Origin of the sequence: Capnocytophaga sp. (genome assembly GCF_030532915.1) — a bacterium.
Lineage (GTDB): Bacteria > Bacteroidota > Bacteroidia > Flavobacteriales > Flavobacteriaceae > Capnocytophaga.
Map to the genome: position 1 here is coordinate 1 of NZ_JAUNKD010000012.1, position 57,671 is coordinate 57,671.

Below are 57,671 nucleotides of genomic sequence, written 5' to 3' on the forward strand. Positions count from 1 at the left end.
AAAGTTGGGTATCAAAAATGCCCAACTTTTTTGTTGTGATAAAAATAAAAAGAGGGCAAAATAGCCCTCCTTTGGTTTAAATTTTAAACTTATAAAAATGAAAAAACTAATGTTTCTCGCAAAGATACAAAAGAATGAACGAGTAACAAATTTAGGTCGTGTTTTCCAAAGTATGATGGTCAAATATACCCAAAATTGATATAGAAAAATACAATTTCAAAAGTCTTGAAATGATTTAAGTTTCTTTGAAAAATAACACGTTTTTCTGACAGCCCTGCGAATTCTATGTCTCAAACGCGTATTATTTCCCTCAATATCAGTGGTGTATTTTTTTTGCCAATTTTATGATTATCTTCTTGAAAAACAGAAATAAAAGCCTCCCAGTTATCAGTACAAATTTGTCCAAAACTTACACCTAATTTCTTCAATTTTTCACGAAGTTTTCGAGCCGTTTTCTTGTTTCTTCTGCTCCATTGCCACGCCGCAATTTCTTTTGTTTTAGGACAATAGGCATAAATTAGCCGCTTTTTATTGTTCTTTTTACCAACAAAAGTCCAAAATTGGCTTCGCCGAACCACTTCGTTAGGTTTCATCTACTTGCAACGAGTTATAAAACAATTGTTTAGGTTTGATTTCTCGGCAAAAATTTATTAATACAGAAAGTATTTTTTTGATGCTAATTTGCCCTATTACAGTAGCATCTCGAATACCTACTCCTCTTACTAAAAGCAAAAGAATTTTGCTATAAATATCTGACCTACAACCTTTATAGGTTAAATTATGGTCGCCTACAAATTGGCGATGACAATCTTTGCAAAGATAATTTTGTTTTCCGTAGGATTTGAATCCATTTTTTACTATCCTTGTTCCTTGACAATTGGGGCAGTGCAGTGTAATTGTGATTTGCATTCAACAAAAATACTACATTTTTCCTTGATTGTCAATTTTTTATAGCATCATACTTTTTACAATACTAATATATTTTTATCTCAAAGGTTAAAATTACACTTGAAAATTGAGCCTAATTTTTGTCCATTATACCTTTTATATCAATTGTAAATTAGTTGCTTTTCTTTTGTTTTTTAGCGTTGTATTTAAAGTGGTATGCCAACATTTTGTAATACAACTTCGCTGCCAAAAAGGCGGTTGGTTTAGCTGCCGGACTGTCCATAAGTTCCACAATATCAAAGGCTACAACGTTGCATTTTTTGAATAGCTTGCGCAATAGTTTCAAAGTGGGATACCATTGTAAACCACCGGGTTCGGGCGTTCCGGTTGAAGGAGCAATGGACGGGTCAAAAGCATCTAAATCAATGGTTATGTACACATTACCGGATACTTTGTCAAGCACATCATCAATCCAGTTTTTATTTTTAGCGATTTCGTGTGCGAAAAATACGCGTCCTTTGGGGAGATATTGTTTTTCTTCAATGTCCATTGAGCGGATACCCACCTGTACCAATTTGTGTTTTTGGTTGGCTTCAAACACGGCACAAGCGTGGTTTGAAGTAGAACCGTGGAATTCAGGGCGTAAATCGGTATGTGCATCCAATTGAAGTACGGTTAGTTTCTCGTACTTTTCGCCCACAGCACGGATAGAGCCGATGGAAACCGAATGCTCTCCGCCGAAAAGCGTGAAGAGTTTGTCGTCGTGTTTTAAAAGTTCTTTGGTTTTTTGGTAAACGGCTTGGGTCATTGCCTCGGGTGAGGAGTTTTCTGAAACCTCGCCCGCCATATACACCCCGTGTAAATAAGGCTCGCTATCGGTTTCAATATCATAGAGTTCCATATTTTCGGAAGCATCTAAAAAAAGTTCGGGACCTTTGTCAGCGCCCTTGCCCCAAGTGGAAGTACCGTCATACGGCACGGTAACCAACATTACTTTTGAATTTTCAAGTGTTGCGTTTTCTTGCGGGATTCCTGCGTAAGTTCTGCTCATTTTTTTGTGTTTTTAATTTTTGTATGTAATTGTTATTGGGGCTATTACCTGTTAAGTGCCACCAAAAACAGGGCAAATATACGTAAAAACTTTGTATAAATATGGTGTTTTTTGGAGTTGATGGTTAAAAATACGCAAAAAAGTTTTTGATTTTAAGAAAAAAACAATATATTTGCTGGTGTAATTTTATTAACTGATGATTATAAGCCATTTACCTAATTATGTCCAAAGAAATTATTGCAATTTTAATATTTGACTTTTTAATCACTGGTATAATTTTATTGTTACATTTCTTTCCCGCCAAAGAAATCAACTATTTTTACGGCTATCGAACCAAACGCTCAATGAAAAACATTGAAAATTGGCAATTTGCTCAAAAACATTTTTCAAATCAGTGGATTTTTGTTCCGTTTATGGTTATGGTTACACAGGCGTTATTAATTTTTGTAGGTGAAATCGACCTGAAAAAAGAGCCACCCATTGTGCCAATCGTTTCGATGGTTGAGTTTTTTCTCGGGAGTTATTTTTGTGCTTTGACAACAGAAAGGGAATTACAAAAACGCGAAGATAACACCAAGAAACAAGATAATTAATCCCGATAAGTGTGTGTTGTAAAACTTTAAATGTTATCTTTGCAAAAAAAGCAATTATGACAACAAAAAAAATACTTTTGGCAAGCACTTCCACTGTTTACGGCGGTACGTACCTGTCTTACTTGCGTGATGAAATCGCTGATTTTTTTCAAGGAATTGATGAAATTTTGTTCATTCCGTATGCGCGCCCGAGTGGCATTTCACACGATGAATACACCCAAGTTGCCCAAAAAGGATTTTCAGCCGTCGGCAAAAAAATCGTAGGGTTGCACACCTTTGCCCAACCTGAAAAAGCTCTCAAACAAGCTCAGGCAATCTTCACCGGAGGCGGAAACACCTTTTTGCTGGTTGCGCAACTCTATCAGCTTAATCTGATGGACGTTCTGCGAGATGTAGCACAAAACGGTACACCTTATATGGGAACAAGTGCAGGTAGTAATATCGCCGGGCAAACAATGCAAACAACCAATGATATGCCCATTGTTTATCCACCAAGTTTCAAAACGCTCGGTCTTGTTCCGTTTAACTTAAATCCACATTACCTTGACCCCGATCCAACGAGCAAACATAAAGGGGAAACTCGCGAAACCCGCATTAAAGAATTCCATATGCTTAATGAAATTCCCGTGGTAGGACTTCGTGAAGGAAGTTGGATTCGGGTTGAAAATAATGAAATAATCCTAAAAGGAAATTTAACTGCCCGACTTTTCTTGCAAGGAAAACAACCCGAAGAAGTTTCAAAACTGCCTTTCTGATATTATTTTTTACCTAAATATACAAAAAATCCTGATGCTATGATATATTTTCATAGTATCGGGGTTTTCCCGAAAGTATAAAAAGTACTTCCGATAATAAAAAATAGTAAAAAAGTAGTTCTGTTTTTATATACTTATGTTGTCGGAGTTTTACCGAAAGTAAGTTTTTTAGTGCCGAAACATCAAAAACACTAAAAAATGTCCAAATTTCCTTTTCCTTCACGCAAAACTACGGGTTCGTTACCTGAAAGGTCAATTACCGTTGATGCAATATTGTCTCCGTAACCTCCGTCAATGACAATATCAACTTTGTTTTGCCATTTTTCAAATATAAGTTCGGGGTCGGTAGTATATTCAATAACATCATCATCATCGTGAATCGAAGTTGAAATTATCGGGTTTCCTAATCGTTCAACAATAGTTCGTGCGATAGCATTTTCGGGGATTCGGATACCTACCGTTTTTTTCTTTTTAAAAGCCGGCGGAAGATTATTGCTTCCCGGTAAAATAAATGTATAAGGGCCCGGAAGGGCGCGTTTTAAAATTTTAAAAGTACTTGTGTCAATTTGCTTTACATAATCTGAAAGATTGCTCAAATCAGGACAAATAAATGAAAAGTTAGCTTTCTCTAACTTAATTCCTTTTAGTTTAGCGATACGTTCTAATGCTTTTGCATTGGTAATATCACAACCTAAACCATAAACAGTATCCGTGGGATAGATTATTAATCCCCCATTTTTAAGTACATCTACTATTTTTGAAATTTCCCGTTCATTGGGGTTTTCGTTATATAGTTTAATAAAGGTAGCCATAATTTTATGAATTTATAAAAGTTTAAAATAGAATGCGCAAATATAATGAAAAAAACTTATATATCAAAATGGGTTAGCTTGATTTTTTTTCAACTTGATTTATAGTATAAATAAAATAAAGAATGTTGTTTTTGTTTCAATTAGATACTAAAAATAGTATTATGATGATGTAAAATGTATCCCGAAAGTTGTCGGGCATTTATTTTTAGTTATCGGAGATTGTCCGAAAATTATCGGGAAAGTGCCGATAGTTATTTTTAGTTTATTTAATGATGTTATTATTAGAAAAATATATTATAATTATATTTTTATGTCTGTTTTAAAGTTAAAAAAATGTTTTTTGTATTTAAAAAATAGTTATTATAAATATAAAATATGATGTAATTTTTCTTCTATAATTAAAAAATAGATTTAATTTTGCAGTTATTAATTTAGTTATAAATATGATATTAGAAAAAGAAATACAGTTTATTTTAGCGATTGATGAACTTAAAAATGTGCAAAGACGAAATTATATTTTGAATGATTCACGAAGAGAAAATTCAGCTGAACATAGTTGGCAAATAGTTGTTTTTGCACAAGTTTTATATCCGTATGCTAAAAATAAAGAGCAAATTAATTTATATCGAGTATTGAAAATGCTTTCAATTCACGATATTGTTGAAATTGATGCCGGAGATACCTTTGCTTTTGATGAAAAGGCAATGGCGGGTAAATACGAACGTGAATTGGCGTCTGCAAAACGGATTTTCGGTATTTTAGATGAGCCGCTTTGTAGTGAATTTCTTGCTTTATGGGAAGAATTTGAAGCTGCTACATCGCCCGATGCCGTGTTCGCCAATGCAATAGACCGTATTATGCCGTTTATTTTAAATGCGCATACTTCGGGTAAAAGTTGGAAAGAAGGAACTGTAACCGAGCAACAAGTCCGCAAAGTGATTGAGCAAGCCGTAAAGCGCGCTTCCGACGCCTTGGGTGAAGCCTTTGAGATACTGCTTAAAAAGGCTTTGGGCGAGCATAAAATTCGTTCGTAAACTTTTAGAAGTTTGAAAATGGTTTGAGGTTGTTTGAAGTAGTTTGAGATTGCTTGAAATGATTTGAGGTTATGTGTTTCAAACCATCTCAAACACGTAGCGTTAAACCACTTTAAAACTCTTGTTTATGAGTGTTTTAAAAATAAAACTGAAAGAAAATTTGCATATTACATAAATAGTTGTAATTTTGCACCCCAATTTCAGATACCTGTGTATCTGATTGAGTTATAAAGGAATGTTTAATTTTTAAAATGAGTAATGTGGACACATTAAGCTACAAAACAATTTCAGTGAACAAAGCCACGGCTAACAAAAAGTGGGTTTTGGTAGATGCTGAAGGACAGACGTTGGGTCGTCTTGCCTCAAAAGTGGCAAAATTGCTACGCGGTAAGTACAAACCCGAATTTACGCCACACGTTGATTGCGGTGATAACGTGGTTGTTATCAATGCCGAGAAAATCAATTTGACCGGTAATAAGTGGAACGACAAAGAATACCTTCGTTACACAGGTTATCCGGGAGGGCAACGAGTACAAATTGCCAGAGACGTTTTGGCAAAACACCCCGAGCGCTTGATTGAAAAAGCCGTTAAAGGTATGTTACCTAAAAACAAGTTGGGTGCAGCAATTTTACGTAATTTAAAAGTGTACGTAGGTACTGAGCACAAACACGAAGCTCAACAGCCTACTGCCATTAACTTAAACGATTTGAAATAATGGAAGTAATTCACAAAATTGGTAGGAGAAAAACCGCCGTTGCGCGTATTTATCTAAAACCCGGCAACGGAACTATCAGCGTAAACAAAAGAGAATTAAATGATTACTTTACCACTTCAACATTGCAGTACAAAGTAAAACAGCCTTTTGCTTTGTTAGGTGTTGAGGATACGTATGACGTAAAAGTAAACGTATACGGCGGAGGAATCACCGGTCAAGCCGAGGCTATCCGTTTGGCAATTTCAAGAGCTTTGTGCGAAGTTGATGTTGAAAACAGAGCGACCTTGAAACCCGAAGGATTATTAACACGTGACCCTCGTATGGTTGAGCGTAAAAAATTCGGTCAGAAAAAAGCTCGTAAGAGATTCCAATTCTCTAAACGTTAATGCTTTATCAAGAATAACAAAAGAAATTAAAACATTGTTGTCGTTGTTCCTTTTTCGTGAGGAATTTAGTTTAGCATCCAAATGTTTGGGGCGGGTAACTTCACCGAAACATTGCTAAATCAACGGAACGTAAACTAGTTAAAAAAAATGGCAAATAACATAGAAATTAAAGAATTACTGGACGCAGGTGTTCATTTTGGGCATTTGACTAGAAAATGGAATCCGAATATGGCGCCTTACATCTATATGGAGCGCAACGGAATTCACGTAATAAACTTATACAAAACGGCTGCCAAAATTGAGGAAGCCAATGAAGCACTTCGAAAAATTGCTGCTTCCGGCAAAAAAATCCTTTTCGTAGCCACTAAAAAACAAGCAAAAGATGTGGTTGCCGAGAAAGCCGCTGCGGTAAAAATGCCTTATATTACCGAAAGATGGCCGGGCGGTATGCTAACCAATTTTGTTACTATCCGTAAAGCGGTGAAAAAAATGTCGTCAATTGATAAAATGAAAAAAGATGGTACTTTTGAAACCCTTTCAAAAAGAGAAAAATTACAAATTGAGCGTTTAAGAGAAAAACTTGAAAAGAACTTAGGTTCAATTGCTGATATGTCACGCCTTCCGGGTGCGTTGTTCATCGTTGATACAATGCGTGAACACATTGCCGTGAAAGAAGCTCAAAAATTAAACATTCCTATTTTTGCTATGGTGGATACCAACTCTGATCCACGTCAGGTTGATTATGTAATCCCCGCAAATGACGATGCTTCAAAATCAATTGAGAAGGTGCTTTCATACGTAACCGAAGCCATTAACGAAGGGCTTGCCGGTAAAACGTCAGACAAAGACAACAAAGAGGCAGAAGCTGCTGAATAATTATTGAATTGCTTGAAATTGTTTGATGCTTAATATAAGTGTCAGATTTTCAAAACAATATCAAACAAAAAGATAAAGTAATTATGTGCTGAGGTAATGCCTTCAAAACATAATTACTTTTCGTTATTTTTATAAAATAAGTTGAATTAATTCATTAAAAAACGATTAAATATATGGCAAATATTACCGCCGCAGAAGTAAACAAATTAAGACAGGCAACAGGTGCCGGAATGATGGACTGTAAAGCCGCACTTATCGAAGCAGAAGGAGACTTTGATAAAGCCATTGAAATATTGCGTAAAAAAGGACAAAAAGTAGCTGCAAAACGTGCCGACCGTGATTCAAGCGAGGGCGCCGTTATTGCCAAAGTAAGCGCTGATAACACCAAAGGAGCTATCATTTCATTGAACTGCGAAACAGATTTCGTGGCTAAAAATGAGGCTTTTGTGGCTTTGGCAAAAGATTTGGCAGAGTTGGCTCTTTCTGTAAATTCAAAAGAAGAGTTACTAGCTTCTGACTACAAAGGAATTTCAGTTGCCGAGAAATTAACCGAGCAAACAGGTGTTATCGGTGAGAAAATCGAAGTGGGAGCTTTTGAAAAATTAGAAGCTGCTTACGTAGGTGGTTACATTCACCACGGAAATAAAATCGCTGCGTTGGTAGGGCTTTCAGCAAACATTGCCGACGCTACCGATGTATCGAAAAACTTAGCGATGCAAATCGCTGCTATGGGTGCAGAGGTGTTGTCAAACAAAGATTTTTCGGCAGAATACCTTGCCAAGGAAACTGAGGCACGTGTGGCAATCATCGCAAAAGAAAACGAAGAATTGGCACGTTTAGGTAAACCGCTTAAAAACGTTCCTAAATATGTTTCATATGCGCAACTTACTGACGCTGTGTTAAAACAAGCCGAAGAAGATGCCAAAGCAGAACTTAAAGCCGAAGGGAAACCAGAGCAAATTTGGGATAAAATCCTTCCCGGAAAAATTCAACGTTTTATCAGCGATAATACAACCTTAGACCAAGAGAAAGCCTTGTTAGACCAAGTGTATATCTCTGACGAGTCTAAAAAAGTGTCTGATTACGTGAAATCTAAAAACGTAGAAATAGTTGGATTTAAGCGCGTTGCGTTGTAAATTTAATTACATTAAAAAAAATAAGACAGTACAGTTTTTTGAAAATTGTACTGTTTTTTTTGTTTTTGACAAAAATGTATTTCACGCTCTTTTTGTTATTTACGCACAAAAAAGTATCTTTGCAAGCACGTTTCAAATTAAAAAAATAAATGCGATTACATCGAAATTTAACCGATGCGGTTATTGAAGGGTTGAGCTTTATCTGCAACGATAGTCAGTATGCCGATAAAGTTGTTGAAAAACAGTTAAAAAAGGATAAGCGTTGGGGAGCTCGTGACAGGGCTTTTATTGCTGAAACCATTTATGAAATGGTGCGTTGGAAACGCCTGTATGCCACCATAGCCGATGTGAAATTGCCTTTTTCAGTGCGTGATTTACGCAGAATGTTTGCCGTTTGGGCAGTGCTTAAAGGAATACCGTTGCCCAATTGGGGTAATTATTTTGAAAATACGCCTGAGAGAAGTATCAAAGGGAAATTTGATGAACTTTCAAAAATACGAAAATTTCGGGAGTCAGTACCTGATTGGCTTGATGATTTGGCACTGAAAGAGTTAGGCGAGGATTTTTGGACGAAAGAACTTCGCGCTCTTAATCAGTTGGCACCGGTTGTGTTGCGTGCCAATACGCTTAAAATAAGTCCGTTGCATCTCAAAGAAATGTTGCAAAACGAAGGTGTTCAAGCCGGTTTGCTTGAAAATTATCCGGAAGCTCTTGAACTGACCGAGCGTACTAACATATTCACAACCAATGCGTTTAAAAATGGATTGTTTGAAGTGCAAGATGCCTCATCACAAAAAGTGGCTCCGTTTTTGGAAGTTCAGGCCGGAATGCGCGTTATCGACACCTGTGCCGGAGCGGGCGGAAAAACCCTGCATCTGGCTTCGCTTATGAAAAATAAAGGGCAAATTATCGCGATGGATATTTACGAAAATAAACTTCAAGAACTCAAACGAAGGGCGCGCCGAAATGAAGTGTTTAATGTTGAAACTAAGCTAATTGACTCAAAGCAACTCAAACGAATGCAAGGCACTGCCGACCGTGTTTTGATTGATGCGCCTTGCAGTGGTTTGGGCGTTTTGAAACGAAATCCGGATGCCAAATGGAAACTGAAACTTGAATTTTTAGATGAAATTCGCCAAACGCAACAAGATATTTTACGTAATTATGCCAAGTTGGTGAAATCTGGCGGAAAATTGGTTTATGCCACTTGCTCCATTCTTCCGTCAGAAAATAAAATGCAAGTCGAACGTTTTTTAAATTCGGAAGCGGGTAGCGATTTTGAATTGGAACAAGACGAAGCTATTTTTGCACATATTTCGGGGTACGACGGGTTTTATATGGCAAAAATCAAACGGAAATAGAGCGATATTTTTGATTTATCAAAAAAAATCTGTTTTATTTGAAAAATAATCTGTAAATTGCACCTCTTTTTATGGCTATTTTTGAGTGAAAAACAATTTTTAGTGTTGTATTTTGTTGAAAAATAGTGTGTTGCGTTATTAATTGATGTGGGCTAAAAATGTATTTTACATATTGATTTTAGGAATGATGGCGGTTTCTTGTGAATATTTTTCAAAAGAAACACCACGTCACGCCATTGCTAGGGTGGGAGATACGTACCTGTATCGGGAAGACATAGCTTTGATTATGCCCCAGGAGTACACTCAAGAAGACAGCATCAGCATCACACAACGATTTATAAACAATTGGGCGATTAAAGCCTTGCTTTTGGCAAAAGCCGAACAAAACATAACCGGTGAGGAGAAGGAAAGTTTTGAGCGTTTGGTGAGTGATTACAAAGCTGATTTATACATTAATTCGTACAAAGAAAGGTTGATTAACAGCTCAATAGATACGATTGTCAAGCAAAGTGAAATGGAGTTTTTCTATCAGGAAAACAAAGAAACGTTTAAACTCAATGAGGCATTAATCAAACTCAGATACGTGCAAATTTCTTCCGATGAAAAACAGAAAAAAATTAACACCATTGAAGAAAAAATAAAACATTTTGAGGCTTCTGACAAAAGGGAATTGGATTCGATTTCATTGCAGTTTGTGTCGGTTTACTTGAACGATTCGGTTTGGGTAAAGGCTGAAAGCGTGCTTAAAAAACTTCCTTTTTTGGAGAAAAAAGTAGATGAAAATCGGCACGATTTTGTGCATCATAAAGATGAAAATGGCGTTTATTTGGTGCAAATTTGCGATGTTTTGCGGCGTAATGAACAAGCTCCCATTGAGTATGCCTTGCCAACATTGCATCAAATCATATTGAATAAGAGAAAGTTAGAGTTTGTAAAAAAACTTGAAACAGATATAATAAACACAGGTATTAAGAAAAAACAATTTGAAATTATTTATGAATAAGAAAATGCTATCCGTTATCGGGATGTTATTCATTGTGTGTAGCTTATGGTCTCAAAATGATACAGTTACAAATATTCAGCCTATCCAAAAACGCTTGAAAGTTGATGGTGTTGCGGCAGTTGTGGGTGATTATTTAATTTTGGAATCGGATATTGATAAGGCTTTTATTGAATTGCAACAGCAAGATGTTGATACCAAGTCCTTTACACGATGCCAAGTTTTAGGAAAACTAATGGAAGATAAGCTCTATGCTCATCAGGCGGTGCAAGATAGTATTTCGGTAAGTGATTCAGAAGTTAGGGAATCTGTAAATCAGCGTGTTGAAATGTTGGTGGCTCAATTGGGTGGCGATATGAAAAAATTGCTTGAATTTTATCGAAAAGACGATGAGCAATCGATGCGTGATGAACTTTTTGAACTGTTCAAACTCAATATGTTGGCACAACGAATGCGAGCTCAAATTGTTAAAAACGTGGAAGTTACCCCTGAAGAAGTACGTCAGTTTTTCAACTCAATTCCTGCCGATGAATTGCCGAAATTCGGTACGGAGTTGGAGGTAGCCCAAATTGTGGTAAATCCGGTGGCTCCAAAAGCTGAGGTACAGAAAATTATTGACCGATTGAATGAAATTAAAGCTGATGTGGAGCAAAATGGAACCAGTTTTTCAACCAAAGCGATTTTATATTCGCAAGACCGGGCTACCGGAGGGCAAGTTCTGACCTTCAACCGCGCTTCACATTTTGACAAGGCTTTCAAAGATGTGGCGTTTAGTTTGCAAAAAGGCGAAATTTCAAAGCCTTTTGAGTCAAGTTTTGGTTGGCATATCATTGAGGTTGATGATATTAGAGGGAAAGAAGTGAGCGTTCGGCATATTTTGTTAATGCCCGACATTCCCAGAGAAGCGCTTGCCGAAGCCAAGGAAAAAATTGAAAAAATCCGTCAGCGAATCGTAGATGGTGAACTTACTTTTGACGAGGCAGCCCGTAATTTTTCTGACGAAAAAGAAACCCGAAATGACGGTGGGCAACTTATCAATCCGGAAGACCTTTCAACGCGTTTCGAGCTTACACGTATGGAACCTGTCCTTTACGAGCGAATTTCAAAATTGCAAGATAATGAGATTTCCATAGCGCATTTAGACGAAGACAGAACGGGCAAAAAGAGCTATAAAATTTATCAAGTAACCAATCGTCACGAGGAGCATCAGGCTGATTTTGCGAGAGATTATGTGAAAATTCAAGATTTGGCGTTGAAAGAAAAACAATTAAAAGTCATTGCCAAATGGATGAAGGAAAATATTGAAAAAGCACATATTGCAGTAAATGGTGAGTACAGAAAGTGCACATTTTCAAATAATTGGCTTAAAAAATAATATTTTCAATCATTTGTTAGATGCAACTTTTTTATCACGCCGATATTGATGAGCATACAACTTCCTTTTTTTTTGAAAGAGAAGAAAGTCAGCATATTGTCAAGGTTTTACGAAAAAAAGAAGGCGATTTATTGTATGTGACCAACGGAAAAGGTTGGCTTTTTGAAACTCAAATAGCCCTTGCTTCACCCAAAAAATGTGAGGTTTCGATTTTGAAATACGAGTACAAAACGCCTCGTTCGTATTATTTGCATTTGGTGGTTGCCCCCACAAAAATGAATGAGCGTTACGAGTGGTTTTTGGAAAAAGCCGTTGAAATTGGCGTTGATGAGATAACACCTATCATTTGCCACCATTCAGAGCGTCAGGTGATTAAAAATGAGCGTTTTGAAAAAATTATACAATCGGCAATGAAACAATCTTTACAGTGTTTTTTGCCTAAACTCAATGTCGCAGTAGCGTCAGCCGATTTTTTTCAGCAGATGAAAAACGATGATTCTGCAAAGTTTATCGCTCATTGTCAGGAAGGTACAAAATATTTATTTTCAAACCGATTGAAGCCTTTCCCTGAAAAAATAACAGTTTTGATAGGTCCGGAAGGGGATTTTTCTACCGAAGAAATTAAAATGGCACTGCAAGGATATTTTTTGCCTATTTCACTGGGAGATAATCGATTGCGTACAGAAACTGCCGGAATTGTAGCCTGTGATGTTGTGTCAATATGCTCTAAATTAGAAATTTAGTATAAAATTATGAATTCAAAAACGATTGCAAACGGTATTTTACGGGCTGTTGGCACGATGATGCTGACAGTTTTGTTGCTTTATGCGCTTTATTTGGTAAGGTCAATTATCGTTTACATTATATTGGCATTGGTGATAACCTTGATAGGCAAGCCTTTGGTTTTTTTCTTTACTAAAAAGTTGAAAATCAGAAACAAAACAGTTTGTGTTTTACTAACGATGGCTTTGTTTATTTTACTGAGTTTAGGTACGTTTAGTTTATTTGTTCCGTTGTTGGTCTCACAAGGAAAAAATCTTTCTGGGCTAAACATTGACGCACTACGAACGAATTTAGACGGAATGTTATCACAACTATTTGATAAACTGGGGATTGACCAAGAAAGCTATCAAATGAGTGTTGCCGAGGCGCTCAATTTTATTGATATTCCCAATTTTTTAAATTCGTTTCTTTCCTTCATTGGTAGTTTTGGAGCAGGCGTATTTTCCGTTTTGTTTATCACGTTTTTCTTTATGAAAGACGGAAGCAAAATGATGAAATCGGGTTTGTCGTTGTTTTCACTGCGCCACGCACGCCGAATGCGAGTTTCAATATTCAAAATCAATAACTTACTGTCAAGATATTTTCTGGGTTTGGTGTTGCAACTAACCGTTTTGTTTGTGATTTACACCGTTGTACTACTTATTTTTGGAGTTGAAAATGCGCTTATTATTGCATTTTTATGTGCCTTGTTGAATATTATCCCTTATATAGGTCCGATTATCGGTTTTGTTTTGATGGCGCTTTTGACAATGAGCAGCAATATTAACAATGATTTTATGAGTGTAACCCTTCCTACAACGATTTACGTCTTGATAGGTTTTTTCATTGGTCAAATTATTGATAATGTTTTTGCACAGCCTTTGATATTTTCTAATTCGGTTAAATCCAGCCCGTTAGAAATATTTTTGGTAACCCTAATTAGCGGAACACTTTTGGGGGTTGTGGGTATGGTTATTGCGGTGCCAGCTTATACAGTGTTGAAAGTAATTTTGAAAGAATTTTTGCCAAACAATAAATTTATTGGATTACTGACGAAAAATTTATAGTTTTTTGCCAAAACATTAAAAATAAACGGGGTTGGGAAATGAAAACGTAAAATCGAGTTCATTTTCCAACTTTTTTGATGATACTATTTTTCCGGAAGGATTGGTTGTAAGGGCTATGTTTATGTTTTTCTGATAATTGATAATTTCCTGTTTTGTAGGGTGTTGTGGAGCAACAATGTTGTATGTTTTTGAAGTTGTGTTTTGGACTATCATTTTTTCAATAGCCAAGCAAACATCTTGATAATGAACGTGATTTACCATTTGATGCAAATCTGAAACGGCGTAATTACTAAATACGCGATTGCCGCCCATCAGTCCGCCCAATCGTAGAATGTTTATTTGTGGAAAAGCTATTTTCAGAAAATTTTCAACAAAAAGTAAATTGGGCTGTAATGCCGATGAAGGGAAATTTTCATCAATTTCAGTGTTTACAGAAGGATAAATACCCACAGAACCGGTAAAGAACAATTGTTTTTTGAAGGTTTTGATAAATTTTTGTAGGTTTTTGAGTCTTTGTTCTAAAAAATTAAACGCTAACTGTCGTCCAAATGGAATAGAGATGATAATAGAGTCCAAATTTTGAAGAGTTTCCCACTCTTTTACTGAAGAATCATTAAAATTAATTAAAAAAGAATGAAAATAGGACGGGAAATCCGTTAATTTCTTGACCGAAGTAGTGGTTACAAATAGTTCGTTATTGGCTGACAGTTGTTTTGCCAACCGAAAACCCAGCCACCCGCAACCGATAATTCCTATTTTCATTCCGTTTGGTTTATTTTTTGAAAGCCTGTGAAAGTTTTTCCACTATTTTGGTAATGTTTTCCGAATCAATGTTCTCATCTTTCAGCATTTCAGGGAGTTGTAACAATTGATTGATTGTCAGCCCGTTTGTTAAAACACGCAAAAGTGCAAGCCTTTCCTGTCCTTGCCGAACTAAAATAATCACTTCTTTAATGTTATCATCACTGCCAATGTAATCAATTTGGAACTTATTCCCTTTGCTGTTTGTTCGCACCAAATCTTGGTATTTTTCGTCATCTAGAATGGTTTTGATTTCGTGATATTCGTTGTTAGTTTTCTGAAAATCACTGTTTTTGAGTACCAAAACATTGATGTTTTCGATGCCCTCCAAGGGGTTTTCATTCTGTTTGATTGAACTTTTTAAAAGCTCTTTCGGTGAAATATTTATCGAAAAAAAGTCAGGATTTTCTGATTTTTCAACGATGTATTTCTGCAAACTTTTTGAGTTTTTACACGACTGAAAGCCCACCGTGAGCATACAGCAAAATGCTATTTTCAAGATGTTTTTCATACGGATTATTTCTTTTTAACGTCTTGAATTTCTTTTGGAAGGTTCATATTTTTGGTCAGCACCCCGATTTTGTTCAGGTCAATATCACCGTGCAAACTCAAAATAACGGTCTGTTTTGAATTGCCTCCGTCTTGCACAAACATCAACAATTCCGAAACGTGGTCGGCATTTTTTCCTTGTTTCACATAAAATTTCACGTTTGAACCCTTGTCTTTCACGCGCATCAGTTCGGTAAGTGATGACTTGCCGAGATACGCCTGTACTTCGTTTTTCATTGCTTGTCCAACCGATTGGTTTTCAGTAGTAAAAACTTTTAAACTGGTGAGTTTGTTGGCAATTTCCATAAATTCTTTGGCTTCGGCGTCTTTGCTATCAATTTTTGATAGCATCTGAAACATTTTTTGCGAAACCACAACGGTGGTTACCTCGTTGTTCTCTTCAAATTTATCAAAAACGGATTGTCCCATTGCCATAATTGAAGTTGCTAAAAAAATTGCCGTAAAAAATACTTTTGTTTTCATCTTATTTATATTATTATTGTATGTTAATTTATCTATTTTAATTTCTCTAAATTTATGATTTTGTGGGTTGTTTGGTCAAATTCTTTTAGGTGTGCTATTTTTTCTGTTCCTTTGTTGTAATTTTCCGAAACCATTTGCAAGGCATTTTTTACTTGTGCAAAAGCCATTCTTGCTTCTGATTGTTCTTTTTGATAATTTTTGTAATGAACAATGGCAAAAGTGATAGGCAAAAATATTGCCACAACAGCTATTTTTTGAAATAAATTTCGTTTTTTGGAAGTTGGAAATGGCAAAATTGCTGCCGGTTTTCGTTCGTTTGAAGCCTCTTGTAAGTAAGCGAACAAGGGTTTGTAGTCTTGTAATGAGACATCTACGTTTTTTGAATTGAAATAGGCTTGCAATTCTTTTTCTTCCTCTAATGAAGTTTGTCCTTCAAAATAATTGTTTATTAATATTTTAATTCGTTCAGTCATTTTTTTATTGCAAAGTTGTTAATTTTTCTCGAACTGTTTTTCGGGCTCTTGATAAAATTACCCGAATGGTAGCTTCTTTAATGCCTGTAATTTTTTCGATTTCATCAAATTCATATTGCTCAATATCACGAAGTTGCATTACCATTCGTTGTTGTTCGCTGAGCTGATTGATGATGTTTTTTACCTTTTCAAACATATCGTTGGTTTCTACTTGTTTTTGCAAAGATACGTAATTTTCAGTCTCGTATTTTATATGCGTAAGCGACAGATTATCACTGCTTTTTGATTTTAATTTATCGAGGCATAAATTTTTTGTCAGTGTCATTGCGTATGCTTCCAAATTCTGAATTTCATTGATTTTTTGCTGTTGCTGCCAGAGTTTTAGCAAAATTTCTTGTGAGGCATCTTCGGCTTCATCTTTTGAAATGAGCAACCGTTTGGCAAGGCGATATACCTTATCTTGAAAGGGGCGAATACAATCCAAAAACACCTGATGCGTCATAAAAAATCAAATTATTTTTTCAAATATAAGACGAATATATCAAAAAAATGTTACATTTGTGAAAAAAAAAGATAGTATGAAAAGAGGAGTTTTATTCATAATGCTGATTTTTAGTTTGTTATCTTGTGATAAAGATAATAACGACAATCTTGATAAAGAATTGCACGTGCGTGATTTTATCTGGAAAGGATTAAATCATTGGTATCTATGGCAAAAAGATGTCCCTGATTTGGCAGATAGTCGTTTTGCGGTAAGTGTGGCACAAACAAATGTAGACAATACGGCGTATGTAAACTTTTTAAAATCATATGATTCGCCTAAAAAATTGTTTGTTAATTTGTTAAATCAGTATCAAAAAATAGACCGATTTAGTTTCATAACAGAAGATTACACCGAATTGGAGCGAAGTTTTCAAGGGATTTCACTCAGTTCAGGAATGAATTTTGTGTTATCACGTTATGGTTCCGGAGAAGGCGTGCTGGGCGTAGTGCGTTATGTATTACCTAATTCAAGTGCTGAATTACAAGGAGTTAAGCGAGGTGATATTTTTGTTGCCATTGACGGGACGCCTTTAAACATAAATAATTATACAAAACTCTTATTCAATCCCAGTTCGACAATGCGTATGGATATGGCAAGAGCTGAAAGAATTAATGATAAAATAAATATAGTGGAAACCGGCGTTTCTGTAACGGTAACGAAATCCGAAATTACTGAAAATCCGATTTTTATTCATAAAGTCATTACCAAAGGAGAACACAAAATAGGGTATTTGATGTACAACAGTTTTGTAGCCAATTTTGATAAGGCACTCAATGAAGCTTTCGGGGAGTTTAAAAATCAAGGTGTTACTGATTTGGTGTTGGATTTGCGTTACAACGGAGGCGGCAGAATTTCATCGGCGGTTTACCTCGCTTCAATGATTACAGGGCAGTTTGGCGGACAATTATTTGCCAAAGAACGCTGGAACGATAAATTACAACCGATTATCGATAAATCGGGTGCATCACTCTATTTTGCCGATAAAATAGGTGCAACACCGATTAACAGCCTGAATTTAAGCAAAGTTCACATTATTACAACCAACAGAACGGCTTCGGCAAGTGAGTTGGTTATCAATGGATTAAAGGCTTATGTTGATGTGGTGCAAATTGGTGAAACCACCCTCGGCAAAAACGAGGGTTCTATTACTGTTTACGATAGCCGTTCAGGTATTGATAAACAAGGGATTAACCCGAAACACAAGTGGGCGATGCAACCGTTGGTATTGAAAATCGAAAATGCGCGAGGTGAGGGAGATTACACCAGTGGGTTGGTTCCGTCAATAACAATTGCAGAGGATGTTACCAATTTTGGGGTTTTAGGCGAAGAAAGCGAGCCGTTGCTTGCCAAAGCTATTCAAAACATAACCGGATTTTCAGGAAAATCGCTTCCAACCCAAGTCGTAATGCCGGTGCAATATCTTGCTGATTCAAAATCGTTTAATTTAGCTGAAAATCAAATGTATAAATAAGTTTTACTTGACTGAAAATGAACCGATTTTACAGTTTGAAAGTATCAAAAATAGAATCATTAACCGAGCAGTCCGTTAAAATTACGTTTAACCTGCCCGAACAGCTCAAAAATGAGTTTTCTTTTGATGCAGGGCAATACCTAACCTTACAGAAAACCATTCAGAATCAGAAGGTTCGAAGGTCGTATTCGATTTGTTCGGCAACTGACAAATTACGGTTAAGTATTGCCGTAAAAAGAGTGCCTAACGGTATTTTTTCAACCTATCTCACTACTGTTTTAAAAGAAGGTGAGGCACTTGAAGTGATGCCTCCGCAAGGGAAATTTACTTTTGTTCCGGAATTTTTCCAAGTTTTTGATACAAAGAGCATTATGCTTTTTGCCGCAGGAAGCGGTATAACCCCGATGATGAGTATAATCAAAACGGCTTTGGCAAAAACCGCTATTAAAATAGTGCTTGTTTTTGGAAATAAATCAAAAGAAGAAACGCTGTTTTTCAGTGAAATAGAATCATTAAAGGCGATGTATCCTACTCGTTTTCTGGTACATTATGTATTCAGCCAAAAGGCGACGGACGGTAATTTTTTTGGCAGAATAGATGAAAAATTGCTTGAAGATGTGTTGAGTAGATACCAACAACTTGACTTTGAGCGTTATTATCTTTGCGGGCAATCAAAAATGATAATAAATCTCCGTGAAAAGATGCTTATTTTGGGAATATCGACTGATAAAATTGCAACCGAATTTTTTGAGGTAACAGAAAGTAAAAATGATTTTTTACAATCATCGGGTAATGTGCTTGTTACACTTGATTATAACGGCAAGAATCTTGTTTTTGAAGCCGATAAAAAACAAAGTTTGTTGCAAGCTGTTTTAAATCAAGGCATTGAAGTTCCTTATTCGTGTGTGAATGGTGTTTGTAGCAGTTGTATGGCGAAAGTGGTGGAAGGAAAAGTACAAATGGTTAAGAATGAGACACTTGTTCAAAAAGAAATTGATGAAGGTTGGGTGCTTATGTGCCAAGCCTATGCCTTTTCCGATGCGGTTAAAGTTGTTTATTAATATGTACTAATTAAAAAATATAATAAGATGAAACGTATGTTAATTATTCTAACCATAAGTTTATCAGCTTGTGGTTCAAGTGGTTCGGTTAAAAATATGGCGATGAAAGATTATGAGCCAAAGCCGGAAAATATTTTGGTAGATATCAGAACGCCGGAAGAGTTTTCAAGTGGACACGTAAAAGGAGCCGTAAATGTTGATTTTTTTGATGAAAATTTTGTAGCAAATTTTCAAAAACAATTCAAAAAAACAGACGTGATTTACATTCATTGCAAAAGCGGTGGGCGCAGTTCAAAAGCGGTGCAAGCCCTTGAAGAAAAAGGATATAAAAACTTAATTCACTTAGACGGAGGCATCTTGCAATGGTTTGAAGCCGGAAAACCGATTGAGAAATAGTAACTTGTTTAGATTTAATATAAATTAGATTATTCTTTTTATAAAAGCGATTTTTTATTCTGTGAAATAGCCGGAAAAAGTATATCTTTGGGGCAAAATTTTCAATTATGTTTGAATTTGATCAATATTTGGGCTTTTTAGTCTTTTTAGGGATTGCAACCATTGGTTTTTGGTTGATGATTTTCTTGCTGACATTCGTAGTTCCTTACTGGGTTGGGGGCGCCATTTTAGAGCGAATCCAAGAGAAAAGAGCTGCTAAAAAGGCTAAAAAAGAATAAATTTACAAACCGAATAAATATTTTATAGAAATGTGATTATCAGATTTTTGCGGAAGGAATTCTTTCGCGAAAGTCTTTTTGTTGTTTTTTGTTATGTCAAAGCTAATAGAACAAAAGTTAGAAAAAATTCCCATTATCAAAAACATTGTAGCTTTTTTGAAACGTATTTCCTTGTCCCGAAATACCTTTTCGCTCTATGATTTGCTTGAACTTTACATAGTTGGGATTGCCAAAGGAGCGCTGACGTATCGGGCAAGTGCCATTTCGTACAGTTTTTTTATCGCACTATTTCCGTTTTTGTTATTCATTTTAAATTTGATTCCGTATGTGCCGATTGAAGGCTTCCAAACAGATGTTTGGCTCTTTATCAACGATTTACTGCCCCCCGGAACCAATGATTTTTTCTCAGGAATTTTTTTTGACATAGCCGACAAAAAACGAGGAGGCTTGCTTTCGTCCGTGTTTTTCTTATCTATCTTTTTGATGACCAACGGAATAGTAGCTATTTTTGGCGGTTTTGAATTTTCGTATCACGTGAAAATTACTCGAACTTTCATCAAGCAATATCTAATTTCTCTAATGGTAGCTATCATATTGGGATTGTTGATATTAGCCATCGTGTCGATGTTTATTTTCTATGAGGTGTACTTGCTCCCTTACTTTGAAAAGTTAGGAATTCTACACGCGAATGAAATGTTGCTAAAATGGTCAAAAATAGGATTTATTTCCATCATTGCCTTTTTCGGTACATCAATTCTCTTCTTTTTTGGTACGCACGAAGGCAAAAAAAGCAAGTTTTTTTCGGTTGGCTCTATTTTTACGTTGCTTCTTTTTGGGCTAACTACCTATTTATTTGGTATTTACATTGAAAATTTTTCACAATACAATCAACTTTATGGTTCTATTGGGGCATTGTTGATTTTTTTGTTGTATATTTGGCTGAATTCAAATATTCTTTTGTTAGGGTTTGAACTCAATGCAGCACTTTTACGACTAAAAAAATCAAGTTAAATGACTTATTTTGTTGATGTTATATTGCCTCTTCCCATTCGGAAGTTATTTACCTATCAGGTAAATGAAGATGAAGCCCGATTTTTACAACCGGGAATGCGTATTGCCGTACCTTTCGGTAAATCAAATGTTTACACGGCTATGGTGAGTCAAATTCATACCAATCAGCCAACTTACCAGACCAAAGAAATCGAATATATTTTAGACGAAACTCCTGTGATTAGTCCGTTGCAACTGCAACATTGGCAGTGGATTGCTGATTTTTATATGTGTTCACTGGGCGAGGTGTACAAAGCGGCTATGCCTTCCACTTTTTTGCTGGAAAGTGAAACAATGATTGAAATGGATGGTAAAGGATTGGAAATGAGTTTGTTTACTGACGATGAATGGTTGGTTTACGATGCTTTGAATTTCAAAAATGCTTTAACGGGTAGTGAGGTTGAAAAAATCGTAGGGAAGAAAAAAGCGCTGAAAGTGTTGCAAACTTTGGTTGGGAAAAAAGCCATTAAACTTTCGGAGCGAATGTTTGAAAAATATGTCCCGAAGTTGATAAAATATGTGCGTTTAGCTCCTCAGTATCAGTCTGATGATGGTATAAAGAATGCTTTTGATATGCTGGCGCGTGCCGAAAAGCAAAAGCAGCTGGTGGTAGCTTATTTCAACCATTTTAATAAGGAAAAAACACCTTTGTCGGCTGAAAAATTGCTGTCGCAAGCCAATACTTCGGCGAGTGTGCTGAAATCAGTGGTAGAAAAAGGTATTTTCGAGGAATATTTCATTCAAAAAGACCGTGTCAGTTTTGCCGGCGATGCACTAACTTTTAATGGATTGACCCAACCACAGCAAGAAGCCCTCCTGCAAATTCAACAGCAATTTCAGGAAAATCAAGTAGTTTTGTTTCAGGGGGTTACGGCATCAGGGAAGACCGAAATTTATATGCAACTTATTGAGCAAGTGCTTAAATCGGGCAAGCAGGTGCTTTATTTGCTTCCTGAAATCGGGCTTACCGTACATCTAATCAATCGGTTGAAGAAATATTTTGGTGATAACCTCGGGGTATACCATTCAAAATATAGTTTGGATGAACGCACGGAACTTTGGAATAATGTTCTGGCAAGCAGTACTAAGAATCAATTAGTTGTAGGGACCCGTTCATCGGTTTTTCTCCCTTTTTCTGATTTGGGATTGGTTATTGTTGATGAAGAACACGACCCTTCATACCGTCAGTATGACCCTGCGCCGCGTTTTCAGGCGCGTGATGCGGCTATCGTTCTGGCTAAATTGCATCAAGCCAATGTGTTACTGGGTTCGGCAACGCCTTCACTTGAAAGCCTCCATAATGCACACCGAAAAAAATATGGTTATGTGCATCTTTCAAAACGTTTCGGAGATTTCTGCCCTCCTGAAATAGCGCTTATTGATTTGAAAGACAAACGTTTTAGAAAACAGATGAGCGGGCATTTTTCCGATGTGCTTATTACTGAAATCGAAGCGACTTTAAGGCAAGGTAGTCAGGTTATTTTATTTCAAAATCAGCGTGGCTATGCTCCTGTGGTTTTGTGCGAATCTTGCGGTACGGTTCCGCAATGTCCGCAATGTGATGTGAGCCTCACCTACCATCAGGGGCGCAATCAATTGCGTTGTCATTACTGTGGTTATGCCATAGCGATGCCCCAAACTTGCTCAGCTTGCGGTAGTTCACACCTGACCACGAAAGGTTTTGGAACGGAGCAGCTAACCAATGAATTAACGATGCTTTTCCCCGATGCTGCTATTGACCGAATGGACCAGGACACCACCGCCGGAAAGTATGGCTATGAAAAAATTCTTTCAAAATTTGAACAACAACAAACGCAAATTTTGGTTGGGACACAAATGATTAGCAAAGGATTGGACTTTGAGAATGTCGGTCTGGTAGGCGTGATGAACGCCGATTCGCTGATTCATTTTCCGGATTTTCGCGCACACGAACGTAGTTTTCAGCTCCTGATGCAACTATCGGGCAGGGCTGGGCGCAGCGCTAAACAGGGTAAAGTACTCATTCAGACCTATAATCCCAAACATCCCGTGGTGCAACAAGTGCTTCACAATAATTTCAAACAAATGTTCCAGACGCAACTAACCGAACGACAGGTGTTTTTGTATCCGCCGTTTGTGCGTTTGCTGAAAATAACCCTGAAACATCCTGATTTTAACAAAGTAAACGAAGGGGCGGCGTGGTTTGCCGATGTGTTGCGACAGCATTTTGGCTCGCAGAATGGTTTGGAAGTGTTAGGACCTGAGTTCCCGTTGGTTTCACGTATCCGAAATGAGTATATCAAGGATATTTTGGTGAAAATATCACCCGAAGTTTCGGTTGAAAAGGTTAAAAAACACGTATTGCGCACCGAAATAACCTTTCAAGCGGTACCCAATTTTAGAGCTATTCGTCTTATTTTTATGGTGGAATAACAAAAATATCCGTACGAGCAAGTGCAACATTTTGTTGCGCTTTTTTTGTTTCCGTTCGTTTGGCTTTTTGACGTATAAAAGTATTAATGAGATGATTTGGAGTATATAGATAACTCTATATAATTTGTTTTTTTATTTCTGTTCTTTTGTCTTGAAACAAAAGAATCAAAAATTCAAGACTTTGGATACTACGCTAAAAATCAATTTTATTTCGCTGAAAATCTCCGAACTTGCTCCCTGCGGTCGCTTCGAACAGCGGATATTTTCTACGCTTCATTCATTGATTTTTTTAACGACACATACTCCGCAGTGCGGACTTTGTCTCCAAGGTCGAAAATCACTCTTGAAAATAGTAGCAATTTAAAATGAGTTAGTTATATCACCAACCATCATTAGCATCAAAAATACCAAACGACGGGTCTTCGGCATTAAAAAAACTTCAAGAGCGATGACCCTTGAAGTTTTTTTGGTTTTTGGTTTGAATGGAAAATCCTTTTAAAAGAATATCATAAAGATAAGCATCGTTACACCGCAGATAATCAGTGGTCCTACAACCCCCGCTATTAGTCCGATGTACCTAAAATCTTTCTGTTGCAGGTAATTGGTACTGTAAACAATGGCGTTGGGGGGCGTTGAGATGGGTAAAAACAAGGCGGTGGAAGCACTCAAACCGATAACCACCGGCAAAACAATCGGGTGTTGGTGCGCCAAAATCGCTGCAATGGGTATGAGAATCGTTGCCGTAGCCGTATTACTCATTACGTTGGACATCAGTACCGTTAAGAAGGCAAAAACGAAGACCAACACGTAAAAATTCAAGTTTACCTGCTGCAATTTATCAACATAATGCTGCGCCAAGCCCGTTTCTTTGATAGCCATCCCCAGCGCCAAACCACCGGCAACGAGCATCAGCGTGTCCCAAGGCAATTTACGCACATCGTGTCCGTTGATGATACCCAACATCGTGAAAAGCATAATTGGGAGGAATGAAACAATTGAAGCGGGAATGTTATGTACCTTTTCGGTAAGCCACAGCAACAGCGTGAGGCACAGAATGATAAGCACAACGTTCTTTTTCATCTTTAAAATGGAGGGACTCTCCTTTTTTTCCTCCTCGGTGAGTTCTTCATCCAATTGAATATGTATCGGCGTGTTTGATTTGATGTATTTTACCTTTAATAAGTACCACGCAATCAGGGTTAAAAGAATCGAAACGGGTATGCCCACGTACATCCATTCAAGAAATCCGATACCTTTGTTGGAAAGTGCATCAACGGCAATGGCGTTGGGGGGCGAACCGATAAGCGTTCCCATACCGCCAAAGGAAGCCGCCGCCGCAATACCGATAAGCAAGGCTTTGCTCAACGTTGAATCCTTCGGGAGGGTTTGCAAAAAGGCAGCAACCGATGCCACCATCATCGCGGTGGTTGCTGTGTTGGACATAATCATCGAAAAGGTTGCCGTGGTGAGCATCAGCCCTAAAAGGATTCGGTCGGGGGTTTTCCCGAAGCGCGAAATGGACATCTTGAACACCACCCTGTCCAAATGGGTTTTCTGCATCGCATAAGCGATGAAGAAACCGCCCAACATCAGCCAGATAACACTGTTCGACCAGGTGTTTACGTACTCCTGATAGTACGATTTGGCGTTTTCGGGGTCTAATTCGGAGTAATAACTGTTGGTGGCAAAGATAAGAAAACCGAAAATAAAAAGCCCCGTGGCAAAAGGCGGGATTGCTTCGGTTACCCATAGCCCAATAGCCAAGAAAAGAATGAAAAGCACATAGAGTTGCGCCCGATTAAGCTCTGGCTCATACAGCCAGTACGTCAGCCCGAATGCCAAAATGGCACTGAGCAAAAAGTAGATAATCCTGCGCTGGATGTCAACCACTTTTTGAATGCGCGACAAGATTTGCATCGAGTAATGTCTTGAATCTGCCATAGTATATATGATATAAGTTGGTTACGAATTTTGGTCAAAAATACGAATAAAAAAGATAAAAAACAATTTTTATACGAAAGAAATATTTTTTTTGAAAATTACCTCATTTAGGCAGTTTAAAAGTGAGGATAAGTATTTTATTTAGTTAGAAATAAACCCGATACAGGTGCTGAAAATCATCTTAAAAGCCATTCATAACATCAATCTTTGTCAAATTTCCAAAATTTTGATAATGATATAGACCGTAATCATTCTTCAAATTACCTCAAACCATTTTTAAACTATTTCAAACAACCTTCAAACCACCTCAAACATTCTTTAAACTATTTCAAACACTTTTCAGATGGCCTTGGAGATGATTTGTTATATTAATCTTTGTCAAAGTTCCAAAATTTTGACAAAGATACAGACCGTAATCGTTCTTCAAACCACCTCAAACATTCTTCAAACTATATCAAATAATTTTCAAACCATTTCAAACACTTTTCGGATGACCTCATAGGTGGTTCAGATGACTTCAGAGGAGGTTCGTTGTATTAATCTTTGTCAAAGTTCTAAAACTTTGACAAAGAGACAGACCGTAATGATTCTTTAAACCACCTCAAACATTCTTCAAACTATATCAAATAATCTTCAAACTATTTCAAACACTTTTCAGATAGCCTTGGAGATGATTTGTTATATTAATCTTTGTCAAAGTTCCAAAACTTTGACAAAGAGACAGACCGTAATGATTATTTAAACCATTTTAAATACTTTTCGGATGGCTTCGAAGGTAGTTCGTTTTATTAATCTTTGTCAAAGTTCCAAAACTTTGCCAAAGATACAAACTGTAATAATCCTTCAAATCATTTTAATCATTTTTTCAAACTATCTCAAACAACCTCCAAACTATCTTAAAAATCATCGGAATCATTAATCAGACCCCAAAAAATACGGATTGAACAAAATAGCGTTCAATCCGTATTTTTTGACATATGTGTGTGATGGTTAGTCTACTTAAAACCTCTTGCTTTTAGCATCGGTTCGATGGAAGGTTGTTTTCCTCTGAAATCCAGATACATTTTTTCATAATCAAGGGTGTTTCCGCGCGAGAGAATCATATCACGGAAACGTTGCCCGTTGGCGCGGGTGAGTCCTCCATTTTCTAAAAACCAAGTGTAAGCATCGTGATGAAGCATTTCCGTCCATTGGTAGGAATAATAACCGGCTCCGTAACCTCCGCCAAAGATGTGGGCAAAGTAGGAAGAACGGTAACGCGGCGGCACTTGGTCTAGATAAAGCCCCGTTTTTTTAAGGGCTTCGTTTTCAAAGGCTGTAACATCATCAATGGGGGTATCGGCGGTGATGGTGTGCCATTGCAAATCCAAATTTGCGGCTGCCAGCACCTCGGTAAAGGCATAGCCTTCGTTGAAAGTACTTGCGTTTTTGATTTTATCAATCAAGGCTTGCGGAATAACCTCTTTGGTTTGATAATGAAGGGCATAATTGGTTAAAATGTCGGGATACAGCGCCCAATTTTCATAAAATTGCGAAGGCAGTTCCACGAAATCACGGGCTACGGCTGTTCCGGAAAGCGAGCTATATTGTTGGTCGGCAAAGAAACCGTGCAGGGCGTGCCCGAACTCGTGGAAAAGGGTTGTCAGTTCGTCATACGACAGCAATGCAGGCGCTCCGTCGGCAGGTTTTGCATAGTTACAAACATTGTAAATAACCGGTTTTTTACCCGAAAGTTTGGATTGACTCACGAAATTGCCCATCCAAGCACCGCCTCTTTTACTTTCACGAGCGAAAAAGTCGCCGTAGAACAAGCCCAGCTGTGAGCCGTCTTCCTCAAAGAGTTCGTAAACCAATACATCGGGGTGATAGGTAGGGATATCGTTTCGTTGTTTAAACGTAATACCGAAAAGTTTCTCGGCAGCATAGAAAACACCCTTTTCCAGTGCGGTTTTAAGTTCAAAATAAGGTTTTATTTCATTTTCATCTAAGTTGTACTTGGCTTTACGCACTTGTTCGGCATAGAACGTCCAGTCGTAAGGTTCTAATGTGAATTTTTCACCCGTGGCATTGATTTGGGCTTGAATTTCTTTGGCTTCGCTTTGGGCTTTACCAACGGAAGCAGGCACTAAATCTTTGAAAAACTTGTAAATATTCTCAGGGGTTTTCGCCATTGTTTGTTGCAATGACCATTCAGCATAGTTTTTGAAACCGAGCAGGTTGGCTTTCTTGGCGCGAAGCATTGCAATCTTTTTGACGATGTCGTTGGTGTTGTGCTTACCACCGTCGGTACGCTTCCACGCTGTTTCAAAAATCTGCTTACGGGTTTGTCGGTTTTTCAAATCAACAAGCAAGGGTTGTTGGGTGGTGTTCAGCACGGGTACTTTCCATTTTCCGTCGTTGGCAAGGGATTTACGGGTTTCGGGTGAAAGTCCGTCAAGACTTTTTTCATCGGTAAAGGTCTGTGCCGCAGCCAAATTACCGTCTTGCAGGGTTTGGTTAAAGTCGGTTTGCAACGAAGCCAGCTCGGCATTGTATCCTTTTAAGATTTCTTTGTTTTCGGCGGAAAGATTAGCGCCGGCGATAACAAATTTTTCGTAATAATATTCCAGCAGTTTGTGTGATTCGGCGTCCAATTGCAGGGTTTCACGTTTGTCATAGAGTGCTTTAATACGTGAAAAAAGTTTGTCATTTAGATAAATAGCATCGGAATGTGCCGCAAACTTGGGCGATAGCTCTTTTTGGATATTTTTAATGGTGTCATTGGTGTGGGCGCTTGCCAGAGCCGAAAAAACACTGATGGCACGTTCAAATTCATCGTCGCTTTGTTCTAAGGCGATGATGGTATTATCAAAAGTAGGGTTTTGCGTGTTTTCGGCGATGTTTTTAACGCGTTCGGCTTGCAATTCCATACCTTTAAGAAGGGCAGGACGAAAATGTTCATCTTTGATTTTTGAAAAATCAGGCGCAGCGTACGCCAGTGTACTTTCGGTAAGTAACGGATTCTCTTCCATAGTGTTATTTTGTTTAGTTTTTGTAGGTTCGTTGCAGCTCACCAAGGCAAAAACCAAGGCGGCAGGCAGTAGTGCATAAGAATGTTTCATAAAATTGAAGTTTAACTATTTTTTAGAAAGAAACAAAAGTATGAAATAAAAATCAATTGGCAATGCAATGTGCTGTAAAAGTTGTCGATAATCTATTTTTTGGGTTTATTGTTTTGGGGTTTGCCGAAAATGCCTTACTTTTGTGTGATTTTAACCAATACATTAATATAAACCAGTTTTCAGATGAAAAAAATAACATTTTTTCTTGCCTTTGGGGCATTTTTTTGGGCTTCGGCACAAGATAATTTAATCAAAGCGGTGGAAGGGAACCAGAGCCAAAAGGCAGGTTTTACCTTTACGCCCGTTATTAACCTTGAACGAATGGAGGTGAAAGACCAAGGCAGTAGCGGCACTTGTTGGAGCTACGCCGGCGCTTCGTTTTTGGAGAGTGAAATGGTGCGAATGGGTAAAAAGCCGGTGGATTTAGCCGAAATTTTTACCGCGCGAAATACGTACATTGAAAAAGCGAAACAATACGTGCGTTTCCACGGTAATCTGGACTATGGCGACGGTGGTGAATTGCACGATATTATTAATATGTATGCTAAATACGGTGCTGTACCGCAGTATGTTTATTCGGGATTGCATTACGGAACGTCGCGTAATGATTTTTCAGAGATGCAAGCCGTATTGAAAGGTTTTCTGGAAGGTTTGGTAAAGCGCCCCAACGTTAAAAAATTAACGCCCAATTGGGAAAAAGCTTTTACGGCAGCCATCGATGCCTATTTGGGTGATGTGCCTGAAACGTTTTTGTTTGGCAATAAGAAATATACGGCGCAAACATTTGCCAAAGAAGTGGTAGGTATCAATCCGAAGGATTATGTTGAGATGCTTTCGTATGAAGACCAACCCAAATACCAAAACGTGCTGATGGCAGTGCCTGACAATTGGAGTTTTGACCAAGCCTATAACGTTCAAATGACTGATTTTGTTAAAGTTATTGATAATGCTTTGCAAAAAGGATTTACCGTAGCTTGGGCATCAGATGTAAGTGAGAAATATTTCAGTTGGAAAAACGGTGTGGCTTTCGTACCCGAAAAAGATTGGAACGAAATGACACTCCAAGAGCAAAAAACCTTGTTTGACAATCCGCCAACACAAGAAAGAACTATTACAACCCAGATGCGCCAAAAGGCTTTTGACAATTATGAAACCACTGACGACCACGCGATGCACATCGTGGGGCTTGCCAAAGACCAAAACGGACGTGAGTACTACATCGTGAAAAATTCGTGGGGCGTAAACAACGACCATCAAGGCTATTTGTACGTAACAAAAGCGTTTGTAACTTACAAAACCACCGCAATAATGCTCCATAAAGACGGTGTTCCGAAAGAAATCCTAAAAAATTGGAGTAAGTAATTGCCGCAAACTTTGATGAGCTAAATTCACTACAATTTTGATGTTTAAACGACAGTCGAAATAATTAAAAACAAAAAATAGCCATAACAAATATGGCTATTTTTTGTTTGAAAAAAGTAATTCTTAATTTTCGTCGTGTAAAAATTTCTTTTTAGCGGTAAGCTCATTTTCACTTTCTTGATGGTTTTCATCCGGAATGCAACAATCCACCGGACAAACAGCAGCGCACTGTGGTTCTTCGTGAAAACCAATGCATTCGGTGCATTTATCCGTTACGATGAAGTAATAATCATCACTCACGGGTTCTTGCACTTCGTCGGCATTAACCTGCTTTCCGTTGGGCAGTACCACTGTTCCTTTCAAGGCTGTCCCGTCACTGTATCGCCAATCATCAGCGCCTTCATAGATGGCATTGTTTGGACATTCAGGTTCACAAGCACCGCAATTTATACAATCATCTGTAATTACTATCGCCATAAAATTCGCTTCTTTAAAAAATCATATTTTGAATTAGGGTGCAAAGATACATTTTTTTACACAAAAGAGAACTTTGATGTGAGTGAAAATTAAATTTAGAATGATTATAACTCTCGATTTGTATCCCAATTTTCCAAATATTCGGCTACACGTTGCACAAACATTCCGCCCAAAGCACCATTTACGACGCGGTGGTCGTAACTGTGCGAGAGCATCATTTTGTAGCGAATACCGATAAGGTCGCCTTCGGGTGTTTCAATCACGGCAGGCACTTTGCGAATAGCTCCGATGGCTAAAATACCCACTTGCGGTTGATTTATAATCGGTGTGCCGAACACATTTCCAAACGAACCGATGTTGGTCACGGTGTAGGTACCGTCTTTAATTTCATCGGGTTTGAGGGCGTTGGTTCTGGCTCGTTTAGCCAAATCATTTACGGTTTTTGCCATTCCGCGCAGGCTGAGTCGGTCGGCGTTTTTAATCACCGGAACAATCAAATTGCCGTCGGGTAGGGCAGTGGCCATCCCTATGTTGATGTTTTTCTTTTTGATTATGGTTGTGCCTTCAAGTGAAATATTCATCATCGGGAAGTCAATCAAGGCTTTGGCAACGGCTTCCATAAAAATGGGTGTGAACGTAAATTTTTCGCCTTCACGGGTTTCAAAACTTTTTTTGACTTTGTTGCGCCAGTTCCAGATTCGGGTTACATCAACTTCGGTAAAGCTCTGAACGTGAGGTGAAGTGTGTTTACTTTGCACCATATGTTCAGCGATGAGCTTGCCCATTCGCGACATTTCAACGCGTTGGTCTCCGTTTTCGGAAACGGTGTTTTTCGTTTCAGAAAACGTTTCGTGTTGAAAAGCAGCAGATTGAATGTTTCTGGTTTTCAGATAATTGAGTATGTCTTGTTTGGTAACTCGGTTTTCGACACCGGTTCCTGTGATTTGTTCGAGTTCTTTTGCCGAAATACCTTCCTGCTTGGCGATATTTTTCACAAGCGGCGAGTAAAAGCGTTTTCCGTCAGAAAAATTATCAGGAACGGAACATTCCGCCAGAGTAGTATTTTTGATTTCAATTATTTCTTTTTCAATACGTTCGGCTGTATCACTTTCGGTAACTTCTTCAATGTCATTGGTTTCGATGATAGCCATAATTTCGCCTACTTTCACGACTTGCTCCGGCTGAACCCGAATTTCGGCAATCACGCCTGAAACTTCCGAAACGATTTCAGTGTCTACCTTATCCGTGGCTACTTCAACGATACCTTCCTCAGCCTGAATCGTTTCGCCAATTTGTTTTAACCAATTTGTAACGGTTGCCTCTGCAACACTTTCGCCCATTGCGGGCAGTTTTAATTCGTATTTAGCCATTTTTTTGTCTGATAATTTAAGATTTTGAGCGATGCCAAATCCAAGTTGATGTCAATAAGAAATACGCCAAAGGTAAGAAAAAAACAAGGAAAAATCCTTTTTTTTAGCCAAAAAAAGGATTTTAATTTTTTTTAAAGGAGTATCACTTTTATTTTCAGACCTTTAAAACTTGTTCAAAAGGTACTCGTTGAGAGATGCTTCTACCCAAGGTAACTTCATCGGCATATTCCAACTCACCTCCCACCGAAATGCCGCGTGCAATGGTGGAAACAGTAATTTTGAATGATTCTATTTGTTTGAAAATGTAGAAGTTAGTGGTGTCTCCTTCCATCGTGTTGCTCAGAGCAAAGATGAGTTCCTTTACATTTCCGGATTGTACTTTTTTTACTAATGAATTGATATTCAAGTTTGAAGGTCCTACTCCGTCAATAGGCGATATTTTTCCGCCCAAAACGTGGTACTTCCCGAAAAATTGCCCTGTATTTTCAATCGCCATAACATCACGAAAATCCTCAACCACGCATATAACTTCATCATCGCGCAACGGGTTTTCGCAAATCTCACAAACTTCAAGGTCTGAAATATTATGACAATGGCTACAATACTGAATATGAGTGCGTAAGTTTACCAAAGCACTTGCCAATCGAAGCGATTGTTCTTCGGGTTGTTTCAGTAAATGTAATGCCAAACGCAATGCGGTTCGCTTCCCGATTCCGGGCAGTTGCGAAATTTCATACACCGCATTTTCAAGTAATTTTGATGAAAAATCCATTCTGCAAAGGTAGAAAAAAGTTGAATTTTTTCAGGCAACCAAAAATATTTTTTTACCCAAAAATGAAATTTTAAAAATTAAATGTCCTTTTTGTGTTTTATAACCTAAAAACAAAAGGATGTAAAAATTTGTAAATCAGCGATAAAAATAATTTATTTTAAATAAATCTAAATAAAATTAGTTTGTTGTAAAAATCTTTTTTACTTTTGCCCCGTTGTTAGTTGTTAGAAAAACGAAACACGTAACATATTGTGTGTGATTGTGTTTTGTTTATGATTCATTCATATTTTATCTCTTCACTACTGAATTAGTTAGTTTTAAGCGAAAAAGTCTGCATAGGCAGACTTTTTTGTTTTTAAGTCTATTTTTTTTGTAAATTTGTCCTTAAAAAAATAATGATGAAAAAATTCATTCTGTTTATATTTCTGGGGGTGATTTGCCTCCAAAATCATAAGATTTACGCACAATCAAATTATTCAGAGTTGCCTAATCCTGTGAAGGTTGATACCGAAAAATGGAAACAAATCACTGATTATCAAATAGGCTGGGGTTCTACGGATGTTCGTTACAAAAAAGAAGTGCCTTCGTATAATCTGTTTCAAACCAAACGTTTAAGAGCGTGGAAGGGCGAGCGGGTTTCGGGACAAATTGTTATTTCCAATCCGTTTGAAATTTCGGAAATTTCCATTGAAATAGCTGATTTTAAGCATACTAAAAAAAATAGTTCCTTACCGAAAAATCAAATTTCGGTTGGTTTTTTGAAATATGTGATGACCGACGAGCTGAACAAAGACAAAAAAGGAGCTTGCGGAGCTCGTAAAGCCTCTGATTTTGATTCCACGTTGGTGGCTGACGTGATTGACCATTTTTCCAAAAAGCACGAATTTCAAAAACAAGAAACGCGTGGGGCTTGGCTTAAAATTCAAGTTCCGCAAAATGCTGAAAATGGGATATATAAAGGAAAGATTTTAGTTAAAAAAGGAAAGAAAATTCTGAAAAAATTACCGCTTGAACTTGAAGTGATAAACCGAGCTTTGCCCCCTGCCAACGCTTGGAAATTCCATTTGGATTTGTGGCAAAATCCTTATGCGGTGGCTCGTTATTTTAATGTAACGCCTTGGTCAGAAGCTCATTTTGAGCATCTTAAAACCGAAATGAAGCCCTACGCTGACGCAGGTGGAAAATCCATTACCACTTCCATAATGTTTGAGCCTTGGGGCGGACAAACGCAAGACCCGTTCAACTCAATGGTTACGTGGTTTAAAAAATTGGATGGTTCGTGGCATTTTGATTTTTCTGTTTTTGATAAATGGGTTGAATTTATGCAGCAAATGGGTGTAAATAAGCAAATTAACTGCTATTCAATGGTGCCTTGGAAACTGTCGTTTCAGTATTTTGACCAAGCTACCAACCAATTGCAACGCATTGAAACGAAGCCCGGAGAACCTGAATACGAAACGATGTGGATGGCAATGCTCACCGCTTTTGCCAAACATTTAAAGGCAAAAGGCTGGTTTGAAAAGACTTACATTTCAATGGACGAACGCCCGATGGAAGTGATGCAGCAAACACTTAAAATTATCAAAAAAGCCGACCCTAATTTCAAAGTTTCGTTGGCGGGGGCTTGGCACAAAGAATTGGAAGCCGATTTGGATGATTATTGTGTTGCCCTGCGTATGAAATATCCCGAAGAAATCAAAAATAAACGCAAACAACAAGGCAAAGTAACCACGTATTACACCAGTTGCGAAGAGCCTTACCCTAATACTTTTACGTTTAGTGAACCTGCTGAAAGCGAATGGTTTGCGTGGTATGCTGCCAAAGAAAATCTCGACGGATATTTGCGGTGGGCATTCAATAGTTGGACATATAATCCGTTGTTAGACAGTCGTTTCAGAACGTGGGCAGCAGGCGACACCTATTTGGTATATCCTATGGGAAGAAGTTCCGTTCGTTTTGAAAGAATGGTAGAGGGCATTCAATTTTATGAAAAAATACGCATTTTACGTCAGGAATTCAGCGAAAAGCAAAATTCCGAAGGACTTAAAAAAATAGAAAACGCCCTGCAACTTTTTGATGAGAAAACCCTGCCGAACAATCCCGCTTCGGAAGTTACTCAAAAAGCAAGAGAAATCATTAATTCATTATAGTGATACTGTTTGAAAATCAGTTATTTTTCTGTGCCAAATCGTGCTGCTGTGTTGAGTTTCCCGATAAGGTTTTTGGCAATGGCATTGCCGTATTCTTTTTTGCGATATTTCGTAATTGGTTGAATGCCAATGATGCTGTTGGTTATAAAAAGTTCATCGGCTTTTTGAAGTTCAAAAGGCGAAATTGATGTTTCAACTATTTTAAAATCAGGAGTTTTTACTATTATTTTTAGTAATATTTTTCGGGTAATTCCGTTGAGGCAACCGTCTGTTAATGGCGGGGTTTTAATTGTATTTTCATTTACCAGAAATAGATTTCCGTTTAAGGCACCGGCAATGTTTTTACTGTTATTGAGCAAAATACAATTTTGATAGTCATTTTCACGGGCAAAAATACTTCCGGTAATATTTACTAACTTATTGGTATGTTTTATGTTAGCAAGTAAATCGGGTTGCACGTAAAAATCTTTGAAAAGTTCCACTTCGTAAGGGGAATTACTCAATTCATAGAAAGGCGAGTCAAGTTTTTCAGTTTCAATGATATAACTAACATTGTTGGTTTGCGGGGTGTATAACCCTCCGTCATTTCTGAAAACAGTGATGCGAATGCGTGCCGAACTATTTGCTAAATTGTTGATTTTTAACGTTTCCAAAATTTCACTTTCCAGAAATTCCATCGTGAAAGAAAGTGGTATTTCCATTCGTAAAATTCGCATTGAAGCCATTAGTCGGAGATAATGTTCTTCCCAAAAAAGTAATTTTTCGTGAGTGTATTTCAGTGTGTCAAAAACGGCATCACCGTATTTAAAAGCTCTGTTTTGAATGGTTAAAACAGCATTTTCTGATTTTAAAAAAAAACTATTGTGGTTTATTTTCATCATTTTAATTTATTAAAGAACGTTTTATTACACCGACCCCAATGCGTGTTTGAGTTCAGCTACTTGGTTTTCCCACAGCATTTTAGACTCTTCCAAATCATCGGGAGTAGCAAAATCAATTATCACTAACGAAACATCATCGGTGATTTCATCAACCATAATTTTCATTTCAAAATATGAATCGTCTCCACTGTTTAGCCAACGAAATTTCACCGATTCGTCTAATTTTTTTCGCAATAATTTGGCTTCTTCTTCGGTGTCTTCCCAAATGAACGTGTATATTTCCCCCCGCGAATTTACATTGTCGGCATACCATTCTGATAGTCCGGAAGGTGTTGATATATATTGATATAGCATCTGTGGCGAGACGTGAATATCAAATTCCAACTCATATTTTATTTTATGTTGCATAATTTCAATATCTAAAAATTGAACTGGGGCAAGATATGACTTAAAAACTAAATACACAAATTTTTTTTAATATTTCGTGAAATTAAACTTTAATATGCTGAAAATGAATGTAAAATTTAAATGTTTAAACCAAAATAATTTAGCGCAAGTAGCGATGTTTCTGTGCGGTTTGAAATGAATAGAAAAACGAAAGAAAAAACAAAAATAAAAAAGAATTTTTAGTCTTATTTTGATTATTAAAATGCTTATTTTTAGTTTGTTATTTTTTAAGTAAGATTTAACACAGTAAATATTTTTTCAAAAAAGCGAAAAATACAAAACTAAATTATATCTTTGTCTTTTATATGTAAGAATAACATTTTTCGCTATGGATAAGTATTCATTTTTGAACGCAGCCGGCACGGCTTATTTTGGGGATTTGTATGAAAAATATTTAGAAAATCCTGATTCGGTTGAAGCAAGTTGGAGAGCTTTTTTCCAAGGTTTCGATTTTGCACAAGAAAATTACGGCACGTCGTATGATGACACAGTTCAGACGATGGCTCAGAAAGTAGACTCGGGCAGTAACATCGCCAGTGAGCAACTGCAAAAAGAATTCAAAGTGCTGAATTTAATTAACGCCTACCGCACTTACGGGCATCTTTTCACGAAAATCAACCCGATTCGCCAGCGTGAAGCCTTCCTTCCCGATTTAAAAATTGAAAATTTCGGACTTTCAAACGCCGATTTGGACACTGTTTTCGATTCTGCCAAAGAAATCGGATTGCAGCCCGCATCGTTGCGAACCATTATCAACACGCTCATCAGCATTTACTGCACGTCCATCGGGGTGGAATATGCGTACGTTCGCGAACCCGAAATACGCCAATGGATTGAAAATAAACTCTATAAGAATGCCAACAAACCGCAATTCTCAACCGAAGAAAAGTTACGCATTCTCGCAAAACTCAACGAGGCTACTTCATTTGAGAACTTCTTGCACACTAAATACGTAGGGCAAAAACGATTTTCGCTCGAAGGAAACGACGCTCTGGTGGCAGGTTTGGATTTCGTAGTGGAAAAAGCCGCCGAAAAGGGCGTGGAACACTTGGTTTTGGGAATGGCTCACCGAGGTCGGTTGAATGTTTTGGCAAATGTCTTCGATAAAAATCCACAAGAGATTTTCTCTGAATTTGACGGAAAAGACTATGAAATGGAAGACAATTTCGATGGCGACGTTAAGTACCACTTGGGCATTACCACCGACAAATTGACCCAATCAGGGAAAAAGATTAACATCAATCTGGCGCCTAATCCGTCACATTTGGAAACCGTTGGCGCTGTTATCGAAGGAATTACCCGTGCCAAGCAAGATAAATATTGTCCGGCGGACATCAAAAAGGTACTTCCGATTGCCATTCACGGCGATGCGGCAGTTTCCGGGCAAGGCGTAGTATACGAAATCACACAAATGTGTCAGCTTAAAGGATTTAAGACCGGAGGTACCATTCATATCGTAGTGAATAACCAAGTTGGGTTCACCACGAACTACACCGATTCGCGCTCGTCCGTATATTGCACTGACATTGCCAAAGTAAATTCATCGCCTGTGCTACACGTAAACTCCGATGATGCCGAAGCGGTAGTTCACGCCTTCCTCTTGGCACTTGATTTCCGTCAAGAGTTCGGACGCGACATTTTTATCGACCTGCTTGGCTATCGTAAGTACGGACATAACGAAGGTGACGAACCCCGTTTCACACAACCCGTACTTTATAAAACTATTGGAAAACACGATAACCCACGAACTATTTACGCTCAAAAACTCATCACCGAAGGCATCACTTCGCAGGAATTTGTTGTCCGAATTGAGAACGAATATAAGGCAAAACTGGACAATGATTTGGAAACTTCGCGCAAAGAAGCCCTAACCGTCATCAAACCTTTTATGCAAAACGAATGGAAAGGCTTCGAAATCGCATCGCGTGCCAAAATGCTCGAAAAAGTTGATACTTCATTCGATAAAGAAACCCTTAAAGAGATTGCTCAAATCATAACCGAGCTTCCTTCCGACAAGAAATTCATCAACAAAATCAAAAAAATCATCGCTGACCGCCGAGAAGGTTTCTTTGAGAAGAACACTATCGACTGGGGTACCGCCGAACACTTGGCGTTTGCCACATTGCTCTCCGAAGGTTTCAACGTTCGGCTAACGGGGCAGGATGTTCAGCGGGGAACCTTCTCACATCGGCACGCAGTGGTCAAAACCGAAGACACGGAAGAGGAAGTAACGCCGCTTGCCGCCCTAAAACAGCACCCCAAGCACGCAAAAGGAAACTTTTATGTCTATAATTCGCTACTTTCAGAGTATGGTGTGCTGGGTTATGAGTATGGTTACGCAATGGCTAGCCCCAATACGCTAACCATTTGGGAAGCTCAGTTTGGTGATTTCTCAAACGGGGCACAAATTATGCTCGACCAGTACGTTTGTTGCGGTGAAGATAAATGGAAAACCCAAGACGGCGTAGTGATGTTGCTCCCGCACGGATACGAAGGGCAAGGAGCCGAACACTCTTCGGCACGTATCGAACGGTATTTGCAACTTTGTGCGGATAAGAATATGTACGTAGCAAACTGTACCACACCGGCGAACATCTATCACCTGCTTCGCCGACAGATGAAAACCAATTTCCGCAAACCGCTCGTAGTGTTCACACCCAAGAGCCTACTGCGCCACCCGCAGGTCGTTTCAACGATTGACGATTTGGCACACGGGCAATTCCAAGAGGTAATTGACGACCCTGTTGCCGACGCGGCGAAAGTAAAAACCCTTGTGTTCTGCTCGGGTCGCTTTTATTACGACTTGGTTGCCGAGCGTGAGAAATTAGGTCGCACCGATGTGGCATTCGTTCGCATCGAACAGTTATTCCCGCTCCCAACCGAGCAACTCAAAGCCGTTTTAAGCAAATACAAAAACGCCGATGATTTTGTTTGGGCGCAAGAAGAGCCGAAGAATATGGGAGCTTACGGATATATGTTGATGTTCTTCGATTTTGTTAGCTGGCGTTTGGCATCGAACACCGTGTATGCGGCACCGGCTTCCGGAAGTCACGCGCGCGACCGCAAACGACACGCCGAAGCCATCGCAATGGTTTTTGACCGTAACGCCGATGCGAAAAAGAATATATAATATATGGTGTACTTTGCCAAAGTTTTTGTAACTTTGGCGAAGTTTCCGATGTTCATTAATTTAGTAACGGAATTTACTATGTACGCAATCCTTTTTGAAATCGAACCTTCCGTAGCAGCGCAGAATTGTGGCGTGCCATACAACCAAGTAAGCGACAAAATAACGGAATTACTGCAAGGCTATGACTTTATTCGGGAGCAAGAAGGCGTATATCTGTCAAAAACTGCTTCAAAACAGCAGGCAATTGCCGCCATTGAAGCACTCTCTAATCGAGATTGGTTTTTATTGTCCGTTGTTAAGATACAGCTGTTCAAAATCGAAGAATGGGAAGATTTTTCTCCGAAAATGGATAAAAAAATGCAGGAATTGCTGTTCCGAATATCGAAATAATTAAAAATAGGTTCTTTTTCTGGTTTTTTAGCCTTGAAGCAGCTTACTTCTTATAAGGAATTGGTTGCTACTGATAGAAAACAGCTTGCTACCGATAGGAAATAGCTTGCTTCATATCGGGAATTTAATTTCTTTTCAAGGGAAATAAATAGCTAAGTTCGGGTGTTTTATTCCGAAAGAGAAGCAAAAAGCGACCGATATTCGGCAAAAGATGACGGAGATAAGGCGAAAAATAACGTAAATACGGAATTGTTTAAGGAAGATAAGAATAGAAATTTCTGTTCTTGGAAATAGTAAAAAATAATAATAACATTAAATTAAATCAAAATGGCAAAGACGTCAAGACCAAAAGTTAGTTATGCCGACCTTGTAGCAAAAGCAAAGGTAATGGTAGCGGGATTGAAAAATAATTCCGAAGATGTACAGAAACGAGGGATTGCTCCTGAATTTACAACGCTACTTGAAAAGCGATGTGAGGAAGCAGTTGCCCTAAACAACGAACAAGAACGCCTAAAAGCGGAACTTAAAGCCAAAACAGACGAGTTTGTTGCGAAATTGAACGAAATTCACGAGCAAATGCGCGAATCAAACACCGTTGTTAAGCTGGCTATTCCGCAAGTTCGGTGGAAAGAGTTCGGAATCGAGGCTTCAAGATAGCAATTTGAAGCATATGAGTAGTAAAACGAAGAAATATCATACTTAAAAACGAATAGTACTATGTTAGAAATGAAAGTTCCCTCGCCGGGAGAATCCATAACGGAAGTAGAAATAGCACGTTGGCTCGTTAAAACGGGCGATTATGTCGAAAAAGACCAAGCCATTGCCGAAGTTGATTCGGACAAAGCCACACTTGAATTACCTGCTGAGGCTTCGGGCGTAATCACACTCCAAGCCGAAGAGGGCGATGCCGTAAAAGTGGGACAGGTAGTCTGCTTAATCGACACGGAAGCCCAAAAACCCTCGGAGAGTGCTTCTGCTGTCGCTCCAAAAACCGAAACAGTAGCAGAAGCTCCGAAAAAAGAAGCCATTAAGGAAACGCCTGCGGCGGTTGAAAAAACAACTTACGCAACGGGTACGTCCAGTCCGTCGGCTCGTAAAATATTGGAAGAGAAACAAATCCCGGCTTCGGCAGTAAAAGGCACCGGTCGGGACGGACGTATCACCAAAGAAGATGCCGTGAAGGCTTCCAAGCCATCAATGGGCACACCAACGGGCGGAAGTCGCTTTGAAACGCGAACAAAAATGTCAATGTTGCGCCGAAAAGTCGCCGAACGGTTAGTATCTGCCAAAAATGAGACAGCAATGCTCACTACGTTCAACGAAGTGGATATGAGTGCGATTTATCAGCTCCGAGTAGAGTATAAAGATGCCTTTAAAGAGAAACACAATGTGAATTTAGGGTTTATGTCGTTCTTCACGTTGGCGGTGGTTCGCGCATTGAAGTTATTCCCTGACGTAAATTCGATGATTGACGGGCAAGAAAAGGTAACGTATGACTTTTGTGATATATCGATTGCCGTATCCGGTCCGAAAGGTTTGATGGTTCCGGTGATTCGCAACGCTGAAAACTTATCATTCCGCGGTGTGGAAGCAGAAGTGAAGCGTTTGGCGTTACGTGCGCGCGATGGTCAGATAACCGTTGACGAAATGACGGGCGGAACGTTCACCATCACCAACGGAGGTGTCTTTGGTTCGATGCTTTCCACCCCGATTATCAATCCACCGCAGTCAGGTATTTTAGGAATGCACAACGTTGTGGAACGCCCTGTGGTTAAAAACGGACAGATAGTCGTAGCTCCGGTGATGTATGTCGCACTTTCGTATGACCATCGCATCATTGACGGACGTGAATCCGTAGGTTTCTTGGTAGCTGTGAAAGAAGCGCTTGAAAATCCCGTTGAAATTTTAATGAACGGCAACGCAAAGGCAGCTTTGGAATTGTAATTAATTTTCATACTGGTAGGAAAGGGGCAAAGAGTCTGAAAATCCGTAATGTTTTTCTTTGCCTCCTTTCTTTATTTACTACATACGGAACAGATTAAAACCATTAGAATTAAACATCGCATAAAATAGATGAAACGAAAAACCATTTGGAACTTAGCACTCATATTGTTGGTGCTTTCTTTTTTTGTTACGCCATTGGGTTACGAGAGTAAGATTATTTTGCAGCGTATTTTCGCAAGTTCGGTCGATATATTGCCAAAAGATGAGCAATATACGATTGATTTTGACTGGAAACTGAAAGACCGTGACAATAAGGAATTTAACTTTTCCCAATCACGGGGCAAGCATCCCGCTTTTGTGTACTTTTGGTCGTCTTGGCGGGTAACGAGTGTCGCTGATTTGGCAGGCATTCAGAAACTGTACGATGATTATCACCAAAAGGTAGATTTTTATGTCGTAACAAACGAATTGCCCGCCCCCGTTGAAGAACTGATGCAGAAAAGAGGCTACAATTTTAAGGTAACTTACTTAATCATAGGCGAAAAAATGCCTTTTGATGCGGAGAAAATCCCATCAGGTTACATTGTTGATAAACAAGGTGTCGTTAAAGCGAAAAGTGAACGCATTGCCAAGTGGAACAGTAGCGACGTTCGCGAATTGTTAGACCAATTACTATAAAGTAGAATAAACTTAAAAAATAAAAATACGATGATTCAGGTATCAGAGCAGGCAAAGAAGAAACTCATTTCTTTGATGGAGGAAGAAGGTTTCGATAATGCGACCGACTTTGTCCGTGTGGGCGTGAAAAGTGGCGGTTGCAGCGGACTTTCATACGAACTTAAATTTGATAAAACCACCGATGAAGACGATAAACTATTTGAAGACAACGGCATTCGCATTGTTGTGAATAAAAAAAGTTTTCTTTACTTGGTAGGAACCATTTTAGAATATTCCGGTGGTTTAAACGGAAAAGGATTTGTTTTTAATAATCCTAATGCAAACCGAACTTGCGGTTGCGGTGAAAGTTTTTCAATGTAAAAATAAGAATATATTTACCGATAAAAAAGCTGCTCAAAAGCAGCTTTTTTTGTTTTTTTTTGAAATCAATGTTGATTATCGTAATTTTTTTGACATTAATTTACCAAATGATTTGGCTGTTTTGGCAAAACCCTCACCGATGCGGGTTTCATCGTTGAAATTGCTTCCAAATTGGTTGCCGGGAGCTTCAATAGCTTCAATTTGGTAAAGAACATTTGATTTGTTGTTTGTTTCTACAATTTTAAGCGTTGTGGTAACTTTTGCAGGTTGTTTTACGATGCCGGCATCCCAACCGCGATAAATCCAGATGACATCAACTAATAAAGTGTATTTTGCATTATTCAAATTTAAGTTGAATGAAATACCTTTATTTTTAGTGATAGTTTGGTCTAAAAGTTTTAAAAAATTAGGTTGCCAGATATTTTCTTTAGCAGTTTTCCAGCCTGTGAGCCAAATATCACCTTCTTCTTGATTTTTTTTGTTTAAATACTCAATTCGGTCAGCGATATACTCTTCTTCGGTGAGGTTATCTTTCATTAAATGCAAATTTGTGTAATTAAACGCAACATTAACTTGCGTTTCGCCTTTTAAAACAGTAATATTACCTGTTTCGTTTTGAAATTTTTGCGCATAAGTTATGAAAAACGTAATAAATAATGCTGTTGTGAAAAAAAATCGTTTCATAAACTGAAAATTTTGGTTTAAAATATAATGTTATTATTAATTTCTTAATTTTTGGTTCGCTTATCAACAAAATGGATTGGTTTTCGGCTTGTTGAAGGAAAAATTTGTTTTTCTAATTCATCAATTGAATGAAATTCAATTTTTGGTACAACACGAAGCTTCGCTCTGAAATGATTACTAATTTCTTCCTTTAAATTATCAGAAGGGAAATGAGAACCAATTTTAATTAGAATTTCATCGGTTAAAAGTTCATTGGTGTTGATTTCAATTATATAATTTTCAACTTTGTCAAATGATGTAAGCAAATCGGTTAAGGCAGGCGGATATAAAGTTGTTCCTTTATATTTAATCATTTGTTGTTTTCGTCCTAAAACGGGACTAATTCGTTTTGTGTTACGCCCACAGCCGCAATTTTCAGAATGAAATGAAACTATATCTCCCGTTCGGAATCGAAGTAAAGGCATTGCTTCCACATTTAAAGTTGTGATGGTTAATTCGCCTGAAACTCCATCAGGTACGTTATTTCCGTTTTCATCAAGCACCTCAGTGATGATAAGTTCAGGATGATGATGCCCTCCTTGTTGAAATTCACATTCAGTAAATGTAGTACTCATTTCGGTAGAAGCATAGGTTGAAAAAAGTTGTAAATTTTTCCATTTACTCAGAATTTTTTCAGTAAGCAGATTATTTTTGAAATTTTCTTGACGTAAAGATTCCCCAATGCAAATAATTCCTTCTACCGATGAAGATTGATAATCAATATTGTTTTTTTCGGCATATTCAATCATCTTTAATAAAAAAGAAGGAACGGCAATTAAAAATTTAGGCTTGTAAGTCAAAATAGAATCCCATTGAAGTTCTGGAATGCCAGCCCCAACACGAATTATACTTGCCCCGAGCTTTCGGATACCTAAAAAATAAGCCAAACCTGCCATAAAACGCCTGTCGATAGTTGTCATTAATTGAACAATGTCTCCTTTTTTAATTCCGGCACAGTTAAGTGATATTGCTTCGTTGTAAGCAAGCCTTTCCAAGTCATTTTCGGTTAAACCAAAAGTGACGGGCGTTCCTAACGTGCCGGAAGTGGTTGTGTAATCAATGATTTTATCTAATGATACACACTGAAATAGATTATTATGCTGTTGCAGGTCATCTTTTGAAGTTGTTGGGATTTTAGCTAAATCTTCTAATTTTTGTATGTCATTTATATCAATGGAATGTTTTTTGAAAAGGTTTTGATAAAATGGAGAATGATTTTTTAAATAAATTAGTAATTTTTTTAGCTTTTCTTCCTGAAACTGTTTAATTTCTGCTTGGCTTTTTAATTCTATTTCGGGTATCATTGCGGTTTGTTTTTAGGTCAGTTTATTTGCTTTATTAAAGGTGATTGACTAAAAAAAATAAGAAATAAACTAACTTTTAGCAATTATTTTTTATCATTAAAACCGTATTCATTCCAAAGTGATTTTGAAATGTCTAGCTTTATTCTTTTTTTGAGCGTAATGTACAAAGTGCTTAATTCTTTTAAGTTTTTGTCTAACTCGGCAGTTTTTGACTTTAATAATGCTTTTAATTTTTCTTGTTCACTATTTAATTTTTCAGAATTTTCTTTTAATTCTTTCAATTTTGAAATAGTTTCTTCACTTACACCTGCGGGTAAATTTTCTTTGTTGTTGTTGAGTGCATCAATCATTATTTTTGCAGCAACTACTTTTTCTGAATAGTTTTTTGTAGCCATCTTCTTAAATTTTTAAAGTATTAAACAATATGTATTATAAATTTTCTACAAAGGTATAAAAAATATTTTCTATTAAACAAATTTTTATGAAAACTTTAACTTTTTGGTTTTTTATTAACTTTGTCAAAATTCAAAACTTTAACAAAGTTTTTTTAGACTAAAAATTTAGTTTTATTATGTTGAAAAACTAAATTTTGATGTTTTGATGAGTAACTTTGTCAAAGTTATAAAACTTTGACAAGGTTTTTTGAAAAAAAATGATTTTAAATTAAATTTATATGTCAAAAAAATAAATTATGATGTTGAAAAACTAATTTTTTATATTTAAAATTAAAATTATAATGTTTAAAAAATGTTTTTGTACGTATGAAAATAAAAAATATACATTAAAAATTAAATTTTTGATGTTGTTATTTTAATTTATAAGATAATATTTAATAATTTTTTGATTTCTTCATCAGTATTATAGCTGTGTAAGCAAATTCGTAAACGTTCTTTTCCTTTTTCAACGGTTGGAGAAAGAATCGGAATGATACCAAAGCCATTTTTTTGAAATTTTGCTGCTTTTTCTTTAACAAAATCATTTCCTGATAAAATTACAGCTTGTATGGCTGAATTTGATTCGATAAACTGATAGTTTTTTAATGCTGTTTCAGAATTGATTAAATTTATATCTGTATTTTTATGCTGATTTAAAATTTCTTTAAATAAACTGATTTTTTGATGTAAAATAGCAGTATTTTTTGTAATTTTAAGCTGATTGTAACTTGCCAGTAGCGTTGCAACGCTGTGAGGTGACATTGCGGTTGTATAAATAAAAGAACGGGCAAAATTTATCAAATATTTTTTAACAACTTCACTGCAAAGCACCGAAGCACCGTGACAGCCCAATGCTTTTCCGTATGTAACAATTCGGGCAAATACATTTTTTTCCAAACCTAATTGCTGAATGAGTCCCGAACCTTGAAAACCAAAAATGCCTAATGCGTGTGCTTCATCAACTACTAAAAAAGCATTATATTTAGTTGCTAAATCACTCATTTTAACTAAATCGGGCGAATCTCCATCCATTGAGAAAACCGATTCGGTTGCTATGAAAATTGAAGTTGCTTTTGTTGAAAATTTTTTGAGTAATTGCTCTAAATCTTCCAAATCATTGTGTTTAAACTTAAAAGATTGTGCCAAACTAAGTGAAATTCCGTCGCGAATAGATGCGTGAATAAAATTGTCATATAAAATAATGTCTCCGCGATTTGGAATAGAGGAAAAGAAACCTATGTTGGCATCATAACCTGAATTAAAAAGCAATGCACTCTCGGCATTATGAAAATTTTTGATTTCATTTTCAGCCAATTCAAACAAAGGAAAATTTCCGGAAATTAATCGCGAACCGGTTGAACCATTTTGTATTTTTTCAGACTTTAAAATGAATTCAGCTTCTTTTTTTATTTCATCAGAAGTTGCAAAACCCAAATAATCATTAGAATAGAAATCATACTCAAATTGTGTGTTTTTTAAACTTCTTAATGCATTTTGGGCTGTTCTTTCCTCTAATTTTTTGGTGATATGTGGCGGAATTTTCATTTTTAGGATTTTTATTTGAAAAAAAATGGTTTATAACTGAATTTGATTTGACAAAGTTATGAAATTAATCGTAAAAATTAAAAAATTTCTACTTTTAATATTTTTTTTGTTTTTTCAGTGATTTTAAATCGGTTATCCAAACGTTTTCCGGTTATCCAAGCAATACTTTCACCGGAACATAGTAACCACTGCTGTTCTTTATCAAACAAAGTGTATTTTTCATCAATAAAAAATTTTGATATTGTTTTTTTCTGTTTCATTCCTAATGGATAGAAAAAATCTCCCTGTTTTTTATGTCGCAAAATCAGTGGAAATGAAAGGGAATCATAATCCATATAAGCGATATCATTGCCGGATTCTTTATATATATCAGTATCAAAAAAATGCTGAATATCGCGCTCGATAATTGAAAAACGGATTTCAATGGAGCTTTTTAAATCAGAAATGGTGATTTTCCGATTTAAATTTTCCAAAATTGTTTCTTTATGGAAGTGAACGATAAGCGGGGGAATTTCAGCATCATAACTATTTTCAGAAAGTTTGAACAAATATAATTTTTCTCTATCGCCAATCAATTGATGCGTAGGTGAGAAGAGTTGTTTGCCACTTTCATTATTAATTAATCGTTTTATGTCGTTGATATTCTTAAAATTGTACGGATAAAAAAGTTTATGAAGCACAAAATCAAGATTTTCTACATCAATGAATGCTTTTTTATCGATATCAGTTTGAAATTCGTATTCTTTAAAATATTTTTTTTTGATATTTTCAATAGTATTATCAATAAATTGCTGTGATTGTTCTAAAAAATGCTGTGTTTTTTGAAAATTAGTTAAAAAAGTAGGGTGAATTTCTTTTAAAACAGGCAAAATATTATGTCGAATCTTGTTTCGGATATATTTTTCGGTTTGGTTGGAACTATCTTCCCGCCATTGTAAATTTTCTTGTCGGGCAAATTCTAAAATGGCATCGCGTGAAAAAATAAGCAACGGACGAATAATTTTTCCATTTTTTTGAGGAATTCCCGTCAGTCCGTCCAATCCGGAGCCTCTAGAAAGATTAATGATAAAAGTTTCGAGATTATCATCAGCGTGATGGGCAGTAGCAATGAAATCACACTGATTTTCAGATGCTATTTCTTCAAACCAATTATATCGGAGTTTGCGGGCAGCCAGTTGGGTATTCATTTTGCTTTTGGCTGAAAACTCAGACGTGTTGAAGCGTTTTGTAATGGTTTTGATGCCTAATTTTTTGCCAAAATCTTTTACAAATTGCTCATCTTCATTGCTTTCATCTGCCCGAAGCTGAAAATTACAATGCGCTAAAATAATGGGTTGTTTTATTGAAAAAAATAGGTAAGCAAGCACAATACTATCTACCCCGCCACTGATGGCGACCAAAATTTTACTGTTTTGGGCTTGAAATTGCTCAAAAAAATGGGTTTTAAATTTTTCAATCATCTTTAAAGTTTTTTAGATGGAAATTTTTTGATTGCTGAAATGTAATTTGTAAAACTTTGACAAAGATACGTTTAATTTCAAAAAAAACGAAAAAAAATCACTTTTCTGTCGTATCTTTGCCAAAAAATAATGCCAATCCAACTTTTTTGCAAAATGAAATATAGTTTTGTATTTTTTTTCCTGATTTTTGCCTCGTGCGGGGTTTCAAAGAAAAAAATGTTGCCTCCTGAAATTGACAATCAGGCATATAGTCTTCCAAAAGTAACGTTACTTGCCGATACCTTATTATATACCGAAAATGATTATTTATTGAAAAATAAATTTGGCATTTGGGAGGTATATCTCAGCGGAAAACCCTACGCAATGGGATTAAAATCAGGAGCTTTAACCCAAAAATTATATCAACGTCAGGATAGTTTGTTTTTTGAAAAAGTAAAAACATTTATCAGTTCGGAGAAAAAAATTCGGTTTTTACATAAATTTATCCGCTGGTTTAATCGCGATGTGAATAAATATGTGATAAAACCCTTTCGGGAAGAACTTTTGGGGCAGTCAATGTATTCTGACTCGGTTTATGATTTTGTTGCATCTAAATATGAGCGCAGTTTGTACTTGCATTCGGCTCACGACATTGGTCACGCTTTGCAGGACTTGATGCTGGTAGGTTGCTCATCATTAGCCGTTTGGGGGCAAGAATCGGAAGACGGGCAGCTATTGATTGGTAGAAATTTTGATTTTTACCTGTCTGATGATTTTGCTCGGGAAAAAATTATCAGGTTTGTACAGCCCGATTCAGGAATTCCGTTTATGTCATATGCTTGGGGCGGAATGGTTGGCGTTTTTTCAGGAATGAACCTTGACGGACTCACGGTGAGCATCAATGCCGGAAAATCAAACCTGCCGATGAAGGCAAAAACACCGATTTCATTGGTAAGTCGTGAAATTTTGCAATATGCATCAACCATTGGTGAAGCGATTGCAATTGCCAAGAAAAAAGAAGTTTTTGTTTCGGAATCAATTCTTGTCGGGAGTGCCAAAGACAATAAAGCAGTAATTATTGAGATGTCACCTAAAAAAATGGATGTTTATGAGCTAAAAAATACATCAAGATTGATTTGTACCAATCATTTTCAAGGAAAAGTGTATCAATCGGATAAAAATAATCAAAAACAAATCAAAAAAACACATACTTCTTATCGTTTTGATAAAATTCAAGAGCTTATGAACGTTGAAAAACGATTAAATCCTGAAAAAATGGCTAAAATCTTACGAAATACAGAAGGATTAGATGGAAAAAAGCTCGGATACGGAAATGAAAAGGCATTGAATCAGCTTTTGGCACATCATTCGGTTATTTTTCAACCGGAAAAGAAATTGGTGTGGATTTCTACAAATCCGTATCAATTGGGTGAATTTATTGCCTATGATTTGAATGAAATTTTTAAAAAATCAAGAAAAAAAGAATTTTCATCAATGCTTATTGATAGTTTAACTATTTCAAAGTCAAATTTTTTAAAAACGAAAGCCTATCAAGATTATGAAAGCTATCGGAAGCTGGAAAATAAATTTGAAAACGATTTAAAACAAAAAATCACCACACCGGAAGCCGAAATGACCTTACTTTGCCAATTAAATCCGGATTATTGGAAGGCGTATTATCTCTGTGGAAAAATATATTACGAACAGAAAAAATATCATCTTGCCAAAACTTTTTTTGAGAAATCATTGCAAAAAGAGATTCCGTATGAGAAAAATAAAGAAATGATGGTAAAATATATCCGAAAATGTGCCCGAAAACTGAAAAAATAAGGTTTTGGGTTCTATTTGAAGTGAAAAATAGGTTGGAATTAGTTATTTTCTTGTAAAGTTTGATACAAAAGGCTGTTTTTTCCTAAAATACTCAAACAAGTTCGTGCCGCACCGATGGTTACGCCTAAAAGTCCGTGCATATTTACAGTTTGTCCAGTTAAAAACAGATTTTTGACGTGTGTTTGCGGCAAAATAAAACTCTCCATCGGGTTATCGGCTTGTTTTTGGTATCCGTAACAACTTCCAGCTTCAATTCCTATATAATCGCGGTATGAAAGTGGCGTTGAAGTGTATGTTTTGAGAATATGCTTGCGAATGTCAGGAAATTTTTGTTCTACGGCATCTAAAAGCAATTCGGCGTGTTGTTTTTTGAAATTTTCATATGCTTCGCCCCTGCAATTTGGATTTGCTTTGGTATTGAAGGTATGTTCCCATTTTTTTACGGAATCGTAGTTCATATAGGTCAAAATGGTAATGCTTTCAGCAAATTTTTGGTTTTTTTCTGAGGAATAATTCATTGAGAGCATATAACTCAACGGAAAACGTTCCGACGGGTAATTTTCGGCTTGCCAAACACTTTTTTCGTTGGCAAACCAATATAAATTATGTGAAATATACGGAAAACTATCGGGTTTCATCACCAAATGCAACGAAAAAGCGCCGCTAATGGGTTTTAATTGCTGTATTCGGTTGTAAAAAGCCGGTTTGAAGTGTTCTTTGCCAATATGGTTGAGGGTGGCTTTTACATCAATGTTTGAAATAAAAATATCGGCAAAATATTCTTTTCCATTACGTGTACGTACTGAATAAAGCTGTTTTTCACGGAAATTAAACGTTGTTACTTCGCTGTGTTTGAAGATATTTCCGCCTAATTTGCGTAATTCTTTTACAAGCAGGTTCGTAAGCTGTGAGCCGCCTCTTTTAAATCGGTATGCACTTTCAATATATGAATTTATAGTTAGGGCGTGCACGTACAGAGGTGTTTGAGGGGAAATTCCGCCATATAAAAATCCGGAACCCAAAAGTACGGCTTGCAGGGTTTTGTTATCGGTTATTTCGTCTAAAAAATCTTGTATTTTATGTGAAAGCGTTTCGATGTTATAACTTCCGTCGGGTTTGAAACGATACAACGGAAATTTATCACAGATTTCTTGCAGTTTTTGGGTGTATCGTTCCAAAGTTGTTCTTTCTTCGGGGAAAAAATCGATTAATTGTTTGATAAAATTGTCGTAACCTTGTGCGTGCGGGTATTCAACTTGCGGATTATCACCAAAACAGATTCGGTCATATCCGTCGGTATTTAATTTTTGAATTTTAAGTTTATCGATGATTCCCAGATATTTAAAATATCTATATAAAATCTGATTTTCATCAAGACTCCCAACATAATGAACACCGGTATCAAAAATGATTTTATCACGGACAAATGTTTGTAAATTGCCGCCGTATTGGTTGTTTTTTTCAAGAACGCACACTTTTTTGCCTTCTTTGGCAAGCATTATGGCAGAAACCAAACCTCCAAGACCGCTTCCGATGATGATAACGTCGTATTTTGTGTGCATTTTGTTTGTTTTGATGTGTTTTTTTGTTGTTTTTTTAGGTTTTTTGTGAAATTACAACCGAATGCAATGTTTTTCGTTGATGTTTTTCTGTTTTTTGTCAGAAATAATGATTGTGTCAAATGTAATTTCATCAGGAATTTGCTTTATGTACGTCAATTTACGAATGCGTGTGATATAGGACTGCCGGGCGACGGCTCGTTTGTAATCATCGGCAATTACAGTGATAATTTCCCGTTTTGGGTGAGTCAGGAGCAACAAAAAATCAGTTTGCCCGTAATCATCGGCAAGATGCAAAAAACGCCCTTGTTGTGGTAAATTTTGATTTAGTTTGTGGTATTTTTCTTTGTTCTTGGCAAAATCATTCATAACACAACGCACTATGTAAGGTTCTTTGTATAAGAAATTTAGCCATAATTTATTTTTCAAATAATCGGCGTTTTCAAGTCCTTTTCGCAATTGATAAAAACGTTCGCGGTAAAACGCAAGGATTTTTTTGGTTCGTTGGCTGTACGAGTTTCCAAAACGCTCATCGTCAATGGAAATGGGCGTATCGGCAATTACGGTAATAGCGCCATCGTAGATAAAAAAATCATTTTTGGGTTGCACTTCCGAGTTACCGTGAATATATACGGGAACGATGGGCAATCCGAAGGTTTCGGCTATGTAAAAAGCACCTTTGTGGAAGCGATAGATGTGGTTACTGTCCGAGCGTGTTCCTTCCGGAAAAATCATTATTGAAATGTTGTTATCGATGTTTTTGCGAAAAATATCCATTCCGTTTTCAATGCCTTTGGAAGCCGGAAAAAAGCCAAGTGAACGAACATATTTGCCGAAAACAGGCGAATTATACACCCAATCATTAACCATATAACTAATTCGGTGTGTGAGCATTCCGATAGCCAAAGTGTCGAGCCACGAGGTGTGATTGGCAATAATTACGGACGATTTTTCAAAACGTAAATTATGCGGATTGATGACTTTTTTCTTCACAAACGGATTGGAATAAAGCACCGAAGTAGTAGCTTTGCTCACTACCCGACGCAGTGTTTCGGTTCGTTTCGGAAAGAAAAAAAGCAAAATTTTACTTATGTAAGATAATATAATTGAGAAAGTTACGTAATACAATGTGGAAAAAACAGTGAGTAACACAATGCGTAACGTTACGGGCGAGCGGCCTTTTTGCGGGCGTGAAAAAATAAACCACCTAAAAACGGTCGGGTAAAATACAAACGTGATAACCAAAGCCGTAAAAATGCCGATAATCGAAACCAGCGCAATGGATTTGAGTGCCGGATGCTTGGCAAAAATTAACGCTCCGATTGCCAAAAGCGTAGTTATGGAAGCCAGTAAAACAGACACTTTGTACACCGGAAGTTCGTTTTTACCAGTGGTGTAATCCTTTTGTAGGGCGCACGTCATAAAAATGCTAAAATCAACCGAATGCCCAAGCACTAACGTACAGACAATCATACTGAAAACATTAAATTCAACCCCAAACAAATTCATAATTCCGGAAGTTACGACGCCCGTGACGGTAATTGGAATCAGCGTAAGTAACACAAGCTCAATGCGACGGAAAAACAGCAACAACACAATGAAAATGGCGACGGAAGCATACGTTACAAGGCTTAGGAAATCATCTTTTAGTTTTCCTAAAAAAGTTTCGTTGAGTTTTTTTCGGTCGATAATAATAGCAGAGGTCTGGTTTTCAGTGTTCTGTATGAAATTTTGTTGTTTATCGGCACTAACTTTCACCAAATTAGAGATGGTGTAAAATCCGTTTTGTTCGGTGATAAAATCTTGTAACGGAATGGAAGAGAGACTTTTATAATCATCGATGTTTTCAAGTGTTTGATAATCAGTTTCAAGTGATTGAAAGAAAGACAGATACGTATTTTCTTTAAAACCAACATCTTTTCCGATGGAAATCAGTGCGTTTTTCAGCTGAGCTTTCCGATTTTCGTTCCAAAATAAGTGCCATTGGTCAATGCGTTTTTGTTGTTCTGATTTTGGAAGAATAATATTTCCTAATGAACTGAATTGTTGTATTTTACCTTCTTCTTTTGATGAAGAAAGTATTTGATAAACTTGCTGATTTTGAGTTAGGGCTTCATCCAACGAATTACCGTGAGCCGTTACATAAACGGATTTTAACTTGCTGTTTGTGAGCTGTTCCAGTTTATTTTGCGCTTCTTGATACAACGGATTAACGTAATTAACCTTTGAAATATCGTTATTAAACTGCACTTTGCTGAATGTGCATAAACTGATGCAGATTAAAACGATACAACTGATAACCAGATATTTATTTTTATGAAAAGGATATTTTCCGAAATGGTCAATAAGCGTTTGGCGGGTTTGGATTGTCGCGTTTTTACGATACAACTGCGGAATGAAAATCAATGCCAAAACAGAAGCAACAAGAATCCCGACGGCGGCGAAAATTCCCAAATCATTCATCACTTCCGAATGGACAAACAACAGACATAAAAATGAGATAGCCGTAGTGATGCTGCTGAGCATAATAGGTTTAGTAACAGATTGATACAGCTCCGTGTGGTTTTTAGCTGTTTTGAGATGTGTTAAAATATGGAGCGAATAATCAACGGTTACACCCAGTAAAACGGCGCCCAAACTGATTGAAATAGCTGAAATTTTTCCTTTGAATACATACAAAATTGCCAATGCCGAGACAACCCCCAGCACAGAAGGTATGAAAGCGATAAACGGCACCCAAAAACTTTTGTAAAAATAAGTTAAAACCAAGTACAGAATAGCCAGTGAAATAATCACAGTTGTGAAAATGTCGGTTTTGATTTGTTGCGAATTGCTTATTGCGATAAACGGAGCTCCGAAAATTGTGCAAGTAGCAGATTTGCTGTATTTTAAATTGAAATTGCTTTGTAGTTTTTCTAATTTTTGAACAAATATGGCATTGTGTTCAGTGTCGTTTCCGTGGTATTTCGGGTTGATGAAAAATAAAAGATTTTGCTGGTCAAGTGTGGTTAAGAATCCGTCTGTTAGTTTAAAATTTGAATCAATATTAAGTTCTTGTAGTTTTTTTAATCCGTTGAATGTTAGTCCAAAAGGGTCTTTTCGAATAAAATTTTGTGCAACTATTCCGGTAGGGGAGAGCATCGTTTTGTAATTTGAAGTAACAACACTTCTTAAACTGTCGGTATTTAACTTATTTTCAATGTTTTTATAATCTTTTTCATTTAAAAACAACGGAAGGTTTGAGTTTATAAAGTTCCAAGTTTGCTCAATGTTGTCATCAGATACAATTCCTTGTATATCAGTGATGTATTCGTTCAACTGTGAGGAAATACTGTCGCGTAGTTCACCGGCTATTTGTTGTATTTCACTTAATGTTTCGCCTTCCTTTTTGGTTATGATAACCGAAATTTTGTCGGCAAAATTTAATTGTTTAAGCACTTTTGCCGTTAGCGTAGTTTTCTCATTTTGAGGAAGAATTTGCGTAATGTCTTCTTCAAAACGCAGGCGCATTGTCAACATCACGGCAATAACGCCCCAAATCGCCAATAGTATGAATGCGAGATACTTATGTTTTGATATAAAAACGAAAATTTTGTTTAACATACCCAATGCGTTAGGTGTGCAAAAATAACAAATAATTGTTAATTAGGTGGTTTATGTTTAGAGTTTTTACGACTTATTTTTAAAAATAAATATGTTAAACTTCCTAAAAATGAAGCAGAAACAAAAGCCAGAATTAAACTTCCGATGAAGTATTGCAAGAGGTGATTTTTGACAAATTCGGTCGTAATTTCCGACTTTTCAGGAAGAATTGTGCCCCCGACAAAAAAGGCTCCGATTTTTAAAGAACCGATAATGATAATGGGAATCATTGGCGGGATACTTACATTTGAAAAAAGAAAAGCCAAGGATTTATTTAAGCGAAACAATACGGCTAACGTAATGGTAATCAGTGTTTGAAATCCCCAAAAGGGAGCAATCCCACAAAAAGTTCCCAGAGCCACCGATAAGGCTTTTACCTCATCAGAAGCGTTGCTTTCCAGTAAATCTTCTTTAATGAAGCGTTTTAGACTTTTTTTTTTAGGTTTCGCAGAAAATTTCGCGGTTTGATGTAAAAAACGGCAATCAAAACCAAAAATGTATTTAAGATGCTGATGCGGGTAAAATCCTTTAAAGGACGAAAATGAGAAATGCGTTGTGAAGGGTCGTATAACACCTTGATAGGCACATTTTTAAGGGATATTCCGTTCCAGCTTGTGCGTACCAGTACTTCAATTTCAAGTTCAAATTTTCCTGAAAAATATTTTTTCGGCAATGATTTTAAAGGATATAGCCGATAGCCTGATTGGGTATCAGTCAGTTTTACACCAGTTTCAAAATGAAACCAAAAATTAGAAAATTTATGTCCGAAACTGCTTTTTTTTGGAATATTTTCCTGATTCATATTTCGGCTTCCTATCAGTAAAACGGGCGAGTTGTTTTTTTCCAATTCATCAATAAAAACAGGAATGTCTTCCGGATAGTGTTGCCCGTCCGAATCAATGGTAAGAGCGTACTCATAGCCCATTTTTTCGGCGTATCGAAATCCGGTTTTTAAGGCATTTCCTTTTCCTTTGTTTTTTTGTAACGATATGATTTTTATGTGATTATATGTTGAAAGAATTGAAGCGGTTTCATCAGTAGAGCCATCGTTAATTACAATAATGTGGTTTGTAAATTGCAAAACTCCGTCAAGCACCCCGCGCAAAGTTTTTGCGTTGTTGTAGGTGGGAATGAGAATGCAAATTCCGTGTTTTTCTATTTTTGTGGTAATAATTTGGCTCATTTTATGGTAGTTCGTTTTTCTTCTTCTGAAAAAACTTTTGAGATTTTTATGTATTCACAAATATATTTTTTTAGCTTACTGTTTTGATTGTCAATGTTTTCAATGATATGTTTTTTATCTTCGTCAATGTTTTTGTGATATGAAACGATTTTTGGTAAATTTTCCTGTATGCTCAGTCGAATGAATCGGAGTTCAATATCATTCGGGTTTGATTTTATGGCATTTTCAATGATGTTTTTACCATCTTTTAACAATTCAATTTTGTTTTTACTATATTTGGCATAAATCATTTTAGCCGCCCCAAAATAGGCTAAATTTATTGGACTTTTGCTTTGATTTTCTTCCGTTAGTTGATAAAAATTGGAAGCATTTTCTTTTGATTTATAGGATTTTATATAAAGTTCCTGAACAGATTCCGTTTTTTGAGCGCTTGCGGAAAAACAAAACCATAAAAGTAAAAATCTTAGCATATTTGGTATGTATTAGTGAGTTTTAAAGCCACCGTGTCATTAAACGATGAAGTGTTTTTAACAATCACAGTATCAGTGTTTTCTGTGATGTCAAAAGCCAAGGTTACTTCGGGAGTTATTTCGGGATTAATCAATGCCATAAACTTCACGTTCGCGGTTTTTGAAAGGAATAATTTTTTTTGCGTGATTTCTTCTGTTATATTTTTGATTATCTGTAACATACATACTCCGGGGGTTACCGGATTATCAGGAAAATGTCCTTTAAAAATTTCGTGTTTTTCATTCAAACGAATTTTGTATTCATATTTGCCTTCGGCAAGGTGTGTTTTGTCGATAATTACGTAAAAATCGTTTAGCATAAATTATATTTTAGTTAAGATAATTTTAACATTTAATGTATGATGTTGAATTTCGATATTTTCGGTGTGCAAATCGAAAGCAAAAGTAGTATATTTTTTTGATTTTCTGGTATTTATTTGTTTGAAAATCTGTTGTTGCTCATTTTCAAATAAATAACTGTAATTGTTGTTGTTCTTACATTTCCAAACAATTGATTTTGAGTTGGTAAATTTTTCATCACAGACAAATTCAGTTGTCAGTAAATTTTGAAAATCATTAGCCAATGTATTCACAATGATTTTTTTGTTTAGATTTTCTTGTATGTAATTGATTTTTAGTTTTTTATTGATAAACGAAAAATCGAAAAGCGTGTTTCCGAAATCGGTGGTTAAGGCTACACGATGGGTGTTTGCATCAAGAAGTTTCGCGGCAAGAATTCCGCTGAATGAGTTTCCGTAAGCCGAAATATTGGCTCGGTAAAAATATTCTGACCCTATTTTAAAATGGTTATTTTCAATTGTTTGATAAGTTTTTTCAGTTTCGTAATTTCCTTCTAACTTAAAACTTCTGCAACCAATCAGCAAAAAAAACAAACTAAATGCGAAAAGCCTTATCATCAATTTTAGTGTTAATTTTTATGTTTATAAAAACAATTTCAGTATAATCCATTGACGGCTCAATGAGTTTAACTTTTTCAACAAGAGCATCATCCGTGAAAAATAAGTGAATTTCGTTTATGTATTTCTGCAAGGTTTTATCTTTGGGTTTTAATTTGGCGGTTGTTTTTTTATTTGATTTCCATAATGTTATGTTAAACTCTTTTTCGTTAAACATACTTCCGCTGATTGTCCCAACGATTAAATGATTGAT

52 protein-coding genes and 2 pseudogenes (1 of these 54 running past the window's edge) are annotated in these 57,671 nt (G+C 36.9%); 27 read left to right on the top strand and 27 right to left on the bottom strand.

Annotated features, from left to right (window positions below; all coding sequences use genetic code 11):
- Positions 1 to 179: 179 nt before the first annotated feature.
- Positions 180 to 909 (bottom strand): annotated as a pseudogene (locus Q4D72_RS05165) (IS1 family transposase).
- A gap of 151 nt (positions 910 to 1,060) precedes the next feature.
- Entirely contained in the window at positions 1,061 to 1,939 is an 879-nt protein-coding gene (gene speB, locus Q4D72_RS05170) for an agmatinase (RefSeq protein ID WP_303076509.1), read from the bottom strand.
- 221 nt (positions 1,940 to 2,160) lie between these two features.
- On the opposite strand from speB, the gene Q4D72_RS05175 reads away from it, so the two are divergent.
- Both Q4D72_RS05175 and pepE read left to right on the top strand, forming a co-directional pair.
- Positions 2,161 to 2,532, top strand: coding sequence for an SdpI family protein (locus Q4D72_RS05175; RefSeq protein WP_303076511.1), 372 nt, complete (start codon positions 2,161 to 2,163; stop codon positions 2,530 to 2,532).
- A 56-nt stretch (positions 2,533 to 2,588) separates the two neighbouring features.
- A complete protein-coding gene (pepE, locus tag Q4D72_RS05180; protein WP_303076513.1) occupies positions 2,589 to 3,287 on the top strand; it encodes a dipeptidase PepE in 699 nt (232 codons plus the stop codon).
- A 191-nt stretch (positions 3,288 to 3,478) separates the two neighbouring features.
- On the opposite strand, the gene Q4D72_RS05185 is transcribed toward pepE, so the two are convergent.
- Positions 3,479 to 4,099 (bottom strand): L-threonylcarbamoyladenylate synthase, encoded by a 621-nt coding sequence (locus Q4D72_RS05185; protein WP_303076515.1) that lies wholly within the window; start codon positions 4,097 to 4,099, stop codon positions 3,479 to 3,481.
- A gap of 443 nt (positions 4,100 to 4,542) precedes the next feature.
- Between Q4D72_RS05185 and Q4D72_RS05190 the strand changes: the two genes are divergently transcribed.
- The 10 genes from Q4D72_RS05190 (at position 4,543) to Q4D72_RS05235 (ending at position 13,812) form a co-directional block, all read left to right on the top strand.
- Complete coding sequence (locus Q4D72_RS05190; RefSeq protein ID WP_303076517.1) at positions 4,543 to 5,133, top strand: HD family hydrolase; 591 nt, start codon at positions 4,543 to 4,545, stop codon at positions 5,131 to 5,133.
- A 260-nt stretch (positions 5,134 to 5,393) separates the two neighbouring features.
- Positions 5,394 to 5,849 carry a 50S ribosomal protein L13 gene (gene rplM / locus Q4D72_RS05195; RefSeq protein ID WP_303076518.1) on the top strand — a complete coding sequence of 152 codons (456 nt, stop codon included), beginning with the start codon at positions 5,394 to 5,396 and terminating at the stop codon, positions 5,847 to 5,849.
- Positions 5,849 to 6,235, top strand: a complete 387-nt coding sequence (gene rpsI, locus Q4D72_RS05200; RefSeq protein ID WP_303076519.1) for a 30S ribosomal protein S9 — start codon at positions 5,849 to 5,851, stop codon at positions 6,233 to 6,235. The genes rplM and rpsI overlap by 1 nt, the downstream gene beginning before the upstream one ends.
- A 147-nt stretch (positions 6,236 to 6,382) precedes the next feature.
- Positions 6,383 to 7,111, top strand: coding sequence for a 30S ribosomal protein S2 (gene rpsB / locus Q4D72_RS05205; RefSeq protein ID WP_303076520.1), 729 nt, complete (start codon positions 6,383 to 6,385; stop codon positions 7,109 to 7,111).
- Between the two features lie 173 nt (positions 7,112 to 7,284).
- Complete coding sequence (gene tsf, locus Q4D72_RS05210; protein WP_303076521.1) at positions 7,285 to 8,247, top strand: translation elongation factor Ts; 963 nt, start codon at positions 7,285 to 7,287, stop codon at positions 8,245 to 8,247.
- A gap of 149 nt (positions 8,248 to 8,396) precedes the next feature.
- Positions 8,397 to 9,608 (top strand): RsmB/NOP family class I SAM-dependent RNA methyltransferase, encoded by a 1,212-nt coding sequence (locus tag Q4D72_RS05215; RefSeq protein ID WP_303076523.1) that lies wholly within the window; start codon positions 8,397 to 8,399, stop codon positions 9,606 to 9,608.
- 145 nt (positions 9,609 to 9,753) lie between these two features.
- Positions 9,754 to 10,611, top strand: coding sequence for a peptidyl-prolyl cis-trans isomerase (locus Q4D72_RS05220; protein WP_303076524.1), 858 nt, complete (start codon positions 9,754 to 9,756; stop codon positions 10,609 to 10,611).
- Positions 10,604 to 11,983, top strand: a complete 1,380-nt coding sequence (locus Q4D72_RS05225; protein ID WP_303076525.1) for a peptidylprolyl isomerase — start codon at positions 10,604 to 10,606, stop codon at positions 11,981 to 11,983. The genes Q4D72_RS05220 and Q4D72_RS05225 overlap by 8 nt, the downstream gene beginning before the upstream one ends.
- A gap of 20 nt (positions 11,984 to 12,003) precedes the next feature.
- A complete protein-coding gene (locus tag Q4D72_RS05230) occupies positions 12,004 to 12,726 on the top strand; it encodes a 16S rRNA (uracil(1498)-N(3))-methyltransferase (RefSeq protein ID WP_303076526.1) in 723 nt (240 codons plus the stop codon).
- Positions 12,727 to 12,735: 9 nt separating this feature from the next.
- Complete coding sequence (locus tag Q4D72_RS05235) at positions 12,736 to 13,812, top strand: AI-2E family transporter (RefSeq protein ID WP_303076528.1); 1,077 nt, start codon at positions 12,736 to 12,738, stop codon at positions 13,810 to 13,812.
- 15 nt (positions 13,813 to 13,827) lie between these two features.
- Here Q4D72_RS05235 and Q4D72_RS05240 read toward each other — a convergent pair whose 3' ends face one another.
- Genes Q4D72_RS05240 through Q4D72_RS05260 form a run of 5 tightly spaced genes read right to left on the bottom strand, consistent with a single transcriptional unit; the run spans position 13,828 to position 16,620 of the window.
- Complete coding sequence (locus tag Q4D72_RS05240; RefSeq protein ID WP_303076529.1) at positions 13,828 to 14,574, bottom strand: epimerase; 747 nt, start codon at positions 14,572 to 14,574, stop codon at positions 13,828 to 13,830.
- 10 nt (positions 14,575 to 14,584) lie between these two features.
- Entirely contained in the window at positions 14,585 to 15,124 is a 540-nt protein-coding gene (locus Q4D72_RS05245) for a DUF4252 domain-containing protein (RefSeq protein ID WP_303076531.1), read from the bottom strand.
- Between the two features lie 5 nt (positions 15,125 to 15,129).
- Positions 15,130 to 15,645 carry a DUF4252 domain-containing protein gene (locus tag Q4D72_RS05250; RefSeq protein WP_303076532.1) on the bottom strand — a complete coding sequence of 172 codons (516 nt, stop codon included), beginning with the start codon at positions 15,643 to 15,645 and terminating at the stop codon, positions 15,130 to 15,132.
- Between the two features lie 32 nt (positions 15,646 to 15,677).
- Complete coding sequence (locus Q4D72_RS05255) at positions 15,678 to 16,118, bottom strand: hypothetical protein (RefSeq protein WP_303076533.1); 441 nt, start codon at positions 16,116 to 16,118, stop codon at positions 15,678 to 15,680.
- A gap of 4 nt (positions 16,119 to 16,122) precedes the next feature.
- Positions 16,123 to 16,620: an RNA polymerase sigma factor gene (locus Q4D72_RS05260; RefSeq protein WP_303076534.1), complete on the bottom strand. Its 498-nt coding sequence runs from the start codon at positions 16,618 to 16,620 to the stop codon at positions 16,123 to 16,125.
- A 76-nt stretch (positions 16,621 to 16,696) separates the two neighbouring features.
- Between Q4D72_RS05260 and Q4D72_RS05265 the strand changes: the two genes are divergently transcribed.
- From Q4D72_RS05265 to priA, 6 genes are all read left to right on the top strand, one after another.
- Positions 16,697 to 18,133, top strand: coding sequence for a S41 family peptidase (locus Q4D72_RS05265; RefSeq protein WP_303076535.1), 1,437 nt, complete (start codon positions 16,697 to 16,699; stop codon positions 18,131 to 18,133).
- A gap of 17 nt (positions 18,134 to 18,150) precedes the next feature.
- The gene (locus Q4D72_RS05270; RefSeq protein WP_303076536.1) at positions 18,151 to 19,194 is read left to right on the top strand and encodes a 2Fe-2S iron-sulfur cluster-binding protein; all 1,044 of its coding nucleotides are present in this window, start codon (positions 18,151 to 18,153) and stop codon (positions 19,192 to 19,194) included.
- Positions 19,195 to 19,221: 27 nt separating this feature from the next.
- Positions 19,222 to 19,590, top strand: coding sequence for a rhodanese-like domain-containing protein (locus Q4D72_RS05275; RefSeq protein ID WP_303076537.1), 369 nt, complete (start codon positions 19,222 to 19,224; stop codon positions 19,588 to 19,590).
- A 107-nt stretch (positions 19,591 to 19,697) separates the two neighbouring features.
- Positions 19,698 to 19,868 carry a hypothetical protein gene (locus Q4D72_RS05280; protein ID WP_303076538.1) on the top strand — a complete coding sequence of 57 codons (171 nt, stop codon included), beginning with the start codon at positions 19,698 to 19,700 and terminating at the stop codon, positions 19,866 to 19,868.
- 93 nt (positions 19,869 to 19,961) lie between these two features.
- Positions 19,962 to 20,879, top strand: coding sequence for a YihY/virulence factor BrkB family protein (locus Q4D72_RS05285; RefSeq protein WP_303076539.1), 918 nt, complete (start codon positions 19,962 to 19,964; stop codon positions 20,877 to 20,879).
- Positions 20,880 to 23,330: a primosomal protein N' gene (gene priA, locus Q4D72_RS05290; RefSeq protein WP_303076541.1), complete on the top strand. Its 2,451-nt coding sequence runs from the start codon at positions 20,880 to 20,882 to the stop codon at positions 23,328 to 23,330.
- A gap of 495 nt (positions 23,331 to 23,825) precedes the next feature.
- Here priA and Q4D72_RS05295 read toward each other — a convergent pair whose 3' ends face one another.
- Together Q4D72_RS05295 and Q4D72_RS05300 are read right to left on the bottom strand one after the other, a co-directional pair.
- The gene (locus Q4D72_RS05295) at positions 23,826 to 25,271 is read right to left on the bottom strand and encodes a DASS family sodium-coupled anion symporter (RefSeq protein ID WP_303076542.1); all 1,446 of its coding nucleotides are present in this window, start codon (positions 25,269 to 25,271) and stop codon (positions 23,826 to 23,828) included.
- Positions 25,272 to 26,266: 995 nt separating this feature from the next.
- On the bottom strand, positions 26,267 to 28,372 hold the full coding sequence (locus tag Q4D72_RS05300; RefSeq protein ID WP_303076543.1) for a M3 family metallopeptidase: 2,106 nt from the start codon (positions 28,370 to 28,372) through the stop codon (positions 26,267 to 26,269).
- Between the two features lie 183 nt (positions 28,373 to 28,555).
- Here Q4D72_RS05300 and Q4D72_RS05305 point away from each other — a divergent pair, with 183 nt between their 5' ends.
- The gene (locus Q4D72_RS05305; protein ID WP_303076544.1) at positions 28,556 to 29,734 is read left to right on the top strand and encodes an aminopeptidase C; all 1,179 of its coding nucleotides are present in this window, start codon (positions 28,556 to 28,558) and stop codon (positions 29,732 to 29,734) included.
- A gap of 123 nt (positions 29,735 to 29,857) precedes the next feature.
- Here the strand turns inward: Q4D72_RS05305 and Q4D72_RS05310 are convergent, their stop codons facing one another.
- The 3 genes from Q4D72_RS05310 to recR form a co-directional block, all read right to left on the bottom strand.
- Positions 29,858 to 30,211 carry a 4Fe-4S binding protein gene (locus Q4D72_RS05310; RefSeq protein ID WP_303076545.1) on the bottom strand — a complete coding sequence of 118 codons (354 nt, stop codon included), beginning with the start codon at positions 30,209 to 30,211 and terminating at the stop codon, positions 29,858 to 29,860.
- Positions 30,212 to 30,315: 104 nt separating this feature from the next.
- Positions 30,316 to 31,581, bottom strand: a complete 1,266-nt coding sequence (locus Q4D72_RS05315) for a dihydrolipoamide acetyltransferase family protein (protein WP_303076546.1) — start codon at positions 31,579 to 31,581, stop codon at positions 30,316 to 30,318.
- A 154-nt stretch (positions 31,582 to 31,735) separates the two neighbouring features.
- Positions 31,736 to 32,353, bottom strand: a complete 618-nt coding sequence (gene recR / locus Q4D72_RS05320) for a recombination mediator RecR (RefSeq protein ID WP_303076547.1) — start codon at positions 32,351 to 32,353, stop codon at positions 31,736 to 31,738.
- A 395-nt stretch (positions 32,354 to 32,748) separates the two neighbouring features.
- Here recR and Q4D72_RS05325 point away from each other — a divergent pair, with 395 nt between their 5' ends.
- Entirely contained in the window at positions 32,749 to 34,503 is a 1,755-nt protein-coding gene (locus tag Q4D72_RS05325) for a DUF4091 domain-containing protein (RefSeq protein WP_303076548.1), read from the top strand.
- Between the two features lie 20 nt (positions 34,504 to 34,523).
- On the opposite strand, the gene Q4D72_RS05330 is transcribed toward Q4D72_RS05325, so the two are convergent.
- Both Q4D72_RS05330 and Q4D72_RS05335 read right to left on the bottom strand, forming a co-directional pair.
- A complete protein-coding gene (locus tag Q4D72_RS05330) occupies positions 34,524 to 35,381 on the bottom strand; it encodes an aminotransferase class IV (protein WP_303076602.1) in 858 nt (285 codons plus the stop codon).
- Between the two features lie 27 nt (positions 35,382 to 35,408).
- Positions 35,409 to 35,792 (bottom strand): START-like domain-containing protein, encoded by a 384-nt coding sequence (locus Q4D72_RS05335; RefSeq protein ID WP_303076549.1) that lies wholly within the window; start codon positions 35,790 to 35,792, stop codon positions 35,409 to 35,411.
- 367 nt (positions 35,793 to 36,159) lie between these two features.
- On the opposite strand from Q4D72_RS05335, the gene Q4D72_RS05340 reads away from it, so the two are divergent.
- The 6 genes from Q4D72_RS05340 (at position 36,160) to Q4D72_RS05365 (ending at position 42,333) form a co-directional block, all read left to right on the top strand.
- Complete coding sequence (locus Q4D72_RS05340) at positions 36,160 to 38,961, top strand: 2-oxoglutarate dehydrogenase E1 component (protein WP_303076550.1); 2,802 nt, start codon at positions 36,160 to 36,162, stop codon at positions 38,959 to 38,961.
- Positions 38,962 to 39,039: 78 nt separating this feature from the next.
- Complete coding sequence (locus Q4D72_RS05345; RefSeq protein ID WP_303076552.1) at positions 39,040 to 39,351, top strand: hypothetical protein; 312 nt, start codon at positions 39,040 to 39,042, stop codon at positions 39,349 to 39,351.
- 327 nt (positions 39,352 to 39,678) lie between these two features.
- Positions 39,679 to 40,008 (top strand): hypothetical protein, encoded by a 330-nt coding sequence (locus Q4D72_RS05350; RefSeq protein ID WP_303076553.1) that lies wholly within the window; start codon positions 39,679 to 39,681, stop codon positions 40,006 to 40,008.
- A gap of 60 nt (positions 40,009 to 40,068) precedes the next feature.
- Entirely contained in the window at positions 40,069 to 41,295 is a 1,227-nt protein-coding gene (gene odhB, locus Q4D72_RS05355; RefSeq protein WP_303076554.1) for a 2-oxoglutarate dehydrogenase complex dihydrolipoyllysine-residue succinyltransferase, read from the top strand.
- Positions 41,296 to 41,424: 129 nt separating this feature from the next.
- The gene (locus Q4D72_RS05360; RefSeq protein ID WP_303076556.1) at positions 41,425 to 41,973 is read left to right on the top strand and encodes a TlpA disulfide reductase family protein; all 549 of its coding nucleotides are present in this window, start codon (positions 41,425 to 41,427) and stop codon (positions 41,971 to 41,973) included.
- Between the two features lie 30 nt (positions 41,974 to 42,003).
- Positions 42,004 to 42,333 carry an iron-sulfur cluster assembly accessory protein gene (locus tag Q4D72_RS05365; protein WP_303076558.1) on the top strand — a complete coding sequence of 110 codons (330 nt, stop codon included), beginning with the start codon at positions 42,004 to 42,006 and terminating at the stop codon, positions 42,331 to 42,333.
- A gap of 75 nt (positions 42,334 to 42,408) precedes the next feature.
- Here Q4D72_RS05365 and Q4D72_RS05370 read toward each other — a convergent pair whose 3' ends face one another.
- From Q4D72_RS05370 to tilS, 5 genes are all read right to left on the bottom strand, one after another.
- Positions 42,409 to 43,017: a hypothetical protein gene (locus tag Q4D72_RS05370; protein WP_303076560.1), complete on the bottom strand. Its 609-nt coding sequence runs from the start codon at positions 43,015 to 43,017 to the stop codon at positions 42,409 to 42,411.
- A 44-nt stretch (positions 43,018 to 43,061) separates the two neighbouring features.
- A complete protein-coding gene (locus Q4D72_RS05375; RefSeq protein ID WP_303076561.1) occupies positions 43,062 to 44,360 on the bottom strand; it encodes a phenylacetate--CoA ligase family protein in 1,299 nt (432 codons plus the stop codon).
- A gap of 83 nt (positions 44,361 to 44,443) precedes the next feature.
- Positions 44,444 to 44,755: a membrane-binding protein gene (locus Q4D72_RS05380; RefSeq protein ID WP_303076563.1), complete on the bottom strand. Its 312-nt coding sequence runs from the start codon at positions 44,753 to 44,755 to the stop codon at positions 44,444 to 44,446.
- A gap of 420 nt (positions 44,756 to 45,175) precedes the next feature.
- Positions 45,176 to 46,339: an 8-amino-7-oxononanoate synthase gene (locus Q4D72_RS05385; RefSeq protein WP_303076564.1), complete on the bottom strand. Its 1,164-nt coding sequence runs from the start codon at positions 46,337 to 46,339 to the stop codon at positions 45,176 to 45,178.
- A 77-nt stretch (positions 46,340 to 46,416) separates the two neighbouring features.
- On the bottom strand, positions 46,417 to 47,799 hold the full coding sequence (tilS, locus tag Q4D72_RS05390) for a tRNA lysidine(34) synthetase TilS (protein ID WP_303076565.1): 1,383 nt from the start codon (positions 47,797 to 47,799) through the stop codon (positions 46,417 to 46,419).
- Between the two features lie 153 nt (positions 47,800 to 47,952).
- Here tilS and Q4D72_RS05395 point away from each other — a divergent pair, with 153 nt between their 5' ends.
- Positions 47,953 to 49,608, top strand: coding sequence for a C45 family peptidase (locus tag Q4D72_RS05395; protein WP_303076566.1), 1,656 nt, complete (start codon positions 47,953 to 47,955; stop codon positions 49,606 to 49,608).
- Between the two features lie 38 nt (positions 49,609 to 49,646).
- On the opposite strand, the gene Q4D72_RS05400 is transcribed toward Q4D72_RS05395, so the two are convergent.
- From Q4D72_RS05400 to Q4D72_RS05430, 7 genes and pseudogenes are all read right to left on the bottom strand, one after another.
- The gene (locus Q4D72_RS05400) at positions 49,647 to 51,170 is read right to left on the bottom strand and encodes an NAD(P)/FAD-dependent oxidoreductase (protein WP_303076567.1); all 1,524 of its coding nucleotides are present in this window, start codon (positions 51,168 to 51,170) and stop codon (positions 49,647 to 49,649) included.
- A gap of 51 nt (positions 51,171 to 51,221) precedes the next feature.
- Positions 51,222 to 54,770: an efflux RND transporter permease subunit gene (locus Q4D72_RS05405; RefSeq protein ID WP_303076569.1), complete on the bottom strand. Its 3,549-nt coding sequence runs from the start codon at positions 54,768 to 54,770 to the stop codon at positions 51,222 to 51,224.
- Positions 54,771 to 54,808: 38 nt separating this feature from the next.
- Positions 54,809 to 55,992 (bottom strand): annotated as a pseudogene (locus Q4D72_RS05410) (DUF2062 domain-containing protein).
- Positions 55,989 to 56,462, bottom strand: a complete 474-nt coding sequence (locus Q4D72_RS05415) for a hypothetical protein (protein ID WP_303076570.1) — start codon at positions 56,460 to 56,462, stop codon at positions 55,989 to 55,991. The pseudogene Q4D72_RS05410 and the gene Q4D72_RS05415 overlap by 4 nt, the downstream one beginning before the upstream one ends.
- On the bottom strand, positions 56,456 to 56,821 hold the full coding sequence (locus Q4D72_RS05420) for a 3-hydroxyacyl-ACP dehydratase (RefSeq protein WP_303076572.1): 366 nt from the start codon (positions 56,819 to 56,821) through the stop codon (positions 56,456 to 56,458). Before Q4D72_RS05420 ends, Q4D72_RS05415 begins: the two co-directional genes overlap by 7 nt.
- A gap of 3 nt (positions 56,822 to 56,824) precedes the next feature.
- The gene (locus Q4D72_RS05425) at positions 56,825 to 57,418 is read right to left on the bottom strand and encodes a hypothetical protein (protein ID WP_303076573.1); all 594 of its coding nucleotides are present in this window, start codon (positions 57,416 to 57,418) and stop codon (positions 56,825 to 56,827) included.
- A protein-coding gene (locus Q4D72_RS05430) for an outer membrane lipoprotein carrier protein LolA (RefSeq protein ID WP_303076575.1) crosses the window boundary here: on the bottom strand, positions 57,396 to 57,671 show its 3' portion. The gene runs 339 nt beyond the window's last position; only the last 276 of its 615 coding nucleotides appear in the window; its start codon lies off the right edge, out of view — the gene reads right to left on this strand; it ends in the stop codon at positions 57,396 to 57,398. Before Q4D72_RS05430 ends, Q4D72_RS05425 begins: the two co-directional genes overlap by 23 nt.

What these genes read in the sequence shown, in the direction of transcription:
- speB (WP_303076509.1), bottom strand. Translation starts at nt 1,939, where the DNA reads ATGAGCAGAACTTACGCAGGAATCCCGCAAGAAAACGCAACACTTGAA.
- Q4D72_RS05175 (WP_303076511.1), top strand. Translation starts at nt 2,161, where the DNA reads ATGTCCAAAGAAATTATTGCAATTTTAATATTTGACTTTTTAATCACT.
- pepE (WP_303076513.1), top strand. Translation starts at nt 2,589, where the DNA reads ATGACAACAAAAAAAATACTTTTGGCAAGCACTTCCACTGTTTACGGC.
- Q4D72_RS05185 (WP_303076515.1), bottom strand. Translation starts at nt 4,099, where the DNA reads ATGGCTACCTTTATTAAACTATATAACGAAAACCCCAATGAACGGGAA.
- Q4D72_RS05190 (WP_303076517.1), top strand. Translation starts at nt 4,543, where the DNA reads ATGATATTAGAAAAAGAAATACAGTTTATTTTAGCGATTGATGAACTT.
- rpsI (WP_303076519.1), top strand. Translation starts at nt 5,849, where the DNA reads ATGGAAGTAATTCACAAAATTGGTAGGAGAAAAACCGCCGTTGCGCGT.
- rpsB (WP_303076520.1), top strand. Translation starts at nt 6,383, where the DNA reads ATGGCAAATAACATAGAAATTAAAGAATTACTGGACGCAGGTGTTCAT.
- tsf (WP_303076521.1), top strand. Translation starts at nt 7,285, where the DNA reads ATGGCAAATATTACCGCCGCAGAAGTAAACAAATTAAGACAGGCAACA.
- Q4D72_RS05215 (WP_303076523.1), top strand. Translation starts at nt 8,397, where the DNA reads ATGCGATTACATCGAAATTTAACCGATGCGGTTATTGAAGGGTTGAGC.
- Q4D72_RS05220 (WP_303076524.1), top strand. Translation starts at nt 9,754, where the DNA reads ATGTGGGCTAAAAATGTATTTTACATATTGATTTTAGGAATGATGGCG.
- Q4D72_RS05225 (WP_303076525.1), top strand. Translation starts at nt 10,604, where the DNA reads ATGAATAAGAAAATGCTATCCGTTATCGGGATGTTATTCATTGTGTGT.
- Q4D72_RS05230 (WP_303076526.1), top strand. Translation starts at nt 12,004, where the DNA reads ATGCAACTTTTTTATCACGCCGATATTGATGAGCATACAACTTCCTTT.
- Q4D72_RS05235 (WP_303076528.1), top strand. Translation starts at nt 12,736, where the DNA reads ATGAATTCAAAAACGATTGCAAACGGTATTTTACGGGCTGTTGGCACG.
- Q4D72_RS05240 (WP_303076529.1), bottom strand. Translation starts at nt 14,574, where the DNA reads ATGAAAATAGGAATTATCGGTTGCGGGTGGCTGGGTTTTCGGTTGGCA.
- Q4D72_RS05245 (WP_303076531.1), bottom strand. Translation starts at nt 15,124, where the DNA reads ATGAAAAACATCTTGAAAATAGCATTTTGCTGTATGCTCACGGTGGGC.
- Q4D72_RS05250 (WP_303076532.1), bottom strand. Translation starts at nt 15,645, where the DNA reads ATGAAAACAAAAGTATTTTTTACGGCAATTTTTTTAGCAACTTCAATT.
- Q4D72_RS05255 (WP_303076533.1), bottom strand. Translation starts at nt 16,118, where the DNA reads ATGACTGAACGAATTAAAATATTAATAAACAATTATTTTGAAGGACAA.
- Q4D72_RS05260 (WP_303076534.1), bottom strand. Translation starts at nt 16,620, where the DNA reads ATGACGCATCAGGTGTTTTTGGATTGTATTCGCCCCTTTCAAGATAAG.
- Q4D72_RS05265 (WP_303076535.1), top strand. Translation starts at nt 16,697, where the DNA reads ATGAAAAGAGGAGTTTTATTCATAATGCTGATTTTTAGTTTGTTATCT.
- Q4D72_RS05270 (WP_303076536.1), top strand. Translation starts at nt 18,151, where the DNA reads ATGAACCGATTTTACAGTTTGAAAGTATCAAAAATAGAATCATTAACC.
- Q4D72_RS05275 (WP_303076537.1), top strand. Translation starts at nt 19,222, where the DNA reads ATGAAACGTATGTTAATTATTCTAACCATAAGTTTATCAGCTTGTGGT.
- Q4D72_RS05280 (WP_303076538.1), top strand. Translation starts at nt 19,698, where the DNA reads ATGTTTGAATTTGATCAATATTTGGGCTTTTTAGTCTTTTTAGGGATT.
- Q4D72_RS05285 (WP_303076539.1), top strand. Translation starts at nt 19,962, where the DNA reads ATGTCAAAGCTAATAGAACAAAAGTTAGAAAAAATTCCCATTATCAAA.
- priA (WP_303076541.1), top strand. Translation starts at nt 20,880, where the DNA reads ATGACTTATTTTGTTGATGTTATATTGCCTCTTCCCATTCGGAAGTTA.
- Q4D72_RS05295 (WP_303076542.1), bottom strand. Translation starts at nt 25,271, where the DNA reads ATGGCAGATTCAAGACATTACTCGATGCAAATCTTGTCGCGCATTCAA.
- Q4D72_RS05300 (WP_303076543.1), bottom strand. Translation starts at nt 28,372, where the DNA reads ATGAAACATTCTTATGCACTACTGCCTGCCGCCTTGGTTTTTGCCTTG.
- Q4D72_RS05305 (WP_303076544.1), top strand. Translation starts at nt 28,556, where the DNA reads ATGAAAAAAATAACATTTTTTCTTGCCTTTGGGGCATTTTTTTGGGCT.
- Q4D72_RS05310 (WP_303076545.1), bottom strand. Translation starts at nt 30,211, where the DNA reads ATGGCGATAGTAATTACAGATGATTGTATAAATTGCGGTGCTTGTGAA.
- Q4D72_RS05315 (WP_303076546.1), bottom strand. Translation starts at nt 31,581, where the DNA reads ATGGCTAAATACGAATTAAAACTGCCCGCAATGGGCGAAAGTGTTGCA.
- recR (WP_303076547.1), bottom strand. Translation starts at nt 32,353, where the DNA reads ATGGATTTTTCATCAAAATTACTTGAAAATGCGGTGTATGAAATTTCG.
- Q4D72_RS05325 (WP_303076548.1), top strand. Translation starts at nt 32,749, where the DNA reads ATGATGAAAAAATTCATTCTGTTTATATTTCTGGGGGTGATTTGCCTC.
- Q4D72_RS05330 (WP_303076602.1), bottom strand. Translation starts at nt 35,381, where the DNA reads ATGAAAATAAACCACAATAGTTTTTTTTTAAAATCAGAAAATGCTGTT.
- Q4D72_RS05335 (WP_303076549.1), bottom strand. Translation starts at nt 35,792, where the DNA reads ATGCAACATAAAATAAAATATGAGTTGGAATTTGATATTCACGTCTCG.
- Q4D72_RS05340 (WP_303076550.1), top strand. Translation starts at nt 36,160, where the DNA reads ATGGATAAGTATTCATTTTTGAACGCAGCCGGCACGGCTTATTTTGGG.
- Q4D72_RS05345 (WP_303076552.1), top strand. Translation starts at nt 39,040, where the DNA reads ATGTACGCAATCCTTTTTGAAATCGAACCTTCCGTAGCAGCGCAGAAT.
- Q4D72_RS05350 (WP_303076553.1), top strand. Translation starts at nt 39,679, where the DNA reads ATGGCAAAGACGTCAAGACCAAAAGTTAGTTATGCCGACCTTGTAGCA.
- odhB (WP_303076554.1), top strand. Translation starts at nt 40,069, where the DNA reads ATGTTAGAAATGAAAGTTCCCTCGCCGGGAGAATCCATAACGGAAGTA.
- Q4D72_RS05360 (WP_303076556.1), top strand. Translation starts at nt 41,425, where the DNA reads ATGAAACGAAAAACCATTTGGAACTTAGCACTCATATTGTTGGTGCTT.
- Q4D72_RS05365 (WP_303076558.1), top strand. Translation starts at nt 42,004, where the DNA reads ATGATTCAGGTATCAGAGCAGGCAAAGAAGAAACTCATTTCTTTGATG.
- Q4D72_RS05370 (WP_303076560.1), bottom strand. Translation starts at nt 43,017, where the DNA reads ATGAAACGATTTTTTTTCACAACAGCATTATTTATTACGTTTTTCATA.
- Q4D72_RS05375 (WP_303076561.1), bottom strand. Translation starts at nt 44,360, where the DNA reads ATGATACCCGAAATAGAATTAAAAAGCCAAGCAGAAATTAAACAGTTT.
- Q4D72_RS05380 (WP_303076563.1), bottom strand. Translation starts at nt 44,755, where the DNA reads ATGGCTACAAAAAACTATTCAGAAAAAGTAGTTGCTGCAAAAATAATG.
- Q4D72_RS05385 (WP_303076564.1), bottom strand. Translation starts at nt 46,339, where the DNA reads ATGAAAATTCCGCCACATATCACCAAAAAATTAGAGGAAAGAACAGCC.
- tilS (WP_303076565.1), bottom strand. Translation starts at nt 47,799, where the DNA reads ATGATTGAAAAATTTAAAACCCATTTTTTTGAGCAATTTCAAGCCCAA.
- Q4D72_RS05395 (WP_303076566.1), top strand. Translation starts at nt 47,953, where the DNA reads ATGAAATATAGTTTTGTATTTTTTTTCCTGATTTTTGCCTCGTGCGGG.
- Q4D72_RS05400 (WP_303076567.1), bottom strand. Translation starts at nt 51,170, where the DNA reads ATGCACACAAAATACGACGTTATCATCATCGGAAGCGGTCTTGGAGGT.
- Q4D72_RS05405 (WP_303076569.1), bottom strand. Translation starts at nt 54,770, where the DNA reads ATGTTAAACAAAATTTTCGTTTTTATATCAAAACATAAGTATCTCGCA.
- Q4D72_RS05415 (WP_303076570.1), bottom strand. Translation starts at nt 56,462, where the DNA reads ATGCTAAGATTTTTACTTTTATGGTTTTGTTTTTCCGCAAGCGCTCAA.
- Q4D72_RS05420 (WP_303076572.1), bottom strand. Translation starts at nt 56,821, where the DNA reads ATGCTAAACGATTTTTACGTAATTATCGACAAAACACACCTTGCCGAA.
- Q4D72_RS05425 (WP_303076573.1), bottom strand. Translation starts at nt 57,418, where the DNA reads ATGATAAGGCTTTTCGCATTTAGTTTGTTTTTTTTGCTGATTGGTTGC.